This window comes from Fictibacillus sp. NPDC058756 (assembly GCF_042746035.1).
Classification (GTDB): Bacteria; Bacillota; Bacilli; order Bacillales; family Fictibacillaceae; genus Fictibacillus.
In genome coordinates this window covers 1036734-1094404 of the sequence record NZ_JBHYPU010000001.1, presented here as the reverse complement: position 1 = coordinate 1094404, position 57671 = coordinate 1036734, and the positions used below count along the sequence as shown (strand labels likewise).

Genomic DNA, 57671 nt, shown 5'->3' with positions numbered 1-57671 from the left:
TAAGTGACATAAATAATCTACCTCCATAATAAAAAGACAAGAAAAAGAATCAGATTCTTTTTCTTATCTTTTCATATTTGTCATTTACTTATCAATATTTTTGCTCTACTAATTCCTGCTCATTTGCAGGATCATAATCTAATGTCTTTTCATCCTGAATATCGTCTGTGATTTCACCATACAATTCGGAAGCATTCTCTTCTTCTTTTGCACGCCATTTATCGATGTCTTTGCGCAAGTTAGAAGTTAAATCTTTAACTTTTGTAGCTACTTGATTCGATTGCTCGGAAACAGTACGTACAATATTTGAGGATTTCTCACGAGCTAAATGCGAAAACTCGTTACTTTTATCCTTTAAATACTCAGCTTGTTCATTTAAATCACTTCGCAACTCTTTTCCTGCTTTAGGAGCCAGTAATAATGCTGCAGCCGCCCCTAACATTCCTCCAACGAGAGCACCGATCATAAAATCCTTGCTGTCAATGTTTTGATTGTTGTTATTGTTGTTGCTCATTTACACTCCTCCTCTTGAATATTGGTTTGTTGCTGAATCAACATTGGACTTTTTGAGCTTATACTTCTCCCATAAATTCAATGCTGCATTCCCCCATTGAACCGCTTGCGATATTTGCTTAGACTGCCGCTCCGTTTCTACCGTGATCTGGTCAGTAACTTTACGGACAGATTGGTTCACCTTTTGAACAGATTGACCAAAATCCTGTACTGCAGAGAAAACGTGGTTTAAAGAATCAGATTTCTTTTGAACATCCTCGGCTAACTGGTTTGTTTTATGTAACAAATCGGTTGTCTCGCGCGTCACGCCGTCCAGTTGTTTTTCCAGACTTCCAAGCGTTACCGCGACATTATCGAGGGTTATTTGCAAGGACTTTAAAGCTCTTGACAAAAAATAAACGAGTACAACAAATGCTACTGCAATAATAGCTACACTGATTGAAATAATGGTTTCCATTATACGAGACACCTCCTGAAAGTATATTATTAGCTTTTCCCGAGTTTATATCAAAGGAAACGTGTTTTATTAAGTATTCTTGGCTTAAAGCTAAATTCCTTTAATAGAACATTACAAATTGTTTAAATTAAGTTAAAATAAAGAAGATATTAAATATATATAGGGGGATTATTCAACATGAGAGATCCGCGAATTCAGCAACTCGCAAAAAACTTGATTACATACTCGGTAAACTTACAAAAAGGTGAGAAAGTTCTCATCGAAAACTTTGGACTGCAAAAAGAATTAGTAAATGCATTAGTACAAGAAGCATATGCTGCTGGAGGATATCCTTTTGTATTACTAAAAGATCATTCAGTAATGCGTGCACAGTATACTCAAGCATCTGAAGAACAAATGGAGATGATCGCAAAGCACGAAGGTGAACTGATGAGCCAGATGGATGCTTATATCGGCTTACGTTCAGGCGACAACATCAATGAAATGTCAGATGTTCCTTCTGAAAAGATGGCACTCTATGAAAAGACAATATTTGCAATGCACCGCAAGATTCGTATAAAGAAAACAAAATGGTGTGTTCTTCGTTATCCAAATGCATCAATGGCACAATCAGCCAGCATGAGTACTGAAGCATTTGAAGATTTCTATTTTGAAGTCTGCAACCTTGATTACGGCAAGATGGATGAAGCAATGACTGCCCTTAAAGATTTAATGGATAAAACAGATAAAGTTCGTATTACAGGACCAGGAACAGACCTGTCGTTCTCAATTAAAGATATTCCATCTATCAAGTGTTCGGGACAGAACAATATTCCTGATGGAGAGGTATTTACAGCTCCTGTTAAGGATTCAGTAAACGGAATGATTTCTTATAATACTCCTTCACCTTACAATGGCTTCACATTTGAAAATGTACAATTAACTTTTGAAAATGGAAAAATTGTAAAGGCTACAGCAAACGATTCAGAGCGTATCAACAAAATCTTTGATACTGATGAAGGTTCCCGTTATGTTGGTGAATTTGCAATTGGTGTAAATCCATTTATCAAACACCCGATGAAAGATATCTTATTTGATGAGAAGATCGACGGAAGCTTCCACTTCACACCAGGTCAGGCGTATGAAGAAGCTTATAACGGAAATGAATCTAACATTCACTGGGATATGGTAATGATTCAGCGCCCTGATTACGGCGGTGGAGAAATCTATTTTGATGATGTTTTAATCCGTAAAGATGGTGTTTTCGTATTGCCAGAGCTTGAACAGTTGAATCCTGAGAACTTAAGGTAATATAAATGGGACCGCCTAAAAAGTTAATTTAGGCGGTCTTTTCTAATGGCTGTTTTCGAAAACTTTGTTGCCGTTGGAAGTAGTTGGTTTCCGTTCCAGGTTGCATTTAGAGAAAAGTCTTTCTAATAGATAGCTGAATATTACGGTACGTGTTGCTTTATTTGTTACACGTTCGCGCAAAAACTTGTGTGTTTCACGCAGAACTACTCTGGTTTCACGCAGAACATTGCTAGCTCCAGCCAAATGCTTTTAGTTTCACGCGGTACATTCAAATCTTAATCCAAAAAGAAGCTGACCTCATAAATTTTTTTTGGGGTCAGCTTCTTATTTCTCTTATGGAGTTGCTGTAAGTGCTTCTTCGTATGCTCTCTGGAACTTTTGGATGTCACCAGCTCCCATAAAAAGAAGTACACCATTATCGAATTTCTTGAGAACATCGATGTTATCTTCTGATATAAGCTCCGCATTAGGAATCTTTTCTTTAAGATTATCTATTGTGAGATTACCTGCATTTTCTCTTGCGGAACCAAATATATCACAAAGGTATACATGGTCAGCTTCACTTAGGCTCTCTGCAAATTCATCCAGGAAAGTTTTTGTGCGGGTAAACGTGTGCGGCTGGAAAATAGCAACCACTTCACGATTTTTATACTTATATTTTGTAGCTTCAATTGTAACCTTAATTTCAGTCGGATGATGCGCATAGTCATCAATCAAGATTTGATCGCCAACTGCCTTTTCTGAAAATCTGCGCTTCACACCTGAAAAGCTCTTTAACTGCTCTTTGATAATATCCATTGGCAGTGTTTCGTAATGACAAATCGCGATAACTGCTAATGCATTCAATACATTATGAGTTCCGTATCCAGGAATCTGGAACGTACCATAAAAGGTATTGCGCACAAATACATCAAAAGTCGTACCTTCTTCTCCGCGTTGAATGTTTTTAGCCTGAAAATCGTTATGATCTTCAAATCCGTAAAATACAACGGGAACTTGAGCATGTATTTGTTGAAGATTTGCATCATCTCCGCATGCGATAATCGCTTTTTTCACTTGCATCGCCATCTGTTGGAATGCGCTGATTACATCATCCAAGTCAGAAAAGTAATCTGGATGATCAAAGTCGATGTTTGTAATGATTGCATAGTCTGGTTCATATGAAAGAAAATGTCTTCGGTATTCACACGCTTCAAACACAAAGTATTCGCTTCCCATACTTCCTTTACCGGTTCCATCTCCGATAAGGAAAGAAGTAGGCTTTGCTGCTCCTACTACATGTGCAAGCAGTCCTGTCGTTGAAGTCTTTCCGTGTGAACCTGTAACAGCGATAGAAGTGAAGTTAGAAAGAAATTCACCAAGAAAATGATGATACCTGTGGATCGGTATATTCCTTTCATTTGCAGCTTGAATTTCTTCATGCTGCTCCCCAAATGCATTACCTGCAATAATGGTCTGACCCTCTTGAATGTTATTTTTGTCAAACGGTAAAACAGGAATATCTCTCTCTTCCAGCGCTGACTGTGTAAAAATGTATTGAGTAATATCAGATCCCTGTACATCATGACCCATGTCATGAAGGATTTGTGCCAACGGGCTCATCCCTGTCCCTTTAATTCCAATAAAATGGTATTGTGTCATGTAAAGCCCTCCACAAAAAGAACACCTTCTAAAAGGCCTATTTGTATTATTATATGCCTGATTACTTGAATGGTTATATCTTACAAATCACAGGCTGATTCAAATACTTGAACCATTATAGCAAAAATAAAGTATCATCACCATGATAGACAGATGATAAGATTCTAATAGTCCGATATTAAAAGAATACCTTCCTATAACTTCACCAAAAATGAATATTTAATCCAAATCTATTCTACACGTTCAAGTCTTGGATTGTGTCGATAGATTCTTCCTGCTTTTGCTTGATGATTGTCATGCATCAGGACATTGTCGCCTGTGAATCCAATATTGATCTTTAATAGATTACTGCCTACACCATAAATATCCACAGGAACCTTTTGCTCTTCAAATTGTTCGATTCTTTCTTTTTTGAAGCCTCCGCTTACAACGATTTTCACATGCTGAAAGCCTTCTTCATCCAGAGCTTTACGAAGTGCAAATATCAACTCGGGGTTAACGCCTCTAGGATCAAAAGAACCAAGCACGTCTGGGTTTCTGAAAAAGTATTGATCAACCATCGTACGTGAAGTATCAACCCTTACCCCTTTTAGCGTTTCCCCAAACTCTCTCGCTACTTTTAGAGCATCTGTAATTACATCGTTGTTGTAATCGACAAGTGAGATAAGATCATCTTCAGGATATTTTGCATGGTATGCTTTAGTAGCTTCAACAATATCGCCATTAAAAATTTGTATAAGAGCATGAGGCATAGTCCCCATACCTTTTTTGCCCCACCATTCGTTCATAGCATGTGTAGCTTGTGCTGTTGAGCCCCCGATATAGGATGCATATCCATCACCAGCCTGCTGAGCAAAGTGATCATCTCTGTCACCCATAAAAATTACAGGCTTTTGGATACCGGATTTGCTCGCAGCTTTAACTACATTATAAACATTCGTAGCTACCGACGTTCTTCTGGCTAAGATTCCATCAATCATCCCTTCGAGAAAGCCAAAATTCTGATAGGGTCCTTTAATAGTGAGCACTGTTTCAAAAGGAGAAATTTTATCTCCATCTTTCAGCGAATAGATTTCTAAGGAGTCAGGATCTTTAGCAAACGTCTTTATAAGAGCGATTGCCTCATCTGAACCGCATAATACAGCCTCGCTTTTTTGAAAAAATTGCATGGTTACCACATTTTCAGGTTTAAACGATTCTACTATTTCACATGTTTTAAGAAAATAAACAGCAGAGAACCATCCATCTCCGATCCGTTCATCAAATTTAAATGTTTTATTCGTCAGCCGCTTAATTTTTCCCTGCAGCTTTAATTCTATTTCTTTCATCTATTTACTCCTCATGACTTTTTCATGGTTAATAACAGAAGGGAACTATTCCCCACACTATAATAGCCGACAAGTCCCAATAACTCAAGAAAATCATTTATGACGGGATCTTCATTGAATGACATTCACCTGAAAAATAGAAAAACTGGCGGATAGGCCGCCAGTTTAATCTATATTAAGAATCTTTTCAAGAAGATTGTTGCTTAAATTTATTTTCTTTCACTTCATTGACAAGTTGATTGGAGCGCAAGGTGCGTGCCAACTACCTGAATAATCCTCTCGCAAGGCATGCGACGAGGAACACGCCGCGTCAGAATTTGCGTTTAGACGCAGGAGCACAAATCCTGAAAGGTGAGACTCCTAACAGCGCAAAGCGCTAGGAGGCTCGCCGCACGCCCCGCGGAAAGCGAGCATCCTGGAGCGGAAATCAACTACTTTCAATACAACAAAGTTAGTAAAATCAGCTATCTTTAATCTACTTGACTGTATAAACGATTCTCTAATTCCTCTTGTGTGAGAAGGACATGTCTTGGTTTGCTTCCCATCGTTTCAGAAACTAATCCGAAGCTCTCCATCATATCAACAAGTCTTGCTGCTCGGTTATAGCCAATTCTAAACCTGCGCTGCAGACTGGAAGAAGATGCGGCCCCTACTTCGATCACATAGTAGCATGCTTCTTCAAAAAGCTCATCTTCAACCTCAGTCGTCTGCTGATGCTGAATCAGTTCCTCACGTGTAAATAGATAATCTGTTTTATATTCTTCTTTCACATATCGCGTTACTTCCTCGATCTCTTCATCAGAAACGAAGGTACCTTGAATACGGACTGCTTTATTCGATCCGTTTTCCATAAATAGCATATCACCGCGGCCTAATAAACGTTCAGCACCGCTCATATCTAAAATCGTTCGTGAATCGATAGCAGATGATACTGCAAATGCAGTTCGTGTCGGCACATTCGCTTTTATCAAACCAGTAATAACATCAACTGATGGCCGCTGAGTCGCGAGAAGCAGATGAATACCGCAAGCTCTCGCCTTTTGGGCAATTCGGCAGATAGCTTCTTCTACTTCCTGTGGAGAAACCATCATTAAATCTGCAAGCTCATCAATAACGACTACAATATAAGGCATCTTGTTCTGATAGAGTCTTTCCTGCTCCATCTTTTCGTTATAGCGTTTGATCTCTCTGACGCCGGTTTTAGCAAACTCTTCGTAACGTCTTTCCATTTCTTCAACAGCCCATTTCAAAGCGGCAGTTGCTTCTTTTGCATCGGTTATAACCGGTGTAACAAGATGAGGAATATGATTGTAAGGTGCAAGTTCAACCATTTTTGGGTCAACGAGCAGCAGCCTTACTTCATCTGGTTTCGCTTTATATAACAAGCTCACTAAAATTGAGTTAATGCAGACACTCTTTCCTGAGCCTGTGGCACCTGCAATCAAACCGTGCGGCATCTTTTGCAGATCTGTTACAACAGGAGCTCCAGAAATATCAAGACCTAAAGCAACTGTTAAAGATGAAGCTGAGTCTTTGAACACCTCATGTTCAATAATTTCACGTAAGAATACCGCCCTGCTATGCTGATTCGGCACTTCAATACCTATTGCGTTTTTACCAGGTATTGGCGCTTCAATACGGATATCCCTTGCAGCAAGACTTAACTTAATGTCATCCGTTAAATTCGTAATCTTGTTAACCTTGACTCCCGGTGCCGGCTGAACTTCAAATCTAGTTACAGCTGGCCCTTTCGTCATGTGAACAACTTTTGCATTCACATTAAAATTATCCAAGGTTGACTGAAGAGTATGTTTTTGTTCATTCAGCCAAATATCATCGTCTTCTAGTGAAACAGCCGCCTTATTTAAGAATGATAATGGAACAAATAGCTGCTTTTTCTCATTTACCACTCTTTCTGGTCTTGTATGAAATGCAGGTGGTTGAGGTCTCACTGTTGTTTGTTCTTTTTTAGGCTGGGACATGCTTGTTTGTCTATCCTTTTTAAGCATCAGCACATTAAAAGGAACATATTGGCCGCCGCTTCTTGGTGTTTCACGTTTTATAACTGGAGCTGTTTCTTTTTTTACTGCTCTCTCTTGTTCGATTCTTTCTTGTTGAACGGGTCCAGCATCAGTGGAAGAAAACTCATTTAAGTCATTTCCTTTTTCTTCCTGTTGAACTGGCTCTTCAAAGATCTCTGGCGCTTCTTCCTGATGGAAAACTTGTGTTTCCTCAGTAATCATTTCTTGTTCTTGTTCTATTTCTTGTTCTAATTCCACTAGAGGTTCTAAATCTACTCCTCGGGCTTCTTGAACAATTAGTTCTTGTTCTACAAAATCTTCATCAGGAGTTACAGGATCCAATACAGCATTTTCTCTTATTTCTTCTGAAACAGAAACAATTTCTTCAGGTGCAGCAGGAAGTGCTTCATCTACTGATTTCAAAAGTTCTTCCGCAATCGAGTTCTTTGGCGGTATGTCTCTGCCAATAAATAAAATCCCTTCAGGTTTCCGCTTTCCATAGCCATAGACAGGTGAGGGCACATCAGTAGGAGTAAACCTTGATTTAACCTCTGAAACCGAATCTTTTGCATCGTTTGTTGGCTTTTGTAAGTTTTTATTCTTCTCAAAACCATAAACCGGCGATGGAACGTGTGTAGCTTTAAAAGCAGGACGTTTTGGTTCTTGTCTCATTTGACTAGAAGTCGAAGAGGGTGCTCTTCGGCTTTCGCTTCGAGCCGCTCTTTCTTCTCTGCGCACTAACTGCTCTTTTTCAAAACTGTTTTCTCTTGGCTGATATGTATATCGCTGGAGTGGAGCTTTTTGACTTGTTTTTTCATCAGGTATGACCGGGAACCGGAAAGGACCGTTCTCTGGATACTTATGCAGCATTTTGGCCGAATGCTGATTGTTCGGTTGAACAGGCTTTCTCCCGCTGTTTTTAAAAGCTGGTGTTCTGACCGGCTTATGCGTTGGAGTGCCTTTCGCATCTGCAGGCTGTTTTTTTACAGACTGCTCTTCTTTTTCATATAAGGATTCATCCTCATTATCATCATCAAAAAACGTATTCATTAATTTTTTTATCCAACTCATTTTCTCACCTATTTCTGTTGGTTGTTTCTTTATTGTAGCGAAAATAGAAGAGAAACAATAGTATAAATATTTATTTGAGCACATACGCCCTAAAAAGAAGAATAAAAACCACTAGAATGTTCTAGCGGCTTTTATTTAGCAACATGCATTTACTGATTACTCGTTCGTTTCATCTTCTACTGGCTTATTTTTCGCTAAAATAAAGACTGGTTCAAGTTCTTTATTCTCATAGATAAATGGTAAAGCAGTTACCGGTACGCGGCCATTCATGAAAAATTGCATAGCCATTTGCGCCAATATGTCATACCCCTGCTTATTTTGAATATCAGCAAGAATTAATACATCCTGATGAGGTACAGCTACAGCCATCTCACCCGATATACGCTTCTTCATATCTTCTAAGAAACTTATATTCAGAATCCTGCTCGCATCATACCCATCATTATGATTTAAGAAGAAAAAAGTATTTCCGGCTACCTGGTCCTGCTTATAGTCTGTTGACAGCCTCTTCACATTAAATCTTGCAGCATCAACAATCTGAGACTCCTCTAATTTTAATTCCCTCATCTTATGATTCGTCAAAAGTTTATAAGTTTTGCCTAGGTCTAAAGCATAATAAATTCTGGTTTCTGCAGTGTGTTCCTGATAGAAGAGCTTTTCACCCTCTGGTGTTTCAGCAGGAAATGATGCTGAACGGATAACAGGAAAAATACGTGAAAGAGACTCTTCATCAGCAGATAGACGAGCGGCTTTTAAGCCTTCCTCAACATAATAGACGAGTTCCTCTAAAAGCTGATCTTTTTCTTTATCCCATTTTGCACTAAGTCCACCTAAAGAAAGAGAAACCCCTTTACCTGTTTGCGTATCTTGTACTCTCAACGTTTCTTCTTCTCTCATATACGTAATTTCCCGTTCAGGATTTGAGAGTTTTTGTTCCAATGCCTTTTTTAATTTAATCGTATTGCTCAAACCGACCGCCTCCTTTCGTTAAACGAAAAAGTATATTAACGTGAAAAACCTCCATAAGGAGGTTTTTCATTTAGTTGCTGCTATCTTCTTTATATTCTACTACTACTTCAGTTCCTAGTCCGCCACGTGCATTCCAGTTCCCAGTAACTTTTAAATATTTGGGTTTTAAAAGTTCTACCAAATCCTCTTTAATGCGGTTGGTTGCATGTTCTTGATAGATTCCTACGTTTCTGTAAGATGTTAAATAATATTTTAAAGACTTCATCTCAACTAAATCTTTGTTCGGAATATAGCTGATAATAATATCTGCAAAATCCGGAAGTCCTGACCATGGACATACAGAAGTGAATTCTGTTGTCGGAATCGTAACCATTGTTTCTTTACCTGCATATTCGAATGGAATCGTTTCTAAGATATCTACTAAAATAACGTTCTCATCTTGTATATCAAAACGAATCCCTTCATATTTACTGTGATTTACCTCAACCTTTGCCATACTGAAATACTTCCCTTCAATTATAAAAATCGCTATATCGCTATTATAACATACACTTTTATCCTATTTGTTTTGGATATTTAATTCCTCTAAAAAGGCTGTGATCTGCTCTTTTGTTTTTCTCTCTTTATTTACATAACGGCCGATCTCATGTCCGTCTTTAAATGCTACAAAACTAGGAATTCCGAAGATATCCAGCTCCTGGCATAATTCGATTAGTTCATCCCGGTCTGCATAGACAAAGTTATAGTTTGAATATTCTTCTTCTAGCTCAGGAAGGATTGGTTTAATAACAACACAATCCGGACACCAATCTGCAGAGAAAACAGCTACAGTTACACCAGATTTTATCGTTTCACGAAATTGTTCGATTGATTTAATATTCTCCATGTTTAGCAGCTCCTTATTGATTAAGTTTCATATCACCGAATTTTATCCGGCCGGTCTTTCTCAGCCACTCTGATAACAGCAGACTAATTATTATTGGGCCTGCAAAATGCAAAATAAATATAGCAAGAAATGTTTCAAAGGTAAAGCCCATAGTCCTGAGTGTCATAATCTGACCAACCAGTCCGCTTGTCCCCATCCCCGCGCCAGCTGGAATATTTTCCATTTTAAAATACATCGTTCCAATCGGAGCCAGGATTATCCCTGCAATTGTTGGAGGAATTAGGATGTAAGGATTTTTCACGACATTTGGAAACTGAAGCTTAGATGTGCCGATCCCTTGTGTTAACCAGCCTCCAAAGCCATTTTCCCTATAACTGCTCGTGGCAAAGCCAATCATTTGCGCAGCACAGCCGATTGTTGCGGCACCAGCTGCAATACCTTCGAGCCCTAACATCATTGCGATAGCCGCAGATGAGATGGGCCCTGTTAAAGCAAGACCTAATAATAAAGCAACTAATACTCCCATTATTAAAGGTCTTTGCTCAGTAGACCACATAACCAGCTGTCCAAATGTTTTCATGAATTGATCGATTCCCGGTCCTACAAAAGCAGCCACACAATAACCGGTTAAAATGGTTACAGCAGGAGTGACTAATATATCAAACTTGGTTTCACCCGATACTATTTTTCCAATCTCAACCGCGATTAGAGCAGCTGCAAAACAGCCTGCAACACTTCCAAGTTCTGCCCCTGCAGCCCCTGCAATTCCAGCTGAAAAGAGGACAAGAGGTGGTGCCTTTAATCCATAAGCAACCGCAGTACCAATAACTGGTCCCATTAATGTCATAGCTAATTGTCCCATTTTAACAAAAAACGGAATAGACAGCTGCTCACCTATAGTTTTAAATATCAGTCCAACGATAAGGGAAGCCATCAGTCCAAGAGCAAAATATTGAAAGCCTGTAATGAAATAAACCTTTGGAGACAAACTTATCCCTTTTTTATGTAAAAAATCCCGCATGATTATACTCCTTTAATTCTAGTTTTGAAACATAACACTATCACATTATATCTTGTTTTCCTCAGGTGTAAAGACACATGTCAATAACGATAAGTCTATTTATTTATCTTTCCTTTTTTCTAAAATATTGTTGCTTTTGAATCGTTTTAGTGTGAGACCCATCATTGATAAGTTTATTGGAGCGCAAGGTCCGAGACTCCTGCGTGCCAGCCACTCGAAAATACTTCTCGCAAGGCATGCGACGAGGAAGCCCACTTCGGTAGGATATTTTTGTGACGCAGGAGCACATAGGCTTTCTTGAATGTGAGACTCCTAAAGGCCCAAAGCGCGAGGAGGCTCACCGCACGCCCCGCGGAAAGCGAGCATCCTGGAGCGGAAATCAACCACTTCCAATAGCAACAAAGTTTGCGAAAACAGCTTTATCTTTTATAGAAAAACTTTAAAAACTGTAAAAAAAGCCGATAAAATTGCAGGGGGGAATACATATGAACATGACGATACGAAAAAGAGTTCAGCTGATGCTTCTTATCAGTTTAGCCGGAATGATAGTATTACTTGCATTTATCGGTTTATTTTTATGGCAGAATTCTCAAATGGAAAATGAAAGAGAAAGTGTGCAAAGTGCATTTCTTTCAAGCGGCAATATTCGAAGTTCATTTAATGAAGTACGCAAAATGGAACAAGAATACCTGCGCACTCCAAGCGCAGACTCCAAACAGAACGTTCTTACTTATCTAAAGACATTGCAGAACGAAACAAGCAAGCTCGCAAAAGAAACTGGAGATAAATCCATCAAAGGAATTGAGAGCGATTTAACTGCTTATCAAACATCATTTGAATCTGCAACTGGGCTAACCAGCCAGCTTAATTCATTAAAACAGATGATGGCAGAAACTTCTGATGAGTTTGCTGGAACAGTAAAAACAATGAATGATCAGGCTTTACTCGTAAACTTGCTTCAAATGCAAACGTATGAAAAAGATGTTCATATTAAATACGACAGCACTTCTGTAAAGAACTTTAAAGACAGTGCTGTTGCATTCGACCAAATGCTGGATACAAAAAAAATACCTGCAGATCAATTATCAAAATTTAAATCAAAACTATTAAAGTACACAAATTCTGCAGATTCCATACAAACGATCACAAAGCGAATCGAAGATGACATAAAAACATTCGAAAAAATTGCTGGAGTGGTAGATCAATCTACTTCAGATGCTGAAAAGTCCTTACATAAGGAAAATACAGCTCTCTCAGAAAAGCAAAAATCGGTTAAATTCTGGCTGACAATCTGCTTAATAGCACTTAGTGTAATCATTCTTGGTATTTTAGGAGTTATCGGTGTATGGCTGCTGCGCTCCATACAATCTTCTATTTCTGTACTAAAAGAAGGTGCTACCATTATCGGTGAAGGTGACCTCTCTTACCGTGTACATACTTCAGCAAAAGACGAAATGGCGGACCTTGCTCATACCTTTAATGCAATGGCAGAAAAGATGCAAAAATCTATGAACGAAGTAAAGAATGCTGCTGAAAAGCTTACAAGTTCTTCTCAAAATCTTGCGGCTGTATCTGAAGAAACAACAGCACAAAGTGATGAAGTAACAGAAGCTATCTCCCAAGTAGCAACTGGTGCTCAAAGCCAGGCAGATCACCTTCATGAATGTACCGTTTTATTATCTGGAGTTACTGAATCCATAAAAGAAACAGCGACGATAAGTGATGAAATTTCACTGGATGCCCAAAAAGCTGAAAACGACGGTAAGGCTGGCTCTGATACTGTAAAGAGACTTAATACGCATTCTGAACAATTTTTGGAACTGGCTCAGAGCTTAATTTCTGAAATTCAGCATGCTTCTCAGCAGTCTAAACAAATTAATTCTATCGTGGAAACCATTCAGGAAATTGCGGGCAGCACAGACCTGCTTGCTTTAAATGCTGCCATTGAATCTGCAAGAGCAGGTGAAGCTGGCCGAGGGTTCTCTGTAGTAGCAAGTGAGGTTAGAAAACTTGCAGAACGATCTAAAAATGAGGCACTTAGAATCCAGCAGCTTGTAAAATCAATGACAAGCCAGATGGAATTATTATCAAAAGAAACGGTTCGTTTTGAACAATACAGAAACGATCAGCAAATTTCTGTACAACAAACAGAACAAGCTTTTACAAGCATCATTCATAATGTTTCAAAGATAAACGGCAGAATCACTCAAGTGAAAGGTGCTATCGGCCGTGTTGAATCAGCAAATGAAAACTTATCGGAAAAATTGTTCGAGGTAAGTGCAATTTCAGAAGAATCTGTTGCAACAAGCGAACAAGTAAGTGCTTCTAGTGTCCATCAAAAAGAAGCGATTCACCAAGTTAACCTGGCTGCCACTGAATTGCAGGAAATTGCTCTAACACTTCAGCAGGAAGTCGATCAATTCAGTTTAGGTGAAGCGTTGACTGTTGAAGAAGAAATCGAGTTTATGGAAGAATATCAAGAAGCTGCAGCAACAGCAGAAGAATACGAAGATGATTTTTCTGAAGAAGACACATTTTACGAAGAAAAAGAACTCACTGAAGAATCTGATTCCTGTGAAGAAGAGATGATTGAAAAGGAACCAAATACAGAAAGTGAGATTCCTTCAGATTTTAAGGATGAGAATCAAAAATAGTACGATTCAGAAAGAGGGTGTCTCATGGTGAGGCACCCTCTTAATAATTCCCGCTTAACTTTGTGTATTTACGATGTTCCTTGTATGTTTTTGAGAAATAATGACTCCATGTACCGTCCTGTTTGGCTACAAAGTAATAATAATCATGTTTCTCAGGATCTGCGGCCGCTTTTAACGACTGAAGATCAGGGCTAGCAATCGGTCCAGGCGGCAGTCCATCATTTAAATAAGTATTGTATGGACTTTTTATCTTTAAGTCTTTTCTGCGCAGCGTTGCTTTAGGTTTATCCAGTAAATACTGGACTGTTGAACAGGATTGAAGCTTTTTGCTGTCTTGAATTCTGTTCATAAAAACCCCTGCTATCACAGGCTTTTCATTATTCAATAAGGCTTCTTTTTCAATGATCGAAGCAAGTGTTACCCACTCATACGGTGTTTGGTCAGTGTTTATATCAATAGATTCTGTTTTTTCAATAAAACGATCTGTCATTTGACGGATTACTTCTGCAGCATCAAGTTGTTTTTCAAAGAAATAAGTATCTGGAAACAAAATACCTTCCATCGCATATTTTGTTCCCTTCTTCAGTTTTTTATCTTCTAACTGCAATATCTCCAGTTGATCTTCCCTTAAACTATCCCACGTCTTTGCTGTTTTTATAAATTCATCTCTCGAAGTGATACCCTTTTTACTTAACCTGTCAGCAATCTCTATGACAGTAATCCCTTCTGGAATAATCATTTCAACAGCTTCTGTTTCCCTGTCCAGTGTAGAAAGATCTGCTAACAATTCTTTGTAGTCTGAACCATATTTTAATGTATGTTCACCCGCCACAATCTCAGACTTTTTACCTGTCATCGTTCCATATATAGAAAAAAGAAGTTTATTTTTTATGAATCCTTCTTGCTCTAAATTCTCAGCTAATTTTTGAAAATCATTCTTCTCTTTAAGAATAAAAGGCTTTTCTGCCCTGCCTTCTACAGGCCGTGTCTCATATCCTATCCATACTGAGAAACAGGCAAGAACGATTAGAGAGACTAGTAAAATTCTCTTCAACAGTTTGTTCAAAGTAAATCCGCCTCACATTTTTGTTTCTAATCTGCCCAGAACACTGTAAATCATTCTTCTTGAATGGGTCTTTTCTAAGACGCAGGAGCACAAGCTACCCCAGAGTATTCTTCTCGCAAAACATGCGGCGCTAAAAAAGAATATATAATAGGGTTAGTCTTTTATTCCACAAACAAGCAGTGAAGATATACTGTATCTGTTTGAGTATAGAGGATTTGCATTATAGCACTTAGAGGATTAAGAATTGCTTTTGAATAAATAGTTAATGATAAATGAAGATGATGAATATTTATAAACAAAAAAGAGTCCATATTAGGACTCCATTTAAAGAATGATTTAATGGGGAATAATCAAGTTAATAATTAACAATGTTCCCTTGCATCAACTACAGTGCAATGCCTTGCACCTTTTCTAATGGCACATTTTGCCTCTTCCAACGATATTCTTACGAATACAGCTTCATCTTCTCCGCCTTCTTCTACATCAAAAAGGGCAAAAGCTTTGTCACGGTCAATAAAAATACAGATAAATTCTACTTCTCTTCCTTTATTTGGTTTAGGTACCTTATTTGTGACTTCACACATTTCTATTCCCGCATCAAACAGTCTCCTTGCTGTTTCCTTATCAATTCTAGCTATGGTGAAAATTTCTAACTCTACTCCTGGAACATCTGCCTCAATTTCTACAACAAGAAAAAAACGATTCTTTAGTCGCAATATACAATTGGCCCCTATTTCCAATACTTCTTCTTGGTACATATTCACAATCCTTTAGTCATTTTTCACACGAAATATATTCGTTGATACCCCTATCATATTCGGTTTAGACAAGCTGGTTACAAAGTTAATTAATACACCCATGAGATTAGTAGTACTCTTTTTGAGCAGGTCTCGCTGGAATTGTTTCATAAGGATCTCAAAAGATGTAATTTTGTACGAGAATGGAAAAAAGCCCCGAGTAGGAGATTGGGACTCTCTTTCCGGAAATAAAGTTAAGATGCTGAGTATTTCTCAACATTAAAATTATATGAATCAGCATAACAAAAAATATCCTTTTTAATAAAAATGTGGAATAATGCTAACTAAAGGCTTAGCTTTAATTCTTAGAGCCTATTCCACAATCGGTGCATTTCTTCAGGAAAGAGTTATAGGGATTTTCAACCTTATGAGATAAAATTAGAAGACTTTATAAACAAATGGATAACTGGTCTGGAAGAAGATGGTTTATATGTTGGTGTTAATTGGAGTGGTAAAAAGGCAACAGGTTATGATGTAAAGCCAAATGAATTATTAGAACACATAACTACGAGCTGGAAAAATACTGAGGTTGCTCAACAATCAGGTGCTTTAATTGAATAAGTGCATAAAACGACCAGACAAAAATCTGGTCGTTTTTGATGTTATTTACATATCCGATTAGAGTGCTATTTTATCTGCAAAAAGCCTTGCGAATTACGATTTTCTCCTCCAAAAGAGAACCCGTTACTCAAAACGAGACACTTCTTTTACTTATTTACTCATATACACATACTGACCTAATAGGATTGTTGCAATATGAGAAAACATTTCGCCTCTGGATAGAAGTCCCGCTGTAAATACGCCGATTGCTCCATCCTTTTTCCTGATTTCTGGATCATTCGTCCATTCTCCCATAAGCTGTCCGAGTTCCTTGCCATGACGCAATCCCTCAACTATTGGAGGCGGAAGCAAGATTCTGGCCCCAGCGGCAGTTAGGATATTTCCTTGTCTATCCGCGACCGCTCCCCAATTACTCAAATACATGCCATCTTCCATTTCCATTACTCCACCTTCAAAACCAAGACCGATTGCAGCACCTTGTTGTACACAATCTTTTGCACGATTGACTGCACCAGTCTTCGTTTCCTCATCAGAAAATGGCTGTGAAGAAACGAGTGAATCAGAAGAAAAAACAGCGAGTTTTGCATCATCAAAATAGTTTAAGAACGCATCGGCTGCTTTAATTTTTGCGGGATTTGACGACCCAATTCCAATTATCATTAGACATTCATCCTTAACTGTTTTCTAAGATTGTTTGAAGCGTAGAAGCATCTGCAGTTTTAATTAATTTAACCAGCAATTCTTTTGCCGCTGCATAATCATCGATATGAATAATTGAAGCATGTGTATGAATATAACGGGAGCAAATACCAATTACAGCAGAAGGTACACCGTTCCCTGAAACGTGTACACTGCCAGCATCTGTTCCGCCCTGAGAGATAAAATATTGATAAGGAATATTATTTGTTTCAGCCGTATCTAGGATAAATTCTTTCATCCCTCTGTGTGTAACCATTGTTCTGTCTAGGATTCTTAATAAAGCTCCTTTTCCAAGCTGACCAAATTCACTTTTATCACCCATCATATCATTTGCAGGACTCGCATCAAGCGCAAAGAATAAATCCGGCTGAATCAAGTTCGCTGCCGTCTTTGATCCTCTAAGTCCTACTTCCTCCTGTACTGTCGCACCGCTGTAAAGTTCGTTTGGAAGAGTTTCATCTTTAAGTTCTTTTAACAGTTCAATCGCGAGACCTACACCATACCGGTTATCCCAAGCTTTTGCCATAATCTTTTTAGGGTTCGCCATCGGAGTGAATGGGCAGATTGGAACGATTTGCTGACCCGGTCTGACTCCCATGGTATAAGCATCTTTATCATCATCTGCTCCGATATCAATATACATATTCTTAATGCCCATCGGTCTATTGCGCTGATCCTCGGAAAGCAGATGAGGAGGGGTTGATCCAATAATCCCTGTGATGACTTCTCCAGAATCTGTGTATATATTTACCCGCTGTGCCAAAAGAACTTGGCTCCACCAGCCTCCCAATTCCTGAAATTTAAGCATCCCGTTCTTCGTAATTTTTGTAACCATAAAACCGACTTCATCCATATGACCGGCAACCATGATCTTAGGTCCGCCGTTACCCTTTTTAACTCCGAAAATACTCCCTAGTCCGTCTTGAATAATTTCATCAGAAACCGGTTCGATTTCCTGGCGTACAAATTTGCGAAGATCTCTTTCAAATCCTGGTGCAGCAGGCATCTCCGTCAACGTTTTAAACAATGCGAGTGTTTCTTTATTCATAATCAAAACAACCCCTTCTAAATAATCCTATGTACACGTTTATTGTACACTTTATCAGAAGGGGTTTTCTAGGTTTATGAATATTGTCTAGTTTTCGTATGAGATGGGATCAAAAGAACCTGCTTCTTTAAATCCTTTAAGACGGAGCAGACAGCTGTCACATTTACCGCATGCCGATTCTTTTCCGTTGTAACAAGAGGTTGTTAATTCGTAAGGCACGTTAATAGATAATCCAGCTTCAATCGTTTCCTTTTTTGAAAGATTAATTAAAGGAGTTTTTACAAGGATGTTCTTCCCAGTAACCCCAGCTTTTGTTGCCAGGTTAATCGTCTCTTCCATGCTATGAATAAATTCTGGTCGGCAGTCAGGGTATCCGCTGTAATCAACAGCAGAGACTCCTGTATAAACTGCTGTAGCACCTATGACTTCTGCATATGCACTCGCTAATGCCAGGAAAATCATATTCCGGGCAGGCACATATGTGACCGGAATGCCTTCTTCAGCCTCAGTTGGAACATCTAAAGTCTCATCTGTTAAAGCACTTCCGCCAATATCTTTTAAGAAAGTAAGATCAACAATTCTATGGTCAGCAACTTCATAATACTTACCTACTTCTATTGCCTGTTCTACTTCCCGATTGTGGCGCTGTCCATAATGAAACGTTATAGGATAAAGATCATAGCCTTCAGCTTTCGCGATCCCCATGCATGTCGTGCTATCAAGTCCTCCGCTTAGGACAATGACTGCTTTTTTACTCATGTAATTAAACCCCTCTCTCTTCTGGGTGCCAGATTACTTTATGAAGCTGCAAGCTCAACTTAGCATTCGGCAAATGACTTTCTAATAAAAGTTCCACCAGCCTTCTTGGAGGCATACTTTCCCAAACTGGACTTACACAAATTTGCCCTTTCCGGTAATGTTGCTCTACCACTTGTTGTGTAATTTTAAAATCTTCTTCTGAGCCGATTACAAATTTAATTTCGTCCTGATTTTGAAGTTCCTTAAAATTACCTAAATTCATTTTGTCCATTTCGCCAGAAGCAGGAAGTTTGTAATCCATCACAAATCTCATTTTTCTTTGAAGTTCTGGGTGGGAATTACGCAGTTTTTCAAAAGGAACTAAATCGATGGCACCATTTGTTTCAATATGGATATCTACGATGTGTTCTAAATCAGCCATTGCCATGAGCAAAGCTGCAGACTTTTCTCGATGGATGAGCGGTTCGCCTCCCGTGAAACAAATACGGGAAGAGCGGAAAGATTTAATAGTTGAAATAATTTCATCAATGGATGCTTCAAATTCAGGCTTTGCAGGTGCATAACTATAAGTCGTATCGCACCAAGTACAACGCAGATTACAATGAAAGACTCTTACAAATACAGTTGGATAGCCTGCCTGAAGTCCTTCCCCCTCTACTGTTTCAAAAATTTCAACCATTGGGAGTTTCCAGTGTCTCCAGATGTCTTTAGATGGCAGATCGAACGACTTCATTCTCCCACCATCCATTCTCTTTTCATAACGGCAAAGCTTGTTGGAGTTTCGTACAGCTTTAATTCTTCGATTCTGTGCCCTTGTTCCGATAACCCTCTTTGTTTTAGTTCAGCATCAATCTGTTCCCACATCCATACAACCATATTCTCAGCAGTTGTATTCATTGGAGGAAGCACTTCATTTAAGTATCTATGATCAAGTTTTTCATCAATTGCTGTTTTAAAAATTTCTTTAATTTCACCAAAATCCACTGAAATACCGATCTCGTTCACATATCCACTCATTGTGATTACAAGTTTATATGTATGGCCATGAAGGTTTTTACATTTTCCCTCGTAACAGTGAAGGTGATGGGCTGCATCAAACGTAAATTCTTTGCAGACTGCAACACGTTTATTGTGATATTTTAATTGCTCACGCTTTATATCACGGTCAAGCATTTGAACATCTTTAGGAATTTTATAGGTCATTCCAGTTCATCCTTTCAATGGAGAGCACGAAAACAAAAAAATCTCTGCACATGCAGAGAGTGTGGAATATCATTCTTCACGCTCCCTAGTTTTGTTTTAGGAGGGGTGGGAATCTCGAACCCTCCATCTGTATCATGAGTATCTTAACAAAAACAGAGAAGAAAAAGAAGGCTTTTCTTTGTTATACTAAAAAATAGAAGAAAAGAAACTCTACATAAGGTGGTTAATGATTATGAAATGGAGAAACCTGATCTTTGCCGGGCTTGCAGGTGCTGCAGTAGGATATGCAGTTACTAAAAAACAAACAGAGTGGCTCTCACCTGAAAAAGCTTTAAAAATGTTAAAAGAAAAAGCAAATCAAACCTATAACATTTCAGGTTCATGGATGTTAGTCAATCGGGAAAGCACTTCTGTTTTTGGTCTTCCATACACGGTTTATAAAGGAGGCTTTTCTGACTCAAGTTATGGCAATGCCCCAGTACATTATGAATTTTTGATCGATGCAAAAACAGGAACCCTTCTACAGCTCGAAGAAAAATAAAAACAAGCCCCACATTGGCTAATTAGCCAATATGGGGCTTTGTTTTATCGATAAAGATTGTCTTGGTTGTAAAGATTGTTTTCAATCTTGAATTTTGTAGTAAGGTATTGACGCTTTTCCCAAACTGTCAGAATAAATAACGGTACAATAATTAAAACAAACAATAATGCGGTAACAACAATAACATCCATATGAGTCCCAAGATCAGATTCATGCTTCTTTTTATAATCTTTAATCTTATCATTAGCCTTTGCAACTGCACCTTCGGCTAATAATTCATTTTTGTCTGCATCATAAAAAACAACTTCTGTATGGTCAAAATAAAAAATATTATCTCTTACAGTATCGTAATTTGCAATGGCAACTGTAACCTCAGAAGCCTCTAGCTCCGGGTCTTCATTTGGAAAAGACTGAACGTCAGATAGTGTCAGTGAGCCTGACTTTAAATCTTTGTGCTTACTTTTAATCCCTTTTTCAATTGTTTTCTTCATTTCATCAGTTGCTGTGTCTGCAGATGCAAAAGAACCGATTGATAAAAACAGTGCAAATACGGTAAACATGGCAATTAACTGTTTTTTCATTTCTTAATCCCCTTTCAATTCACCTCTAGAATTGCTTTATAGAAAAATATAATTTCATACCTTTCATATTTTAACATATCTTGTCGATTTCGACATTCACTTGAAAATGGAAATTGTATGACTTTTTTTTCACATTTTTGGAGAACGCGGTACTCTTTCCAATAAGTTCCCATCTTTATCCCATTTTACTGCTCTGTAAATGCAGTCATGATAGAAGAAATACCATGTATCAGGTTTGATCCATTTCTGCTTTGCAAAAATAGATGTCATTGGATAATCATCATATGCTAAAACCCAAAGAGGATTATGGTGAGCGTGAGTCGGCATGATATCACCTAGATGATATATCTTTTCGCTGCCAACATTTAGCTCGATGATTGAATGCCCATCACTATGGCCTCCAGTATGTATCATCTTAATACCTTCAATAGGTACAATCTCTTCTTCAAATGTCTTGACTTGGTGGGCAATTGGTTCCCAATTTTCACGCCAGTATGTATTTTGAGAACGGACATTAGGATTTTTAAGCTCTGCCCATTCTATTTCCGATGTGTAGATGACAGCGTTTTCGAAAACCGGTACCAATTTATCTTCTTGCCACTTGGATAGTCCGCATGCGTGGTCAAAATGCATATGTGTCATGAGGACGATATCAATATCACCAGGAGTCAGACCTTCTTTTTCAAGGCTCTTATGAATTAAAGATTCTTCTGAAACACCATAGTTTCTTAGCTGCTTATCCGTCAATTTACCAGCACCAATTCCAGACTCAATTAAGATGTTTTTACCTCCAAGTCCTTGAATAAGAATGGGTTCAGTTCTTAACTCAATCTGATTTTTGTCATTAACGGGATATCTTTTTTCCCACAAAGGTTTTGGAACAACTCCAAACATTGCACCGCCGTCCATATGTGTTACTCCGCCGTCCAGCCAAGTTAGTGTTATCTCGCCGATTTTCCACTGATCCATTTATCATATCTCCTTTCTCTTCACTCCTTTTACAAGTGTATCATAAGAACCTGATTCGGAATAAAAGAAAAACCCGGTGTTTTCACCGAGTTTTTTACGAACGAAATTGAGCTTCCATTCTGTATATACGAAATCCTTTTTCCGAAAACTTTTCTTCATATTCAGTCATAACGTTATCTTCCATACCGCTTTTATGAAGATCAAGACTTACATCCTGAAAAATCATTCCGTATTTAGACATGCTATGAAGTGAATATTCAAATAACCCTTGATTATCCGTTTTAAAATGAATCTCACCTTGTTTTTTAAGAATGGCTTCATAACGTTCTAAGAAGCTTTCATGTGTAAGTCTTCTTTTAGCATGTTTTTTCTTTGGCCATGGATCAGAGAAATTAAGGTAAACACGATCAATTTCTCCCGTTTCAAAATAATCTAAAATATGGGTTGCATCTGCACGAATTAATTTTACATTGGATGTTCCATCTTCTAAGATCCTGTCCAATGCAGTAATGATGATGCTGTCATAAAGCTCCATCCCTAAATAATTAATGGATGGATTCTGCTTACCCATGCCTTTTATAAATTGACCTTTACCTGTTCCAACTTCAATATGAATCGGATTATCATTTCCAAAGTAAGAACTCCACTTTCCTTTCATGGATTCAGGATCAAGTGATACTACTCCGGGGTTGTCCAATAATATTTCTTTAGCCCAAGGCTTAAATCGTTGACGCATAACAATTTCTCCCGCCTTACAATATGTTTTTTTCATTGATGTTATTTAGATCAGTTCAATATTTCAAGGATATTTTTTTCTTAACTCCATAACCTATGCATTGAAAGGATGTGCAGCAAATGCCATTAACTCATAATGATCAATTGCATATAATCAGAGATCTTCTGCAAGACCATTACACGGATTGTGCCGGTTCACCATCAGAATGTGCACAAATTGAACGCTTGGCTGCACATTTGATTGAAAATGGTGAAATCCACGAAGAAGTAAGAAATATTTTAACAAATATTAATGAATATAGTCATACTGGTTTCTCACATCAGCACTTGGAAGAACATATATCTAATCATCTTCCACATCTGGAATCGTGGATTAATACGATTCAGACACACCACCCATATTAAGACACTATTCCCTAGGAAATAGTGTCAGATTTACATTTTAATTGTCAAATCGTCCCCGCAAGCTCCTTAATACTTTCAGCAAACTGGGCAGTTTCCTTTGACTGTCCTTTTTCTTTATACCAGAAAAAAGAACTGATTGTTTGTGCAAGAACATACCAATGCATTCTGCGTTCTAGATTATCATCCAAAGTCTGGCCATAGATTTCCAGCCAGTTATCCCACTCTTCATAAGGAATATAGCTATAGAGAAGCATTCCTAAATCCAAAGCAGGATCTGCAATCATTGCACCATCCCAGTCAATAAGAAATAATTCGTTAGTATCACTTAAGAGCCAATTATTATGATTTACATCACAATGACATACCACCATATTCTCAACTTCAACTTCTGATGCAGTTTCCATAAGATAAGCAAATGAATCATTAATTATTTCGAGATAATCTTTTTCTTTTCGCATCTGCTTTTGAATGTCGTTCAGCATATCAACAGGAGTCAGTCTCTTTTTTTCTAAGCGGTTCATCATTCCCAGCAGTTCTTGAGACTGATGGATTTTTGCTAACAGTTCTGCAACGTTTTTGCTCTTCATATCAGCTGCTTTTAATTCCCGTCCGTTAAGCCATTGCTGTGCAGTAATAACATCACCGTTTCCAAGTCTTTTTGTCCATAACAATTTAGGTACAATGCCTTCAGCCGAAAGAACAGCTAAAAACGGAGAGGAATTACGCTTTAAGAACAGTTTTTGGTTCCCGTATTCAGCTATATATGCTTCTCCTGTTGCTCCGCCAGCAGGGGAAACCTGCCAATCTTCTCCCAAAATCTGTTCCAAAATGTTCACCTTCTTGTCTAGTTAGATCCGTTTTTCATTTATGTTCATTCAGCAAAGAGAATAAATTTCCGTATCAAAATAAAATACTGCGAAGTCATTATTTTAACACAAAAAATCAATAAAAGCACTTGAATATTACGACTTCAATTATCATCTTTTTATAATTAACAATGAAAACGACAATGGATTAATGAGATACGTATTTGAATCCAAATTTCTTATAACACATTTTTCGTTTTCAACTGCTATTTTCCAAGAACCCTGCTGGATTGGTATTTCTACGGCTTTTAGAGATTGATTAAATAGAAGTAATACTTTTTGCCAATTAGAACACTTTACTTTTTTATCAGTTAGGGGATGATTGATTTCCACTCCAAAAATACCTTCTGGAAGTTCATGCAATTGAATGATACTGCCTGCTTCGTCACGAAAAACAGGCTGTTCATTGCGAATTTTTATAAGCTCTTGAAAGTACTTAACATCGTTCTCGTATTTTTCACAATCATGCCAATTAAACGCATTTATTCGATCAGGCATATTGTAGCTGTTCTCAACACCATACTTCGTACGATAAAATTCTTGCCCCGAATGAATAAATGGAACGCCGCGAGAAAACAAGGTAAATGCCAGGGCAAGCTGCTGCCGTTTTTTTCGTTGCATCTCATTTTCATGCGGGTGACGAATTTTCAGAAGATCATATAAAGTATGGTTGTCATGGCATTCTGTATAGTTGATGCTTTGTTTTGCAGATAAAAACTTATCATTTTTACCGGCATACCCTTTTATAGATCTCATGATTTGATCCATAATAGAAAGTTCCTGATTTCCGTTAATAAACCCGGCAGTACCGCCAGGAAATATACTTCCTTTTACACTATCCCGGAAAGAATCGTTAAAAAATGAATAGTCAGGAAGAACTTTTGCCGAAGATAGAGTAGCTCTCTTCTCTGGGTCGAGATTCGTATTTAAATCCCAGCCTTCTCCAAGCAGAAAAATTCCAGGGTTTAATGATTTTAGTTTTTGAGCAGCAATGTTCATTGTTTCTACATCATGTATTCCCATTAAATCAAAGCGAAAACCGTCGACTTTATACTCATTTAGCCAGTATAAAAGCGCATCTAGAATGAACTTTCTTACCATTTTTCGTTCTGAGGCTGTATCATTGCCAACACCTGTACCGTTTACAGGATTGCCGCCGCCATCATATCGAAAATAATAACCTGGAACTAGCTTCTCAAAAGATGACTCTTCCAATTTATATACATGATTAAATACAACATCCAAGATAACAGAAAGCCCATTGTCCTGAAGTGTTCGAATTAAAGTTTTCAGCTCTTTGATCCTGCATACCGGGTCATTTGGTTCGGTTGCGTATGATCCTTCTGGTGCAAAGAAATGAACAGGATCATACCCCCAGTTATATTGGGTATTTGGTTTTGTTTCATCTACACTTCCAAAATCCGCGACCGGCATCAGTTGTACATGAGTAATACCCAAGCTTGTTAAATAATCCAGCCCCGTAATGTTTCCTTTGGATGTTTTTGTGTTCCTTTCCGTAATTCCAAGATATTTCCCTTTATGTTTCACGCCGCTTTCAGGATGTATCGTAAAATCTCTAACATGAAGTTCATAGATGATACTGTCCGTTTTTGAACGAAGATTCATTCTTTTTTCGGATCTCTGCCATTGGTCAGGATCTGTTTTCTGCAGATCAATAACAACCGATCTCTCACCATTAATTGTTACGGAGCGTGCATATGGATCTGGTGCTTCGACCCATTCGTGATTAACTTTAGCTCTATAAATGAACTCAGTTAAATGCTGGTCACCTTGTAATGTAAAATGCCAAACTCCTTTTTCTGTTCTTACCATGCTCGCTTCTGAAAAATCTGATTCCCCGAATTCTTTATACCTAATCTGCATTTCAACAGCTACAGGAGACCATACTCTAAAAACAGTGTAATCAGGTGTATATTGAGCACCAAGTAGACCATCATCAAAAAAGAGCGTGTCGAATTGTTCTGTCCTTACTATACTGCCTATTTTAAGGGGAATTTGGTTTCCGTTTATTTTTATCCAATAATCTTTGCCCATATCTAATTGAATAGGAGATTTGCATTTATAAATATATTGCTGGTTAAAATTTTCTTGTTTAAGTATCGTTAAGGAATGTTCTATACCATCTGCTTGTAATAAACCAAACGACGGGACGATTGAAAAAGACTTTTTAGCTACTATTGTTATTAGTGAAAAGTCATCAATATAAGCTTTTGCTTCAAAGTTCTTCAACCTGTGTTCACACCCCTTCAGTCAGCTATTACATCATATTGAACTTAAATTCATTTTGTTATTCGTAAATATTAAAAAGAGAGAGGGATGACCCGCTCTCATTAATCGTTTAAGTATTTATTTTTAAGAATTCTTCCCGCGATCACCAAAGCTGCATAAAGGATAATTGGAATAATTATACCCCATATAAGGTTATCGTTAGTAACTTCTGACACCCATTCTTTTATGCCTGGTTTTTTTTGAATCAACGCAACCCAAAGGATCGAAAAAAGAGCAATATTAAAAAAGTCAGTCCATTTCATTTTCTTCACCACTCAAGTATTCATAGATTTTAAACTTTTATCGGAACAGACAGAGGTTTTATTTCAATGGAAACTGGTGTTGTTCCTTTATATTCACCATCCGCATGAATCGCAACTGGCCTATTAGTATTCACTGTAATATTACGGCATGTAAACTGTGAAACTCCTTGCACTTTTACATGACCGCCCCAAAAGACCGAAATAAATAGCATAAGAAGTTTTGTTAACGAGATATTATGTACAACACACACATCCAGTCTTCCATCGTTGCAACGAGCCTTTGGGCATATTTTCATACCCCCTCCATAATAGGGCATGTTTCCAATCGCTACAAGCCATACTGTGTCAAAAGTATGCACCTGCCCATCGATCTCTAATTCCACAGAAGCTGGTTTATAGGATTTCAAAACTTTAAATAGTGTAATTACATATGCAAAAGTTCCGAGTCTCAACTTATGAAGCACCTTTTTATAACGGGCTTCATTTGTATATCTGGCAACTTCACCATCAAGGCCGATTCCGATCGCACTTAAAAAAACTTGATCCTTCATGCTTCTTCCGATCAAATGGATAAGTCCGGCATCACTTTTGATGAGCTTGTTTCTTTTTAAATAGGCAATTTGACTTTTACTGCCTCTGATTTTTTTTGCAAGTACACGAACAATATCATTTCCTGAACCACCCGAAATAAAGCCAAGAGGGATTTCATGGTGATCTTTTATCCCATTGAACACCTCATGAATTGTCCCATCTCCGCCTACTGCAATGATCGCTTTAATAGAATCTTTGTTTATATATATAATTTTCTTAGCTATTTCAACAGCATGACCTTTGTGCTCTGTATAAAAAGTCCGATATGAAATCTCTTCTTTATCTAATTCCTTTTTTAACCGATTAAAAGCTCTAACTGCTTTTGAGTTATTTGTATTAATTATAAAAAAGTATCTTTTCATCAATTAAGTCCTCGATTGTTTGTTTTACACTCAATTCGACAATATGTATCAAATTCCTTCAAAACTTAACTCAGACTCGTTTGTTAAGGGATCTTTTCTATAAAGAGAATTTGTCACACCCAATCTTAAGATATCCGCAACAAATTTTAATTGCTGACTCTTTACTGGAGCTGGTTCATGAATGATTTTCATATGCCACTCTTTAAAATTCCGTTTATCAACGTAATTTATTTTTCTCCAGTCGTTTGAAAGATCAATAAATGCATCAGGTGCTATTATTGTTTGTTGGATTGAAAGCTGTTCTTTATATGGATCAGCCCATGCATTAATTATACTCTTCATCCTATCAAGCCTGACAACCGGACTTAATCTTGTTTCTTTTTGCTCAGGGCTGACATTTTTCCAAAAACGCTTATTCTCCGCTTCCTGCCAAATCCCTTCACCGCTCACCCAAACGATAAGTGATATCGTTGCAGGGCCCGCTAAGATTACATCAAGTTCAACCGGAGCACTTTTAATCCGTAATACAGGCTCATAAAATAAAAAATAATTATCGGGGATTTCTTGTGTCAGAAATTGCAGCTGCTGGTCTCTTAAATATTTCTGATCAACGTTCGAAACTTCTTTTACAGTAGAAGTTGCCCAGTTCATTTGGTTTTTAAAAAGGTTTTTTCTGAATTCCTTATGCAAAAGTTTACGGCTCTCTTCTTCATTGCCAAGATTAAATGCTTTCCAGCGGTTTTCCTTAATACGCATAAATAGAGATTGATAATGATAAAGATTCTTTTCATACCGCGAAACATAATCTTGTATTTTAACAAGCTGTGCCATCCTTTTCTCCCCCTCCTTTTACTGTTTATCTAGTTAATGAAAAGGACTGTACAATCTGATATTTTGGCTGCTTTTCAAAATGTGTTTCATAAAGAACAACATTTTCTGCCAGGAATTGAACTTCTCTCCCATAGGTATCCCACCATTTCTCTGAATCAACAGGCAGTGTTGAGGAATCCAGGTGTTTTCGAGCAAGCGTAATATGCGGTGAGTAAGATCTTTTCTCTAATGTGAAATCAGCTTGTTTGCATGAATATGCCACTTGTTTTTGCAGATTATATAATCTAACCTGTTCTTCAACACCAGTCCAAAAGATTCTTGGATTCTCTTTGTTTCCAAAGAAACCAAAATGGTTAATATTTAATGCAAAAGCTTCATGCTTTTGCACGGTCTCTTTTATTAAAGGATTTAGTTTCTTTAATTGATCACGTGATGCTTTTCCTAAAAAGGCGAGTGTAATATGATAATCATCAGGATGGACCCATGTCTTAAATAAGTGATCCTTTTTTATTTCTTGGCACATTTGATTAAGTGCTGATTTCACATCAGCCTGAAGCTGCAGAGCAATAAATAAATGCCTATCCATAAAATTCACCGCTTTCCATTATTTATTTTATCAGATAATCGTATCCCTCTATCTGCTTTTTTACCTAATGGATTATTTGTTATACTAATGAGAGTAATAAAAAGGGAGTGCAAATTATGAGAGTCGTAACAAACATCGCGGAACTGATTGGAGATACACCTATTGTTAAATTAAACCGCTTGCCTCATTCAGAAGGTGCAGATGTGTACGTTAAACTTGAGTACTATAATCCGAGCCGAAGTCTGAAAGATCGAGCTGCATATAATATGATGATTGAAGCCGAGAAAAAAGGCGATTTAAAAGAAGGCTCTACGATTATTGAACCGACTTCCGGAAATACAGGAATCGGACTTGCAATGAATGCTGCAGCAAGAGGCTATAAATCTATAATCGTTATGCCGGATACGATGACTGAAGAAAGAATAAATTTATTAAAAGCCTATGGAGCAAAAGTAGTATTGACTCCAGGGGATGAAAAAATGCCTGGAGCGATAAAGAAAGCAAGAGAACTTACAGCAGAAATTCCAAACAGCTACATGCCTATGCAATTCGAAAACCCATCTAATCCAGATGCTCATCGTCACAGTACAGCGATTGAAATAAAAGAAGCCATCGAAGAAATAGGGAAACCATTTACTGCATTTATTGCACCCGCTGGAACTGGCGGAACAATAACGGGTACAGGTGAAACCCTTAAATCAATGTTTCCTGACCTTTCCGTTCACGTTGTAGAACCTAAAGGCTCTCCTGTACTTTCTGGCGGAAAACCTGGAAAACATAAGCTCGTAGGAACTAGCCCCGGCTTTATTCCCTCGATTTTAAACCAAAACGTCTATGATGAAATTGTTCAAGTAAATGATGAGGACGCTTATGACATAACAAGACGTCTTGCTTCAGAAGAAGGCATACTAGTAGGTCCATCTTCCGGTGCTGCTGTTTACGCAGCTTTAAATATTGCTGAAAAACGAAATAAAGGAGAAGTAGTTATCTGCATGACTTGTGACTCAGGCGAACGCTATCTCTCAAGCGATTTGTTTCAATTTAATTCATAAGATGTTTTCGTTTACATTGTTGTTTTTGAAAGTAGTTGATCTCCGTTCCAGGATGCTCGCTTTCCGGGGGGCGTGGGGTGAGCCTCCTCTGCGCTTTGCGCCGTTAGGAGTCTCACCTGTCCCGCTAATCCCCCAGGAGTCTCGCACCTTGCACTCCTATCAACTTTTCAATGAAGAAATGAGTTGAAAGCAACAATATTTTAAAAACAGCATTTAAAATAACCAATTTCCATAAAAGAGACAAAAGACATCCCAGAATATGTCTGGCCACTGAAAAACTGGTTGAATTTCACCGGTTTTTCTTTTTAAACAGTAAAAACAAGGGCTTCGCATGAAATTTATTGCGAAGCCCTTGTTTTTTGTCCTTGCCTTACCCTTTATTATTTCATTAACTTCATGATTATTTTTAAATTTACCATAAATATCGGGACGGCACCTTGCACTTCCTTGCTCACCAGACCCGAGGTTTCTTTATTATACAAACAAAAAGATCAAACTACCTCGTTAATACGAGATGGTTTGATCCTTCTTTTGAATTTGCGAAACAAACATGTAGTGATTGGAGCGGAAGGGTACTGACTCCTCGAAAATGAAATTCACATTTTCTTCGTGCGAGGCAATGCTGCCGAAGCCTTCCTTGTCCTGCGGGACGAGTGGGACAGGTGAGACCCATAAAGGCGCGTAGCGGCATGGGGCTCACCGCCCGCCCCGCGGAAAGCATGTACCCTGGAGCGGAGATCACCGCCCAAATCTTCAATTTAACTCAACAATTCGTTCAAGGTTAAATAGATCTGTGTACAAGAACGGGTTCTTGTTCCATTTTTGAAAGAAGAATAACCATAAGTAGACCCGCAAATGAAAGGACTCCAAAGAACAGGTACGTATAAAAAATCGAAAATTTATCAAAAATAACTCCGCCAACAAACGTACAAAACCACGAACCAAGTCCATTTCCCACAGCTGAATATAATGAGACCGCAGTAGCTCTTACTTCACTAGGCGTATACATTCGAACATATTCCATAGCAGCTGGAATGAATAGGCCTACCGAAAATCCTTGTACAATGGTTGTAGCCAATACTATTGAAAAAGATGGTTCGAAAAAGTAGAACGTCCAGCGAACAGCAGAGACTGCAGCAGCAAACATCATGATCTGCATCATACCCCATTTTTTGATCGTAAGTCCTGCAAATTTCATAAAAGGAGCTTCACTGCCTGCAGCCAATAAAAAAGCTAATCCTACTCCAGCTAAAGTGCCTCCCGTTTCCTGAATATAAAATCCAAAATAAAAGTTATTTGCAAAAATCGGTCCAAAAACAAGGAATGTAGCGACAAGAAATATAATAAATGAAGGCATTTTTATCAGCTTATCAATACCCTTTTTCATATCCGTTTTTAGTGACTGATTTTCTTTTGGCATATTAAATACAAACAAAATACACAGAAAAAGAACTGCTGTAAACATATAAAATATCACTTGGGTACCAAAAGTTTCAGCAAGTCTTCCTGCGATATATACCGCAATTGCGAACCCTACAGCACCGAACAGCCTATAGTTCCCATACTGCTTGTTCTCCTTTTGGACATAATTAAGCAATATACTGTCAGAGACGGGAACAAGCGCACTTTGCATAAAAGAAAATAAGATAAGCAATAACAATAACCATAAGTAAGAATCCAGCAATAATATACTGTAACCCAATCCGGCTGTTAGTAATAAGGTTAAGCCCAGTACGGACCGCGGACGTCGTGTAAAGTCGGTGATCATCCCCCAAAGTGGCTGAGCAAAAATCATTACAACAGGACTGATCGACATCAATGTGCCAATTTCTGTCCCGCTAAGTCCCACTTCTTCCTTAAAATAAACACCCAATAAGGGAAATAAACTTCCTAAACCAAAAAAGAAAAGCAAATAAAAGCCTTTTAAACTGATTGAGGTTTGATCAAAAGTCTTGTTCATGATGTTTTCCTCTTCTCTTTTTTCCTATTTTGCCAGTTCATAAATAGCTTGAGCGTAAATAGCTGAAGCTCGGAATAAATCGTCGATATACATATACTCATCTTTTTGGTGAGCCACATCTTCTCTGCCTGGGAACAATGCTCCGAAAGCAACTCCTGTATTTAGAGACCTAGCGTAAGTACCGCCTCCAATAGCAACCAATTCGCCTTTTTCTCCAGTCTGCTCTTCGTACACTTTTTGCAGCGTTTTGATCAATGTGTGTTTATCATCAACATAATTTGGAGGATTATTTTCGATGATTCTGAGATTCCAATTATAATCCTTGGCTCTCTTAAATAGTGTCTCTTCTATTTCATTACTGTTATGTGTAACCGGATAACGAATGTTCAATCCAACTTTGCCGCCTTCAGAATTAAATCTCATTACTCCGGCGTTTACGGTTAATTTCCCGCTAGCTTCATCCTCAGCTGCAATCCCAAGTTTATTGCCTGTGTATTCCCCTGTTACAGCTTCGAGTAAGGCCAAAAATGCTTTTCCCTGACCTGCAAAAGTATATCCGTTCAAGAATTCCGCTAGCTCTAAACCTGCATTAATACCGATTTCCGGTGTGCTTCCATGCGCAGATTTCCCTTCTGTCTGCAGCGTTAATTCCCAGTTTTCAATAAAAGAATTACATTGCATGCCCTTACTTTCTGCATATCTAGCAAATGCTTTTTCGATATTTTCTAGATCACTGCCTTTTATTTTTGCAGCAGCACGATCAGGAACCATATTCAAACGCTGACCGGATTCAAATGACATGAGTTGAAGACCATCGTTGTTCCCGCTATCGCCAGCTAAGGTAAATTCAACATCAAATATCCCTTTTTCAGCATTAATGATCGGAAAATCCGCATCAGGAGCAAAGCCGAAATCAGGCATTTCTTCATTTTTAAAATAATGTCTTACACATTGCCAATTGCTTTCTTCGTCACAGCCTATAATCATACGAACTCTTTTCGATAAAGGAAGCTTTAATTCTTGAATAATTTTCATTGCATAAAAAGCAGCCATCGTTGGTCCTTTATCATCAATTGCGCCTCTTGCATAGATCTTACCGTCTTTTATTTCAGCTCCAAAAGGATCGACCGTCCAGCCTTCCCCTGCCGGCACAACGTCCACATGGCAAAGAATACCGACCAGTTCTTCCCCGCTTCCCATTTCCAAGTGTCCGGCATATCCATCAACATCTTTTGCAGACATGCCGATTTCTTTTCCAAGATCAAGCAGGTACGTTAAAGCTTGATGAATTTCTGGACCAAATGGAGCATCCTTTGTTCCTTTCGTTTCATCCAAGATACTTGGAATCCTCAGTAGACCTTTTGTATCTTCTAAAAGCTGTTCTTTTCTTTTTTCAACTTCTTCTGTCCAATTAATATTTGACACGCGTTACACCCTTTCATATAAAGCCTAAGTGAGAGATTCGTACACTTCTTTACTGCAAATAATATAAAGTCTGGCATCTTCACGTATAGGTTCATATAATTTTTTATTAATACCTAAATCACTTCCGTCAGAAATCAGTGAGGCTCCTTCTTTTAAAAGTCCTTCAAAAGCATCTTTATATGTTATCCACTCGCTTTTTTTCTTTACTTCAAAAAGGTTTTCGCCTTCTTTATATGACAAAAGCTGCGTATAAATTTCGGTAATACCCCTTGAGAAGGCAGAGCGTACAGCCATTCGAGAAACAGTCTCGTGACTCAAAACAAACTCATCAACTTTGGCATGCCTGAAATTTTTAATGTTTTCCTCTTTTTTTATCTCAACAGTACTATGTATATGGTGATTAAGCCTTTCAACAGAGGTTACTACCAATAGCGTTTTTCCATCTGCTAATGCTGAATCTTGGATAGAATCATCTGAAAAAACAAGAACGGATTGAGCATCGTTTATGTTAGCCTGCAGTAACACAGACTCACTGGAAGGATCGCCTTGTATGTAATGTACATTTTTATGTGTTATAGGTGTTACGTTTAATTGGTCGATGAGAACGATGTCTAATTCCGGGTGAGTTTCAATAATCTCAGAAATCGCATATTTTGCCTTCTCAGACCAGCCAATAATAATAAAATGACCTTTTCCTTTAAAATTCAACCTTCCTTCCTCCTTTCGTTTCCGGTGAGCTCCTAAAGCTTCAACCAATTTCCCAATTGCTAAGCCCGCAATGCCAATTCCAATCAAAAAGATAAAAATAGCGTAAATTCTGCCTGCTATACTTACCGGATAGAAATCCCCGTAACCTACAGTCGTAACGGTTGTCATTACATACCATAAAGCATCAAACCATCCAGGAAATGTTTCCGGTTCTAATATGCGCATAACAATTGAAGAAAAAATGACGATAAAAAAAGTAAAGGAGAAAATTCCTAGTTTGTTTACAACTAGCTGCTTGAAAAACTTTTGCAAGATATACACTTTCATCCCTCCTAACTTTAAACGGTATACATAACTTTTTTCATTGTACCTTATATCATTCTTTTTTGTTATCGTTCTTTTTCAAAGTATTGGAAAATAAACAACATTGACATTTTCGGATTTTCGTGTATAATGATGCGTAAATGGGAGGTGTGGTGTGTTACCTGTACTGACAAATATTCCTTAAATGAGGATTATATGTTCGTTACTAAGGTTTTGCTGCATAGCCGCACAGACATCTTTTTGAACTCACACATTATAACAATTGGCTTACGCAGCGAAGAAACCGATATGGATTCTTCGCTTTTTATTATTTAGAAACAATGATTCTTCCAGAATTAAAGAGATTGTAATCTAACATTCATACTTCATTAACTTTTGATTGTTATCATATAGTATGTTAACAACTAATTTAAACAAGGAGTGGTTTTTTGAGTCCTTCAACTGACAGAATGTTGAATCGTGTGAAAGCCCTATATTTGTTTATACGCAAGAAAGGTACTGTAACAACACGAGAATTAGTTGAAGAATTTGGAACTACGCAGCGAACAATCCAGAGGGATTTAAATGTACTTGCTTATAACAATTTAGTAACAAGTCCTGCCCGCGGAATGTGGGAAACAACAGCAAAAAAAGTAAAAGTATCATAAACAAATCAGTATCATATATGGATAAGCATTAAAAAAAAGTTCCCGCTAAATGAGTGCGGGAACTCTTTTTTGTTTTTTTATTTAGGCTGTTTTTGCAAACTTTGTTGCTTTTGGAAGTGATTGATTTCCGTTCCTGGTGCTCGCTTTCCGCGGGGCAGGCGGTGAGCCACATTCGTAACGTTTCACTTTTAAGTGTCTCACCTGCCCGCCTGTCCCGCAGGAGTCTCACACCTTACACTCCAATCAACTGTCATAGATGTCATAGATGAAATAAGGTTTTGAAAGCACCAATCTTTTAGAAAAGAGCATTTATTTATAATTCTTCAGGACTGTTTTTGAGAAGCAAATCTGGCGTACGTTCAATTTTCCACTCTTGTGTTTTCCAATCTGGGTGACCTGTAATCGGCATATATTTTTCATCGTGGCCTAATAAACTTTTCCAAAATCCTTCAGAAAGGACAAAACCAACAGCCTGCTGACGTTCAGTATCCATGACAAGGTCTTTAATCTTACCGATCTTTTCACCACTCTGGTCAATAACTGGCCAATCCTTTACCGCGAGATAAGAATAGCATTCAATCGGTTCTTCCTTTTGCCGTTCATTACCTTCAAACACAAGCTTGTCTTCATTAATATCTACGATCTGGTGCCAAGGAATAAAGTAAGTTTCTTTAACCTCACTATAATTTGTTTCAGGATAAGCGCTCCCTGTCATAGGTGTGTTTTGCGTTCCAATCCCTGATGTTGCCGCAACAACAGATTCCATATGCCTGTCGGCAGGCATTTCCTCACGTTTAGGACTTCTGTTTTCAATCGTGAAAGTAAAATAACATAAACGATGATCATACATGTTGAAAAGAATATCGTTTACTTTATGTTCATCAAGAGGAGCCGCATCATGTTCAGCTTTTGCACCAATTATTTTATCAGCATATAACCTCATTAGGAATCATCCTCCTTTTTATTGGAAGATACCCCTTATAAATTATTCAAAAACATTCTCTTTTTCAGAAAGCAGAGAGAGTTCTTCCTCTGTTAACTCTCTATATGTACCTAAAGGCAATGTTTCATCAAGTTTTAAGTTACCCATTTGTACTCTTTGAAGATAGGTCACTTTTCTGTCCACCGCTTCAAACATTCTTTTTACTTGATGGAATTTGCCTTCTGTAATGGTTAAGTAGATTTCTGATTCATCCATCGAGTCCTGAACGATTTTTAATTTTGCAGGCTGCGTCTGGTAGCCATCTTCTAAAACAACACCTTCTTTAAATTTTTCATAAGTGTTTTCAGGAATAGACCCATTTATTTTTGCAAAATATGTTTTAGGAACATGTTTTTTGGGTGACAGCAAAGTATGTGCCAGTTGGCCATCGTTCGTTAAAATAAGAAGCCCTTCCGTATCTTTGTCCAATCTCCCAACAGGGAACGGCTCAAAGCCTTGATCCTCCAGTTCCAATAAATCGATTACTGTTTCATGCCGTGAATCTTCAGTAGCAGATATGACGCCCTGCGGCTTATTCATCATTAAGTATATAAACTCTTTGTAAACAGCTTCCACACCATGAACCAGTACATGATCTTTATCAGGATCTGCCTGAGTTTTCGGATCTTTAATCACAGTTCCATTTAAGGTAACTGCACCAGATTTTAATAATTGTTTAACTTCTTTTCTGCTTCCAAAGCCTGTATTGGAAAGCCATTTATCAATTCTCATAAGAACCTCCAGTTATATGATCTATTCTTCCTATATTATTGTAAAAAATTGATTGAATTTTATATAAACGGGGTAATTTAGTACTATAGGAGGAATTGGAATGAAAAGGAAAATAGGTCTTCTAGCAACTGCACGGAAAAAAGCTTCAACCCCTTCGGCAGCTATAGATTTATACATAAGCCCGTTATTCGTTAAGTCCGTTCAATACGCACAGAATCAATATGATGATTTCTACTTTTATAGTGCAAAAGAAGGACTTTTAACGAAAGACCAATACATTGAACCATATAATGTCTCCATCAAGAATTTTTCCGCTTCTGAAAAAAGGGAGTGGGCAGAACAAGTAATCAATGCTTTAGAAAAGCATGTTAAACCCACTCAATGCAGAATTTTCATTCATGGCGGCTGGGTATACCGTGAGTACCTTCAGCCAGCATTAGAAAAAGCAGGTTTCGAATTCGAAGTGCCGCTTGAAGGCTACAGCATCGGCAATCAGCTTAAATGGTACGATGAACAACAGCAAGAGGTAAAAAAATAATAATCTTCATGGGAAAAGAAGGCTGTATCAGCCTTCTTTTTCATTCCCCTTATTTCCTTCGTTTAAGAAATGGTACCCGGTCTCCTAATATAATCGTCAGCAGCCCTGATCGGTAACTTAAGAAGATGTATACCGCTCCTCCAGTGAGGATTCCCACTGTAAGCTCTATAATGGTATCCAGCCTTGTATCTGGCTTTCCTAATAGTGATGTTATCACCACAACTGCTATCGACATGATCGCAATAAATACTGTCATTAATACCGTTCTTCGATAAACCCATTTAAATGAAAATCCGCTGTATTTTTTGATGATATACAGGTTAAACAATATAGATAAGGAATATCCGATATTGGTTGCGATGATTGATCCTGTTCCGGCAAATACTAATAGAAGAGGTTTGTTAAGCAGCAGTTTAGCTAAAAATCCAACGCTTAAGCTAATAAAGGCAAACCGTTGCTGATTCAAACCTTGTAAAATTGCTGCAGTAACAGTAAACAACGCAAACCAAATTGCTGTAGGCGCATACCATCTAAGGTAGAAACCTCCCGTTTCCATTGACGGCATGCCAAACAGTGCTCCATATGCAGGATATGCCAGTACCGCTAAACCTATTGCTGCTGGTGCTGTTAGAAACAATACCATCTGAAATGTTTGAGTAATTTGTTTATGCAATAGATCATGGCTGTTTTGTGTAAAAGATTTGGTGATGACAGGTATTAAAGTCAGTGCAAGTGCAGTTGCAAGAGATACAGGAATCATCACCAGCTTATGTGCAATCTGTGTAATGATCGCGAAAACAGACTCTGATTCTTCTTGTGTATACCCATAGTCTGATAGTGTTTTTACAATCGTAAATTGATCAACCATTTGATAAAGCGGAATAGCAAGACCAACCGCAACAAAAGGTATCGCATATTTAATCGTTTCTAAATAAATATCTTTTAATGAAATATCTGCAACAGGTTTGCTTTTATCGTACATTTTTTGCAGATGAGGCTTTCTTTTTGCCCAATACCATATCAAGACAATAAGCCCTGCAACAGCACCAAGTGTTGCGGCAAATGTTGACAATGCAACAGCTGTTGTAGTCTCCCCGTCTAATATGTTCATCACAATGAAACTTGCTATTAGAATGAATAGAATTCTGACAATCTGTTCAACGACCTGGGAGACAGCTGTAGGTCCCATAGATTGAAAGCCTTGGAAATATCCCCGGATCAAACTCATTGATGGTACGATAATTAAAGCTGTACTAACCATCCTGATAACCAAAGTAATATCTTCAATGCTATTCCCTTTCGAGCCGCGTTCATCAATGATCTGATGTGCAAGCGCAGGGGCTAACATATACAGGATGAGAAATGCTAGAAAACCAGTTAAAGTCATGACTAGCAATCCAGATTTAAGCAGCTTTCTTCCTGCTGCATAATCGCCTAGAGCGTTATATTTAGAAACAAATTTAGAAACGGCAAGCGGTACTCCCATTGTGGAAATACTAAGCAAAATCGTATATGGAATATAAGCATAACCGTATAAAGCCATGCCTGGTTCTCCTACTAAATTGGTAAACGGAATAACAAAGATCAATCCAATAAATTTCGAGAAAAATGTAGCTGCAGATAAGATCAATGTTCCACGAAGTAATCGCGACAAACTTTTTCAGCTCCTACTAAAAATCAATAAAGATAATTTGCCTGACATCAATGTGTACGGGTCAGGCATAATACATAAACTAAAAAACATTATTAGTATTGTATCACATTAAAAGCCCGTGTAACCTCATTTAACTTTTTGCAAAAAAGTAAGGAATTGAAAATGCATAGCCTTTTTTATAAAGCTGTGCTATTGTATGAAATGATTTTTAACTGAACGATTAAGAAAGTTGGGATGTTATGATTTATGATTGTATTGTCATTGGAGGAGGTCCATCAGGTCTGATGGCAAGTGTTGGAGCTGCATCGAACGGTGCTCGTGTTCTTCTGATTGATAAAGGAGAAAAACTTGGCCGTAAACTTGCTATTTCTGGCGGAGGACGGTGCAATGTTACAAATCGTTTGCCTGTAGATGAGATCATTAAACACATTCCTGGCAATGGACGTTTCCTGTATAGTGCTTTTTCTGTATTCAACAATGAGGATATCATTTCTTTCTTTGAAAGTTTAGGAATTAAACTTAAAGAAGAAGATCATGGGCGTATGTTCCCTGTTTCTAATAAAGCAACGGATGTGGTACAAGCACTATTAAATAAGATTAAAGAGCTAGGTGTTCAAATCCGGACGAATACACCTGTTAAGACTATTAATTATAAAGAAGAATTACACGAAGTAATTTTACTGAATGGTGAAGTACTAAAAACAAAATCTATCGTTATCGCTGTTGGAGGAAAGTCAGTTCCGCATACAGGATCAACAGGTGATGGTTATGCATGGGCAAAAAAAGCTGGCCATACGATTACAGAACTGTACCCGACAGAAGTACCAATCACATCTAATGAAAGCTTTGTAAAACAAAAAACATTACAAGGAATTTCACTAAGAAACGTGGCGCTCTCAGTCTGGAACCCTAAAGGCAAAATGATTAAAGCCCATCAAATGGATATGATTTTCACCCATTTCGGAGTATCTGGACCAGCCGCATTGCGCTGCAGCCAATATATAGTAAAAGCTCTAAAAAAATTCGGCGTCCCTTCGATTGAAATGAGAATTGACTCATTTCCAGATGAAAATGAAGAAGCTCTTCTTTCCTCTATCCAAAAAAGAGTTGATGAGGAACCAAAAAAGGCTGTGAAAAACGTTCTGAAAGGAATGCTGCCTGAGAAGTATCTTTTATTCTTAATCGAAAAGACCGGCATTGATGGCGACATTTCAGCTGATCAGATCCCTAAACAATCATTGCGAAATCTAGCTCAGCAAATGAAAGGTTTTTCGTTTCATGTTAATGGAACGTTATCTATCGAGAAAGCTTTTGTAACAGGCGGGGGAGTCTCTGTAAAAGAAATCGCACCTCAAACAATGGCTTCTAAAATCCAGGAAGGTCTATTCTTTTGCGGGGAAATTCTGGATTTGCATGGATACACAGGCGGTTACAACATAACAGTAGCTTTTGTGACCGGCAACATAGCGGGTACAAATGCCGCTTATCATGCTCTCGGTTAATCTATTTTTTATAAATAATCATGGCTGAAAAAGAAAACATAGTAGAGTTTTCTTCATGTACGTTTTCACAAACCGCAATTTGATATTTAATATCAATAATTTGATCATGGGGAATACCGCTTAAGAATTCGTTTATGTTTTCTTCAAGATCATCTTCATGTTCTTCATCAAAAACTTTAACCTGTATCATAAAAAGCATCCTCTCTTAGAATGAGTCTCTTCATGAGCATTCGTTCAGTGAGGATGCTTTTCCTTTGTTGGACTTTGACTAGTTTTGTCTATATATTTTCGATTGCATTTTGAATTGGAGTTTCTCCTTCTATTAGTTCAAAAACTTTGCGGTACATATGCTCATTGCCCAAACAAGCTGCGATTGTTCTCGCTACATCCGTCCTTGGAATAGATCCGTGATCATTTAATTTTTGCTGCGCATTAATTAATCCCATACCGTCTTCATCTGTCAATGCACCAGGACGCAAGATCGTGTAGTTTAATGAACTTTCCATCAGTACCTGATCAGCATTTCCCTTTGCTTTTAAATAGTGCTGAAGACTTTTCGGTCCTTTTTCTGGTGTATCTGCTGCTATTGAGCTCACCATGATAAACTGCTGAACAGAATGCTTTTCAGCAAGCTTGATTGATTTTACCGCTCCCTCATAATCTACTGCATCTGTTTTCTCAGGACCTGTATGCCCACCAGAACCCGCTGTAAATATAACAGCGTCTACTCCATCAAATACATGTTCAAAATCTTTTTCTAAGTCACCCAGCACAGCTTCAATATTTTTATGTTTAAAGTGATCCTGCTGCTCTTCTTTTCTAACCATCGCTTTAACTGTATGACCTTGTTCAGCAAGCATAACACTTGTAAGTTTTCCGATATTTCCATTTGCTCCAATAATAAGAACGTTCATTATTATCCACTCCTTCAACTTAAGTACTTATGTATTGTTTCACTAATCAGCTTTTGTAAAACATCGCTAGCGTGGGGAGTTTGGGATGAGTCTGTCATCATAGGGAACCGCTCATAAATCTCGAGAACCGCTCGTAAAACAGCCTTACCCTTAATTCAAAAATACAAAAAAGACCCAAAAAGCCTTTTTTAGTGGCTTTTTGGGTCTATTACTAATTGATCACCATATTCTCTTGAAGATACTTTTCTAGTTCTTCTGGTTTTAAAGGCTTAAACAAATGGTATCCTTGCCCGTACATACAGCCTTGTTCCAATAAAAATTCAATTTGTTTACAGCTTTCAATTCCTTCAGCAATTACATGAAAACTAAGATTATGACCCATATCAATTATGGTTTTTACGATTGCCCCTGCTTTAGGATCCGTCAGGATATCATCAATGAACATTTTATCAATCTTTAGAGTATCTACAGGCAGCTGCCTTAAGTACGTTAAGGAAGAATAGCCTGTACCAAAGTCATCAATTGATATCCGAATCCCTTTCTCTCTTAAACGGTTGAGAACAGGTAATGTTTCTTCCATGCTTTCCATCGTTGTACTCTCCGTAATCTCTAGTTCAAGAGAAGATGCCGGAAAATGGGTCTCGATTAAAATACTTTCCACTCTATCTACAAACGATTCTTCCAAAAGCTGTCTTACCGAAATGTTTACGGATATCAGGAGATCATTAAAGCCATTTTGATGCCATTTAGAACCCTGCAAACAAGCGTTTTTTAATACCCATTCCCCGATTGGCAAGATCATTCCTGTATCTTCTGCAATAGGAATAAATTCTCCTGGGGAAATGATTCCTTCCGAATCTTTGTTCCATCTTAATAATGCTTCTACACCTGATATTTTTTTTGTATGGAACTGAACTTGCGGCTGATAGACAAGAAATAGTTCATTCTTTTTCAAGGCTTTTCTCAAACCGTGTTCAAGGTTCAGCCTTCTTTCCATTTTGCCATCATGCTGTTCGGTAAAAAATTGATACGTGTTGCGGCCGCGGTCTTTTGCCTGATACAGGGCTGCGTCTGCTCTTTTTAAAAGAGTATCACTGTCAGATCCATTTCCTGGGTACAAACTTATTCCGATACTTGGTGTCGTGAAGACTTCTTTACCGCTTAATAGGAATGGCTTTGTAAAAGAACATATGATTTCCTCAGCCACTGTCCTAACTTCTGCTGCATCTTTAAATTCCAGGAGAATGAGAAATTCATCTCCGCCTCTCCTAAACACCTGACCTTTTCCTGCGACCGTTGATTTCAGCAAATCCGCAACTTTTTGAAGTAAAAGATCTCCAAAGCTATGACCCAGTGTATCGTTGAGCACATTAAAGCGATCCAGATCTAAATACAGTAAAGCCAGGTTCCCCTGTTTCAAATCGACTTCATTCATTTTCTGTTCGAAGGTCTCCATAAATCCATTACGATTCGGCAGTCCTGTTAATTCATCAAAATAAGCCATCTGATTAATTGTCATTTCAGCATGTTTGCGTTCTGTTATATCAATCAGAATTGAATTAAAATCAACAAGTTCTCCCTTATTATTTAAAAATGGTATTCCTCTGTCCTGAATCCATCTGATGTCTCCGTCTGGACGAAGTATTCTGTATTCACTCGTAGCGATTATCCCCTTTTCTATATCGGATGCACGCATAATAGTAATTTCAAGATCATCAGGATGGATCACTTTTTTCCATAAATCCACATCATCATAAAAAGCTTGCAGCGGATAGCCATATAGTTTCTCAATCCCAGAGGTGATAAGAAGCTTATTCGTTTGCAGGTTATGTGACCAAATCGCTACATCAATGCTGTCAAAAACGTTTTGAAGATTGAGCCTGCTTGCTTCTAATTCAGCATGGGTTTCTTTATGTTTTTTTATTTCCTTCTCAAGATCTATGGCATAGCTGTCTTTTTCCTTCAACATTTTGTAGACAAAAATTCCAAACACAAAAACAGCGCCGATATCTAAAACATATATCCATATATTTTGAATATAGATCGACCCTATTGAGCCCGCTAAATGAATAGTAAAAAAAGCAGCAATTATGCTTAACCACTTCTTTTTATTTGAATGAATAAATGCCATGAGAGCCTCCAGGGTAAACAGTATATCCTTTCTATCGGCTGAAACTCCTTAATTTTTCACTCTTCCTGATAATTAGATATGTTAAATTATTTCTTCATGTAAAAAACTCCCTGCTTATTAAAGCAGGGAGTTTAATGGTTATTCTTTATTATATTCAAGCATGCCGCCAGTCATATTTTTTACTTTATAGCCTTGATCTAATAAGAAGTATGCTACATTTTCACTTCTTCGTCCAGAACGGCAAATAATGATATGTTCTTCGTTTTTATCGATCTCAGCTAATCGGTCTGGTATTTCACCCATTTTAATATGGGCTGCTTCAGGAATCTTTCCTTCAGCTACTTCCTCGTCTTCACGAACATCGATCAAGGATACTTTCTTGCCATCTTTTAATAATTGTTTCACTTCAGATGGTGAAATTTCTTCTAATTCATAGTCCATTAGAAAAGCCTCCTTTAGTTTGCCACGATATTTACGAGTTTGCCAGGTACAGTGATTATTTTGCGAATCGTTTTGCCTTCTATGCTTTGTTGAACAGCTTCTTCTTTTAAAGCGACTTGCTCCATATCCTGTCCGCTGCTGTTTGCCGGGATCGTCATCTTCGCTTTTAATTTACCGTTTACTTGAACAACGATCTCTACTTCATTTTCAACTAGCTGCGCTTCATCCCATACTGGCCAAGCTTCATATGCGATGCTTCCTGTACCACCTAACTTTTCCCAAAGCTCTTCGCAAATATGGGGAGCGATCGGAGAAAGCATTTTTACAAAGCCCTGAACTAATTCCTTAGGAAGTGTCTCCTGCTTATTGGCTTCGTTAACAAATACCATAAGCTGTGAGATAGCCGTATTAAAACGAAGACCTTCATAATCCTCCGTTACTTTTTTAACAGTCAAATGGTAAAGGCGGTTAAAAGCATCTGTTCCTTTAGTATCTTGGATCGCCGGATTCAGGGTCTTTCCGTCCTCGGAAACTAGCAATCTCCATACACGATCAAGGAAACGGCGGGCGCCATCAAGACCTGTCGTACTCCATGCGATAGAAGCATCCAGCGGTCCCATAAACATTTCGTATAAGCGAAGTGTATCCGCACCATGACTCACAACAATCTCATCAGGATTAACGACATTGCCTTTTGACTTGCTCATCTTCTCGTTGTTTTCACCAAGAATCATACCTTGGTTAAACAAGCGCTGGAACGGTTCTTTCGTTGGAACTACGCCAAGATCGTAAAGTACTTTATGCCAGAAACGCGCATATAGAAGGTGCAATACTGCGTGTTCTGCTCCGCCAATATAAATATCTACTGGCAGCCAATGCTCCAGTTTTTCAGGAGATGCCAGCTGCTCTTCATTTTTAGGATCGATGTAGCGAAGGTAATACCAGCAGCTTCCTGCCCACTGCGGCATTGTATTTGTTTCACGGCGGCCCTTCTTGCCTGTTACAGGATCGACAACATTCACCCATTCTTCTTCATTAGCAAGTGGAGATTCACCTGTTCCGGAAGGTCTGATCTCTTTCATTACAGGAAGAAGCAATGGTAGTTCTTCTTCAGAAACAGTTGTCATTGTGCCGTCTTCCCAATGAATGACCGGAATGGGTTCTCCCCAGTAACGCTGACGGGAGAATAGCCAATCACGAAGACGATAAGTAATCTTTTTCTCACCTTTACCGTTCTCAACAAGCCATGCATTCATTTTTTCAATTGCTTCGATTTTTTGCATGCCGTTTAAGAAATCAGAGTTCACATGCTCGCCATCACCCGTATAAGCAGCTTCAGCAACATTTCCTCCAGCAACTACTTCTGCAATCGGAAGCTCAAATTTAACAGCAAACTCGTGATCACGCTCATCATGAGCAGGAACAGCCATAATAGCGCCAGTACCGTAGCTTGCTAGAACATAGTCAGCAATCCAGATTGGAAGTTTTGCACCTGTTACCGGGTGGATCGCATATGCTCCAGTAAACACGCCTGACTTTTCTTTTGCAAGCTCTGTACGCTCAAGGTCAGACTTCGTTTCTACTTGCTTTTGATAAGTTGTTACTGCTTCAAGTTGTTCGTCTGTAACGATCTCCTTTACAAGCTTATTTTCAGGAGCAAGCACAAGATACGTTGCACCAAATAGTGTGTCTGGTCTTGTTGTGAAGACTGTAATTTTAGAAGAATGGCCGTCTACATCAAAATGAACTTCTGCACCTTCTGAACGTCCGATCCAGTTACGCTGCATATCTTTCAAGCTCTCAGGCCAATCCAGATCTTCAAGGTCTTCTAAAAGTCTGTCCGCATAAGCCGTAATCTTAAGCATCCATTGTTTCATAGGTTTACGGACTACAGGGTGACCTCCGCGTTCGCTCTTTCCATCGATAACTTCTTCGTTTGCTAGAACTGTTCCCAGCGCTTCACACCAGTTAACCGGAACTTCATCAACGTACGCCAGACCTTTTTTATATAACTGGATAAAAATCCATTGCGTCCACTTGTAATAAGATGGATCTGTCGTATTAACTTCACGGTCCCAATCATAAGAGAAACCTAATTCTTTAATCTGTCTGCGGAAGGTATTAATGTTTTGCTCTGTAAATTCTGCAGGATCATTACCTGTATCAAGAGCATATTGTTCAGCAGGAAGACCAAATGCATCCCAGCCCATTGGGTGAAGTACATTATAGCCTTGCATGCGTTTCATTCGGGAAAGAATGTCAGTTGCTGTATATCCTTCCGGGTGTCCTACGTGAAGACCTGCTCCGGATGGGTATGGAAACATATCTAATGCGTAAAACTTCTTTTTGTCATATTCTTCTTTCGTTTGGAATGTCTTGTTTTCATCCCAAAAATGCTGCCATTTTTTCTCAATTGTTTTGTGGTTATAATACATAACCGTTCCTCCTTCATTGACCCTGCTTTATGGTAAAATTTAAAGACTTTTTTATCTAAAGGATTGTTGCTTCATCATTGAAAGTTGATTGGAGCGAAAGGTGCGAGACTCCTCGAAAATGAAAATCACATTTTCTTCGTGCGATGTAAGGCTTCCGAAGCCTTCCTTGTCCTGCGGGATCAGCGGGACAGGTGAGACCCCGCCAGCGCGAAGCGATAGGGAAGCTCACCGCACGCCCCGCGGAAAGCGAGCACCCTGCAGCGGAAATCAACCCCTTCTTAATAGCAACAATCTTTTAAAAAGCCAAATAAAAAAACCTCCCGCCCCTAATAAAACATTAGGGACGAAAGGTTAGATCACAATTTTAAACCTGCCGCGGTACCACCCTGATTAACGCAAAAATCACGTTCACTCAAACTAACCTTAACGCGGCGGGACGGCAAGCATTACTATATTCACACTTGCAACTAAAGGGTGAGTTCAAAAAAGTCCGGGTTGACTTGCACCAGCCGTCAACTCTCTAAATACCATTCTTTTTTTACTAGTCCCTCTCATCGTTATTAACGAATAATAGATGTTAATTTGTATTTTATGAATTCTTTTAAAAAATGTCAAGGTGGTTTGAACTAATATAACCTAAATTTTCCTTTTTTAAACTCAAATCCTACTAGGCAAAATGATATGCCATACTTTTTTAAATGGCTGCGGATTGAGATGGATTTGTTTTTCTAATAGATTGTCTGTTTCGGATGTAAACAATGGTCAGCATAAATGCGAGGACCATTAATCCAATAATCGTTTGAAACAATATACTTATGTTAAAGAGGTCTGCGATCATTCCCCCAAATAAAGGGCCAAGCATTCTGCCGCCTGTTGCTGTACTATTAACAATTCCTTGGTAGAACCCTGCCCTTCCTTTAGGAGCAAGTTCTGCCGCAATACTCGGAACACCTGGCCAAACTAGCATCTCACCAATTGTCAGCACAATCATCGCAATCATAAATCCGCTAAAGTCCTTCGCGTTTCCAACAATCACAAACGAGATGATAAATATGACATATCCGACAAGTATCTGGCTTGTTGTTGACTGCAGCCATTTCTTTAGAAAAACATTTATTAAAGGCTGTCCGAGAACAATGAACAATCCATTCACGGTCCATAATAGACTGTACATCTTTAAAGTCACACCTAAATCCTGCGTGTATGAAGCAATGGTCGATTGCCATTGAACATAACCAATCCAGGCTAACAAGTACCCCCCGCAAAGGATGAGCAAGGCGAAGAAAGCCTGTTTATTATGAATACGCTTTTTTTGTGAGAAAACAGTCTGAACACTGCCGCTTTCTTTTTCATCTATCCCTTTAAAACCAAATAATACGATCATAAAGAAAAGAAATGAAAGAGCAGAACAGCTGATAAATGATAATGTGAAAGAATATGAGGCAGCTAATCCGCCAAGAGCTGCACCTAAAGCGACACCTACATTTTGCGCGATATAGATGCGATTAAAAGCTTTTCTTCCGCCTTCCTTCCACATCGTACCGGCAAGTGCGTACATGGAGGGAAAAACAATTCCCATACCGAATCCCATAAAGACCAGCAAGATGCTGTAGGACCAGAAATCATGAAACCAAATCAATAAAAATGAAGTGGTAAATGAAATAGAAACCCCGAGCATGATCGTTCGATATCCGCCTAGTTTGTCAAACAGCAAACCGCCTGTTAAATTCCCTATAATCCCTGCACCAGAATTCAGTAATAATACGATTCCGGCTATGGTTAAAGATTTACCTAAATGCTCATGCATGAAGATGGTATTGATCGGCCAAAGAAAACTTGAGCCTGTAACATTCAGTGCCATACCTATTATGAGCAGCCACACTTTCGCTGGCATGAAGATCCCCCGCTTACCATGATGTCATAAAAACCCTTCTGTATTTTAGTCCTTTTTCCTGAACTTTACAACGAAAATAAATTACAGCTATTTTGCCGCTCATCCCTTGTACATGCTACAATTGGCTTGGTGCTCATCACCGGGAAAAAGGAGTGAACAGGTTGACACACCTTATAGAAAAACCTGCCTATTTTGGCGATAAAAGATATTATACATGGAACCACCATTTAAAATCTCACTTCGGAGAAAAAATTATCAAAATCCCTTTAGACGGAGGATTTGATTGTCCAAACAGAGATGGAAAAGCGGCTTTCGGCGGCTGTACGTTTTGTTCCCAAAGCGGTTCAGGAGATTTTGCGGGGAATCGCCGAGATGATATTATTACACAGTTTCATACAGTAAAAGAACGCATGCATTCTAAGTGGAAAAAAGGAAAGTATCTCGGCTATTTCCAGGCTTTTACGAACACATACGCTCCTGTTGAAAAGTTAAAAGAAATGTATGAGACTGTTCTTGAGCAAGAAGATGTTGTTGGTCTTGCTATCGCTACACGTCCTGATTGTCTTCCTGATGATGTAGTGGAATATCTGGCTGATTTAAATAAACGTACGTATTTGTGGGTTGAACTGGGGCTTCAAACCGTACATGAAAGAACTGCTATGCTTATTAATCGTGCGCACGACTATCAGACCTACGTTGAGGGTGTTAACAAACTGCGGAAACACAATATTAGAGTCTGCTCCCACATCATTAATGGACTACCGCTCGAAACGCCTGAAATGATGATGGAAACTGCACGTGAAGTTGCAAAACTGGATGTTCAAGGTATTAAGATACATCTATTGCATCTATTAAAAAAGACTCCGATGGTAAAGCAATATGAACAAGGCATGCTTGATTTTCTTGATTTTGACACGTATGTAAACCTTGTATGCGATCAGCTCGAAATCATTCCTCCAGATATGATGATTCACCGATTAACAGGTGATGGTCCTTCCGATCTCTTGATTGGGCCTATGTGGAGCTTAAATAAGTGGAAAGTGCTTAATGCCATCGAAAGTGAACTGAAACGCAGAAACAGTTTTCAGGGGAAATTTTATTTAAAAGACGAGGTGAACTCTTTATGAAATTAGAAGGTGTTCTCCCTTTTGCAAGAACTCTTCTTCATTCATTTTGTTCGCAAGGTGATATAGTTATTGATGCTACATGCGGCAACGGCAATGATACTTTATATTTATCAAAGCTAGTAGGTAAAGATGGACAAGTATTTGCTTTTGATATTCAGGAGCAGGCAATTGAAAAATCTAAACTGCGGTTAACAGAAAACCAAGCTGATGATAATGTAACATTCTTTCAAGCTTCGCATGATGAAATGATGAACTTACTTCCTGAATCTTTATTCGGACGAGTTTCAGCTGCTATTTTTAACCTAGGCTATCTGCCAGGAAGCGATAAATCCATTACAACAAAAGGCACCTCTACTATCGAAGCGATCAAACAGCTGCTTCATATTTTAAAACCTGAGGGAATAATCATTTTGGTAATCTATCATGGTCATGAAGAAGGAAAACGCGAGAAAAATCATGTCTTGGACTTTGTTAAAAACCTTGATCAGAAAAAAGCACACGTTTTGCAATATGAATTCATTAATCAAAAAAACGATCCTCCATTTGTTATAGCGATCGAAACAAGAGGCTGATATCAACGTACAATGTTGATTCAACCTTTGTTTTTGCTATGGGCTTATTAAAATCATTCTCTTCATTGATAAGTTGATTGTAGCGCAAGATGCGAGACTCCTGCGGGAGCAGCGGGACAGGTGAGACTCCTAAGGGTGCGAAGCGCCGAGGAGGCTCACCGCACGCCCCGCGGAAAGCGAGCATCTGAAGCGGAAATCAACTACTTCCAAGAGCAACAACCTGCAATACTAGCCTTTTTATTATGAAAGAGACGGTTTTAATTTTTGGTAAACTTTTCGGTTTAAATAAAAGAAGTAGCTGGTTGCGCCTCCTACTTTTACAAGTTGTGATGCCATTTTCTTAATCACAGGGCATTCAGAAACTTTGCGGTCTGCTAAATAAATTCCGAGCAGACCTCTTTGGATAAGACGATGAAATTTTGAATTGGGTAATTTCGAACAGCTGCTTTCCGCTTCTTTTGCGAAATAAACCATGCGCTCAAGCATGTGCTGCTCATTTTTATAATACGTACAAAAGTTAAGATCCCCTTCAAGCTTGTCCTCATTTTGATCAATAAAATAATCCAGCAGAATATGTAATCCCTGCAGCCATGGGAAATAACCTTTTGTGATTTTTTCAGCAGATTCTTTTGTGAAATCGCCTTGAAAAGCATAGCTGACGAGACAAAAGATACCAAGTGTCGAACCAGCACAAGCGGAGAATTCATACCATGTTATATCAGGCAGAACAGACTGATATTCCCCAAACCAGCTGATCAGACGAGGTTCCCTTTCCTGCACAACAACATGCTTATGAACTTGAAGATCGCAATAAATTTGGGCAAGTCCTATCAGCTCACTTGCAATGTTCGGGTATGCCTGCATTTCCGATAATACCCTTTGGCAGGCTAATACAAGATCAGCAAGGTATCCACCGTCCTCTTGCTCATCCCTGTACCTGTAATAGTTAACTGGTTTTACCCCTGGACTAAGTGCATGAAACATACTTTCATGAAGTGCCCTGAAGTCCTTTTCACTAAGAGAGGTACTCCGATCACAGAGGTTATCTAAATAATCACTGATCGTTTGGTAAGCTACTACAAATTCTATGGCTTTTTTTCGATGCACTCCGGCGAGAAGTGTAAGGATAGCGCCGCCTTCACAATGAAACATCTTATTGGAGATGCTGCTTAAAGCCTGCTGCCTCAATTCAGGATCAGGTATTTTTTCTGCTTTATCATGCCAATTTTGAAGCAGCTGGCTGACAGCCGGAAAAACTTTCGTGTAAACAGAATACATCAATCCCCATGGGTGAACCGGAACTTTGTTCATATAGATGCTCCTTTTGATTATTCTTTCTTTACCATTTTCCTTTATTAGCTTCACTATGCAGATATAAAAATCTTTTTACGTATTCAAAGACATTTTCCCGCTCAGGTTCGTTTAAAACTTCGTGATACAGTGAAGGAAATTCTTTATACCATTTCTCTTCCAGATAAATTCCGTTAAACCAGCGTTTTACGGCTTCTTTATCTACAATTAAATCGTCACCGGCCTGGAGCAGCAGTAATGGGATGTTCGGAAAGGATTTATAGTGTTCAAATGCATGCTTAATCGATGACGTCAGTTCCCGATACCACCTTACTGAAACTTTCTTAACGATTAATTTATCCTCTTTATCCCTTACTCGTATCTCTTCATTCCTTGTTGCACTGCCTTCTGGCAAGTTTGTAGCAAGCCTTACACCAGGGGCGAGTTTGTTCAATAACCGTGAAAGGGCTTCTTTTCCTCTTGAGGGATAATGAACTAACCCAAGACATGGTGAAGATAAAACAACAGCCCGAACATCCAGATTTCTCTCCATTAACGTGCGAATAACAGCAAGTCCGCCCATACTGTGACCTAATATAAACACTGGCAAGCCAAGTTTTTCTGCCTCTAGAAACCAGTTCTCAATTGTAAAGATGTACTCATCAAATGCATCGATGTGTCCTCTTCTTCTCGTTGTTGTACCTTGGCCAGGGAGATCTCCAGAAACACAGTGAAAACCGGACTCATTTAATTGTTTTATAACCCAGTCGTACCTTCCATGATGTTCGTTTGCACCATGTACGACTACAATCGTACCTTTAGCTTCCCGATCTGTTGTCCAAGTCCACATATATTCCACCCTCTTTCCTATTCATAAAGGTATCCGATTTGCTAAACTATACTTAATTAATATATAAAACAGGATGTGTATACAATGATTTATCCTTATGGAGACAAACAGCCTAACATTTCTAAAACTGCGTTTATTGCAGACTATGTAACCATTACCGGTGATGTTCAGATTGGAGAGTACTCTTCGATTTGGTTCAACACATCAATTCGGGGGGATGTTTCCCCCACAATAATCGGCAATTATGTAAATGTACAAGATAATTCTGTACTTCATCAAAGTCCGAATCGCACACTTCAATTAAAAGATGGGGTAACAGTTGGTCATAGCGTTATTCTGCATAGCTGTACAATTGAGGAAAATGCATTAATCGGCATGGGTTCATTGGTGCTTGACGGAGCACATATCGGCAAAGGTGCCTTTATAGGTGCAGGAAGTCTTGTACCTCCCGGAAAAGTGATACCGCCAAATACTCTTGCATTCGGACGACCGGCAAAAGTAATACGTGAATTGACAGAAGAAGATATTAAAGATATGGATCGGATACGTCGGGAATATTATGAAAAAGGGCAATATTATAAGACACTTCAGTCTAAACGTTAAATTCAATTAAGTTGCCGTCAGGATCACTCACAAACACTTGATGCCAATCGGTTTTATTGTTTGGTTTATTTACATATTTAACACCGTGTGCGTCGAGAGTCTTGATTAGTTTATCCATATCTTCAACCCTAACCGCAAAGTGACCGTCTCTGCTGTCAATTTCGGTTGTGTTTCTTCTGGCTTTTCCTTTATTGTGAACAATTAAATGAAGCTGTGTTTCGCCAATATCATACCAAACGCCCGGAAAATCAAATTGAGGGCGTTTTTTATTCTGTTTAAATCCTAGAATACCTTCGTAAAAATATAATGATTCCTTCAAATTTGTAACTAGCAATGATACATGATGTATTCCTTTGTACATGTGTTCCTTACCTCATTTCCAAATCTCGATTTGCCCATTATTTTATCATAATTAGAGAATTATTAGTGCTGAAACCCCTCACTTAGTGAATACCTTTATAAAAGTATACTTTATGAAGGGATGGTTTTAGATGAATAGAAACACACCTGTAAAATCATATACTCCTTATCACAGTCCTTTCGATCCTTGTCCTCCAATTGGCAAAAAGTATTATTCGACTCCTCCAAATTTATATATGGGTTTCCAGCCATATGATCTTCCACAGTTTCCACCAAAAGAAGCATTGCGAAAAGGCACACTTTGGCCTGCTTTTTATGACTTTTATGAAAATCCATATGAAAGAAGGGGGTAACTGCGGTGCCGCAAACATTACCAGAAGAATTCTATCAATGGATGGAAGAGCTTCAAGCTGTTGATTTTGTACTTGTGGAGCTCACTTTATATCTAGATACACACCCTCAAGATCAAAAAGCCGTTCATCAATTTAACCAATATGCACAACAAAGGAAAAAAATTAAAAGAGCGATAGAGTCAAAATATGGACCTCTTCAGCAATATGGAAACAGCTATTCAGGTATTCCATGGAACTGGAGCAGCGGTCCTTGGCCCTGGCAGCTATAAAAAAGTAAAGGAGGTACACCTTAATGTGGGTTTATGAGAAGAAACTTCAATACCCGGTAAAAGTAGCATCATGCAATCCAAGACTAGCAAAATATTTAATCGAACAGTACGGCGGGGCTGATGGAGAACTCGCTGCCGCACTTCGTTACTTAAATCAAAGATACACAATTCCTGATAAAGTAATTGGTCTATTAACGGATATCGGTACAGAAGAGTTTGCACACCTTGAAATGATCGCAACGATGATCTACAAGCTTACGAAAGATGCAACACCTGAACAATTAAAAGCAGCAGGGATAGAAGATCACTACGTTAACCATGACAGCGCTTTGTTTTATCACAATGCGGCAGGCGTACCTTTTACTGCAAGTTACATAGCAGCAAAAGGAGACCCGATTGCTGACCTTTACGAAGATATCGCTGCTGAAGAAAAGGCCCGTGCTACATACCAATGGATTATAAACATGTCAGATGATCCCGATTTGAATGATTCTCTTCGCTTCTTAAGAGAAAGAGAGATTATCCATTCCCAGCGTTTCCGAGAAGCAGTTGAAATATTAAAAGAAGAACGAGACCGGAAAATATTTTTCTGATTTTTACCGTCCAGCGTTTTTGGACGGTTTTTTTTATAAATATTTACACTGCCTTCATTTCCCCATAACAATTGTATTTTATGATGATCATATCAAGCTATAAAATAAAGAGGGGATATTAATGGCAAAAGTTATTAATTGGCTTTATGAAAAAGAATGCACATTTTTCCGGCTTATTAATGGACGAATGCACAGAAGTTCCATGGATCGTTTCTTTCATGTGTGGACTCATCTTGGCGGCGCAACTGCTACGATCTCAACAGCTGTTCTGCTTTTATTACTCCTCCCTGCACACTTAAAATCATGGGGAGCCGTCTGTATGGTTTCACTCATCATCAGTCACATACCAGTTATGATTTCGAAAAAAATTTATCCTCGGAAGCGGCCATACTTGAGCCTGCCCGATACGAATATCGGCGACAATCCGTTGAAAGATCATTCTTTCCCTTCTGGTCATACAACAGCGATTTTTTCCATAGTGACACCTCTAATCCTATTAAACCCTTTTTTGGGAGTGTTTCTGCTTTTCGCAGCTCTTTTAGTAGCTATTTCACGGATGTACCTTGGGCTTCATTACCCTACCGATGTTCTTGCTGGGATTGTTCTTGGTATAAGTTCAAGCTTTGTATCATTATTCTTAGTTAAAGCATTTTTCTTGGCTAACCTTATTTAATATTGGAATTCCCCGTACAGAACTGAGACGCAAAGAAATGGAAAAATCGTGCTCTACCAACTTAGGTAATCTGTTGTTACAATACGTAAAGAAAGCATCATTCAGTCTATACACTATTGTAATAAGGGGAGAAGTAATGAAACTTGGCATATTTGGTGTTGGATACGTAGGACTTGTAACGGCAGCAAGCTTAGCTGATAAAGGTCATACAGTATTCATTCATGATACAGCAAAAGAAAAAATAGCTGCCTTGCAATCTGGAGGCATACCCATATTTGAAGACGGTCTTGAGCCTTTGCTTCACCAGAATTTCAACAGATTATCTTTTACTCATGATGTCCATAAAGTTATTTCTGAATGTGATATTATTTTCATCTGCACCGGCACCCCTCAGGACGAAAATGGCAAAGCCGACTTATCACAGGTGGAGTCTGCTGTAAACGAGATAGCCAGGCATAGTTTATCAGATAAGATTATTGTAATTAAAAGTACTGTTCCCCCTGGTACAACTGAAAAAATGGAGCAGATAGCAAATAAACAAACCAGTGATTCAAACTTTTCTTTTGCCCACAACCCTGAATTTCTCAGGCAAGGAAAAGCAGTATATGATTTTATGAACCCTTCAAGAATTATAATTGGAGCATCAGACAAAAAAGTACAAGAAATATTGAAAAGTTTATACAGTGCTTGGGATGCGCCGATTTTGCAAACAGATGCAAGAAGTGCAGAACTGCTTAAATATGCTGCAAATTCCTTTTTGGCGATGAAAATTTCATACATTAATATGATCTCACAGCTAAGTGATCAATTAGGAACAAACATTGATGATATAGCGTCCGGAATTGGGTTAGATCCAAGGATCGGCAGTGACTTTTTAAAAGCCGGAATTGGTTTTGGCGGCTCATGTTTTCCAAAAGATTTAAAAGCAATTGAAAATGCGGCAGCAGACATTGGTGTTGAACTGCCTTTTATCGGTCAGACACTCGATATTAATGAAAAACAAGGTGAGCTCTTTTTCGAAAAAATAAAGGCTTACGGGAAAGATTTAAAAAATAAGAAAATAACACTCCTTGGACTTTCATTTAAACCAAATACAGATGATATACGCTCTGCCCCATCCATTGTTTTATCAGAAAAACTGGTGAATGAGGGAGCTCGAGTCACTGCATTCGATCCACTCGTGAGAGATTTCCCCGTCGAAGGTGTGCACATTGCTCATTCTTTTGAATCAGCCATAACTGATTCAGAAATTACAGTTATCGTTACTGAATGGGATGATTTTAAAAAACTTTTGCTGGTTGAAAATATTAGGAGAATGAAGCAGCAGCCTGTTATTTTTGATGGGAGAAACATGTTTACTCTTGAAGAGGTCAAAAGTGCTGCTGAACAGTATCCTCTAAATTATGAGTCAATTGGAAGACCTCAAGTTAGCAGTTTAGGTGTTAAAAATCAGATATTTGTATAAAAGGATGCCTGCCATTTAAAAATGGCAGGCTTTTTAATATTATTGTGTTTGAGATGCTGAGTGAAAATCTGATAATCGCACGTTAATTTATTAAATCACACGTTATTTAAAAGATACGAAATTTTCGACAAAGCGCTATATTCATCAAAACAAAAACAGACTCCCATTTATCAGGAGTCTGTTGTTTAACTAATTAAATATTTGCTTGTTTCTTAAGTTCTTCTGCCTTGTCAGTTTTCTCCCATGGAAGGTCGATATCTGTACGGCCAAAGTGACCATATGCAGCAGTTTGCTTGTAGATTGGACGGCGAAGATCAAGCATCTTGATGATTCCAGCCGGACGAAGATCGAAGTTGTTGCGAACTAATTCTACAAGAACTTCTTCTGATACTTTACCCGTTTCAAAAGTGTTTACAGCAATTGATACTGGCTGAGCCACACCGATCGCATATGCAAGCTGAACTTCAACTTTATCTGCAAGACCTGAAGCTACGATGTTTTTCGCAACATAGCGAGCAGCGTACGCAGCAGAACGGTCAACTTTAGTAGCATCCTTACCAGAGAATGCTCCGCCGCCATGACGTGCATAACCACCGTAAGTATCAACGATGATTTTACGTCCAGTTAGACCAGCATCACCTTGTGGTCCGCCGATAACGAAACGGCCTGTAGGGTTGATGAAGTATTTTGTGTTCTCATCAATTAACTCAGCAGGAACAACTGGCTTGATTACTTTTTCTTTAATATCTTTTTGAATTTCTTCAAGTGTGTTCTCTGGGTGGTGCTGAGTAGAAATAACGATTGTATCGATACGTACTGGCTTATCGTTCTCATCATATTCAACTGTTACTTGAGTTTTTCCATCTGGACGCAAGTAAGGAATTTCTTCAGACTTACGTACTTCAGTAAGACGGCGAGATAATTTGTGTGCTAATGAAATCGGAAGAGGCATAAGCTCTTCTGTTTCGTTACAAGCAAATCCGAACATTAGACCTTGGTCACCTGCACCGATTGCTTCAATCTCAGCATCTGTCATAGAGCCTTCTCTTGCTTCTAGCGCTTGGTCTACACCCATTGCGATATCAGCAGATTGCTCATCGATAGAAGTCAGTACTGCACAAGTTTCAGAATCGAAACCGTATTTTGCACGGTCATATCCGATTTCTTTAATTGT

The 57671-nt window shown here is 38.5% G+C and carries 59 protein-coding genes and 1 other annotated feature (2 of these 60 cut by a window edge); of the genes, 17 read left to right on the top strand and 42 right to left on the bottom strand.

The window, feature by feature from the left end:
• The 3 genes from ytxJ to ACFW35_RS05485 form a co-directional block, all read right to left on the bottom strand.
• Nucleotides 1-10 carry the start of a bacillithiol system redox-active protein YtxJ gene (ytxJ, locus tag ACFW35_RS05495; RefSeq protein ID WP_379844326.1) on the bottom strand. Its footprint begins 329 nt before the window's first position, so 10 of the gene's 339 nt are visible here — the first part of the coding sequence; it begins with the start codon at nt 8-10; its stop codon lies off the left edge, out of view.
• 81 nt (nt 11-91) lie between these two features.
• A complete protein-coding gene (locus ACFW35_RS05490; protein WP_077359347.1) occupies nt 92-514 on the bottom strand; it encodes a YtxH domain-containing protein in 423 nt (140 codons plus the stop codon).
• Entirely contained in the window at nt 515-970 is a 456-nt protein-coding gene (locus ACFW35_RS05485; protein ID WP_066291735.1) for a DUF948 domain-containing protein, read from the bottom strand. It lies immediately after the preceding gene.
• Between the two features lie 177 nt (nt 971-1147).
• Between ACFW35_RS05485 and ACFW35_RS05480 the strand changes: the two genes are divergently transcribed.
• Nucleotides 1148-2260 carry an aminopeptidase gene (locus tag ACFW35_RS05480; RefSeq protein ID WP_379844324.1) on the top strand — a complete coding sequence of 371 codons (1113 nt, stop codon included), beginning with the start codon at nt 1148-1150 and terminating at the stop codon, nt 2258-2260.
• 333 nt (nt 2261-2593) lie between these two features.
• Here the strand turns inward: ACFW35_RS05480 and murC are convergent, their stop codons facing one another.
• The 7 genes from murC to ACFW35_RS05445 all read right to left on the bottom strand — a co-directional run bounded on the left by murC (nt 2594) and on the right by ACFW35_RS05445 (nt 11197).
• Entirely contained in the window at nt 2594-3901 is a 1308-nt protein-coding gene (gene murC, locus ACFW35_RS05475) for a UDP-N-acetylmuramate--L-alanine ligase (RefSeq protein ID WP_379844322.1), read from the bottom strand.
• A 230-nt stretch (nt 3902-4131) separates the two neighbouring features.
• On the bottom strand, nt 4132-5229 hold the full coding sequence (locus tag ACFW35_RS05470; RefSeq protein ID WP_379844321.1) for a nicotinate phosphoribosyltransferase: 1098 nt from the start codon (nt 5227-5229) through the stop codon (nt 4132-4134).
• Between the two features lie 470 nt (nt 5230-5699).
• Nucleotides 5700-8321: a DNA translocase FtsK gene (locus ACFW35_RS05465; protein WP_379844319.1), complete on the bottom strand. Its 2622-nt coding sequence runs from the start codon at nt 8319-8321 to the stop codon at nt 5700-5702.
• Nucleotides 8322-8477: 156 nt separating this feature from the next.
• Nucleotides 8478-9290 (bottom strand): DUF1444 family protein, encoded by an 813-nt coding sequence (locus ACFW35_RS05460; protein WP_379844318.1) that lies wholly within the window; start codon nt 9288-9290, stop codon nt 8478-8480.
• A gap of 70 nt (nt 9291-9360) precedes the next feature.
• Nucleotides 9361-9786, bottom strand: a complete 426-nt coding sequence (queF, locus tag ACFW35_RS05455; RefSeq protein WP_066291750.1) for a preQ(1) synthase — start codon at nt 9784-9786, stop codon at nt 9361-9363.
• A 63-nt stretch (nt 9787-9849) separates the two neighbouring features.
• Nucleotides 9850-10176 carry a thioredoxin family protein gene (locus ACFW35_RS05450; RefSeq protein ID WP_379835259.1) on the bottom strand — a complete coding sequence of 109 codons (327 nt, stop codon included), beginning with the start codon at nt 10174-10176 and terminating at the stop codon, nt 9850-9852.
• A 13-nt stretch (nt 10177-10189) separates the two neighbouring features.
• Nucleotides 10190-11197, bottom strand: coding sequence for a PTS transporter subunit IIC (locus ACFW35_RS05445; protein ID WP_379844316.1), 1008 nt, complete (start codon nt 11195-11197; stop codon nt 10190-10192).
• Between the two features lie 485 nt (nt 11198-11682).
• Between ACFW35_RS05445 and ACFW35_RS05440 the strand changes: the two genes are divergently transcribed.
• Entirely contained in the window at nt 11683-13851 is a 2169-nt protein-coding gene (locus tag ACFW35_RS05440; RefSeq protein ID WP_379844315.1) for a methyl-accepting chemotaxis protein, read from the top strand.
• Between the two features lie 40 nt (nt 13852-13891).
• Here the strand turns inward: ACFW35_RS05440 and mltG are convergent, their stop codons facing one another.
• On the bottom strand, nt 13892-14917 hold the full coding sequence (gene mltG / locus ACFW35_RS05435) for an endolytic transglycosylase MltG (RefSeq protein ID WP_379844313.1): 1026 nt from the start codon (nt 14915-14917) through the stop codon (nt 13892-13894).
• Nucleotides 14918-15279: 362 nt separating this feature from the next.
• On the bottom strand, nt 15280-15675 hold the full coding sequence (locus ACFW35_RS05430) for a hypothetical protein (protein WP_379844312.1): 396 nt from the start codon (nt 15673-15675) through the stop codon (nt 15280-15282).
• Nucleotides 15676-16044: 369 nt separating this feature from the next.
• Here ACFW35_RS05430 and ACFW35_RS05425 point away from each other — a divergent pair, with 369 nt between their 5' ends.
• Nucleotides 16045-16275, top strand: a complete 231-nt coding sequence (locus ACFW35_RS05425; protein ID WP_379847395.1) for a DUF2750 domain-containing protein — start codon at nt 16045-16047, stop codon at nt 16273-16275.
• Nucleotides 16276-16425: 150 nt separating this feature from the next.
• Here the strand turns inward: ACFW35_RS05425 and ACFW35_RS05420 are convergent, their stop codons facing one another.
• The 5 genes from ACFW35_RS05420 to queD all read right to left on the bottom strand — a co-directional run bounded on the left by ACFW35_RS05420 (nt 16426) and on the right by queD (nt 19984).
• Nucleotides 16426-16935, bottom strand: a complete 510-nt coding sequence (locus ACFW35_RS05420) for a DUF84 family protein (protein WP_379844310.1) — start codon at nt 16933-16935, stop codon at nt 16426-16428.
• 13 nt (nt 16936-16948) lie between these two features.
• Nucleotides 16949-18022: a M42 family metallopeptidase gene (locus ACFW35_RS05415; RefSeq protein ID WP_379844308.1), complete on the bottom strand. Its 1074-nt coding sequence runs from the start codon at nt 18020-18022 to the stop codon at nt 16949-16951.
• 87 nt (nt 18023-18109) lie between these two features.
• Entirely contained in the window at nt 18110-18781 is a 672-nt protein-coding gene (queC, locus tag ACFW35_RS05410; RefSeq protein WP_379844306.1) for a 7-cyano-7-deazaguanine synthase QueC, read from the bottom strand.
• 4 nt (nt 18782-18785) lie between these two features.
• The gene (locus ACFW35_RS05405; RefSeq protein WP_379844305.1) at nt 18786-19514 is read right to left on the bottom strand and encodes a 7-carboxy-7-deazaguanine synthase QueE; all 729 of its coding nucleotides are present in this window, start codon (nt 19512-19514) and stop codon (nt 18786-18788) included.
• Nucleotides 19511-19984, bottom strand: a complete 474-nt coding sequence (queD, locus tag ACFW35_RS05400) for a 6-carboxytetrahydropterin synthase QueD (protein ID WP_379835272.1) — start codon at nt 19982-19984, stop codon at nt 19511-19513. Before queD ends, ACFW35_RS05405 begins: the two co-directional genes overlap by 4 nt.
• A 232-nt stretch (nt 19985-20216) precedes the next feature.
• Here queD and ACFW35_RS05395 point away from each other — a divergent pair, with 232 nt between their 5' ends.
• A complete protein-coding gene (locus ACFW35_RS05395; protein ID WP_379844303.1) occupies nt 20217-20525 on the top strand; it encodes a PepSY domain-containing protein in 309 nt (102 codons plus the stop codon).
• Between the two features lie 44 nt (nt 20526-20569).
• On the opposite strand, the gene ACFW35_RS05390 is transcribed toward ACFW35_RS05395, so the two are convergent.
• The 3 genes from ACFW35_RS05390 to trmB form a co-directional block, all read right to left on the bottom strand.
• Nucleotides 20570-21106: a hypothetical protein gene (locus ACFW35_RS05390; RefSeq protein ID WP_379844302.1), complete on the bottom strand. Its 537-nt coding sequence runs from the start codon at nt 21104-21106 to the stop codon at nt 20570-20572.
• 129 nt (nt 21107-21235) lie between these two features.
• Nucleotides 21236-22075 (bottom strand): YtnP family quorum-quenching lactonase, encoded by an 840-nt coding sequence (locus tag ACFW35_RS05385; protein WP_379844301.1) that lies wholly within the window; start codon nt 22073-22075, stop codon nt 21236-21238.
• Nucleotides 22076-22169: 94 nt separating this feature from the next.
• Nucleotides 22170-22811 carry a tRNA (guanosine(46)-N7)-methyltransferase TrmB gene (trmB, locus tag ACFW35_RS05380; RefSeq protein WP_379844299.1) on the bottom strand — a complete coding sequence of 214 codons (642 nt, stop codon included), beginning with the start codon at nt 22809-22811 and terminating at the stop codon, nt 22170-22172.
• Between the two features lie 119 nt (nt 22812-22930).
• Between trmB and ACFW35_RS05375 the strand changes: the two genes are divergently transcribed.
• Nucleotides 22931-23215 carry a YtzH-like family protein gene (locus tag ACFW35_RS05375; protein WP_379835280.1) on the top strand — a complete coding sequence of 95 codons (285 nt, stop codon included), beginning with the start codon at nt 22931-22933 and terminating at the stop codon, nt 23213-23215.
• 44 nt (nt 23216-23259) lie between these two features.
• On the opposite strand, the gene ACFW35_RS05370 is transcribed toward ACFW35_RS05375, so the two are convergent.
• The 6 genes from ACFW35_RS05370 to thpR all read right to left on the bottom strand — a co-directional run bounded on the left by ACFW35_RS05370 (nt 23260) and on the right by thpR (nt 29003).
• Complete coding sequence (locus tag ACFW35_RS05370) at nt 23260-24042, bottom strand: phosphotransferase (protein ID WP_379835282.1); 783 nt, start codon at nt 24040-24042, stop codon at nt 23260-23262.
• A 150-nt stretch (nt 24043-24192) separates the two neighbouring features.
• A complete protein-coding gene (gene pulA, locus ACFW35_RS05365) occupies nt 24193-26331 on the bottom strand; it encodes a type I pullulanase (protein WP_379844298.1) in 2139 nt (712 codons plus the stop codon).
• Nucleotides 26332-26432: 101 nt separating this feature from the next.
• Entirely contained in the window at nt 26433-26633 is a 201-nt protein-coding gene (locus tag ACFW35_RS05360) for a hypothetical protein (RefSeq protein ID WP_379835285.1), read from the bottom strand.
• A 29-nt stretch (nt 26634-26662) separates the two neighbouring features.
• On the bottom strand, nt 26663-27586 hold the full coding sequence (locus ACFW35_RS05355) for a diacylglycerol/lipid kinase family protein (RefSeq protein WP_379844296.1): 924 nt from the start codon (nt 27584-27586) through the stop codon (nt 26663-26665).
• Nucleotides 27587-27634: 48 nt separating this feature from the next.
• Entirely contained in the window at nt 27635-28417 is a 783-nt protein-coding gene (locus ACFW35_RS05350) for a hypothetical protein (RefSeq protein ID WP_379844295.1), read from the bottom strand.
• Nucleotides 28418-28442: 25 nt separating this feature from the next.
• Nucleotides 28443-29003 carry an RNA 2',3'-cyclic phosphodiesterase gene (gene thpR, locus ACFW35_RS05345; RefSeq protein ID WP_379844293.1) on the bottom strand — a complete coding sequence of 187 codons (561 nt, stop codon included), beginning with the start codon at nt 29001-29003 and terminating at the stop codon, nt 28443-28445.
• A 116-nt stretch (nt 29004-29119) separates the two neighbouring features.
• Between thpR and cysK the strand changes: the two genes are divergently transcribed.
• On the top strand, nt 29120-30055 hold the full coding sequence (gene cysK / locus ACFW35_RS05340) for a cysteine synthase A (protein WP_379844291.1): 936 nt from the start codon (nt 29120-29122) through the stop codon (nt 30053-30055).
• 781 nt (nt 30056-30836) lie between these two features.
• Here the strand turns inward: cysK and ACFW35_RS05335 are convergent.
• From ACFW35_RS05335 to ACFW35_RS05325, 3 genes are read right to left on the bottom strand one after another with little or no spacing between them, the layout of a single operon-like run.
• On the bottom strand, nt 30837-32015 hold the full coding sequence (locus ACFW35_RS05335; protein ID WP_379844290.1) for an MFS transporter: 1179 nt from the start codon (nt 32013-32015) through the stop codon (nt 30837-30839).
• Nucleotides 32016-32039: 24 nt separating this feature from the next.
• Nucleotides 32040-33440, bottom strand: coding sequence for a dipeptidase PepV (gene pepV / locus ACFW35_RS05330; protein WP_379844288.1), 1401 nt, complete (start codon nt 33438-33440; stop codon nt 32040-32042).
• Nucleotides 33441-33464: 24 nt separating this feature from the next.
• Nucleotides 33465-34469 (bottom strand): potassium channel family protein, encoded by a 1005-nt coding sequence (locus tag ACFW35_RS05325; protein WP_379844287.1) that lies wholly within the window; start codon nt 34467-34469, stop codon nt 33465-33467.
• 431 nt (nt 34470-34900) lie between these two features.
• Here ACFW35_RS05325 and ACFW35_RS05320 point away from each other — a divergent pair, with 431 nt between their 5' ends.
• Nucleotides 34901-35119 (top strand): DeoR family transcriptional regulator, encoded by a 219-nt coding sequence (locus tag ACFW35_RS05320; RefSeq protein ID WP_379844285.1) that lies wholly within the window; start codon nt 34901-34903, stop codon nt 35117-35119.
• 313 nt (nt 35120-35432) lie between these two features.
• Here ACFW35_RS05320 and ACFW35_RS05315 read toward each other — a convergent pair whose 3' ends face one another.
• On the bottom strand, nt 35433-36062 hold the full coding sequence (locus ACFW35_RS05315) for a PRC-barrel domain-containing protein (RefSeq protein ID WP_379844283.1): 630 nt from the start codon (nt 36060-36062) through the stop codon (nt 35433-35435).
• A gap of 42 nt (nt 36063-36104) precedes the next feature.
• Complete coding sequence (locus ACFW35_RS05310) at nt 36105-36833, bottom strand: pseudouridine synthase (RefSeq protein ID WP_379835300.1); 729 nt, start codon at nt 36831-36833, stop codon at nt 36105-36107.
• Nucleotides 36834-36933: 100 nt separating this feature from the next.
• Here ACFW35_RS05310 and ACFW35_RS05305 point away from each other — a divergent pair, with 100 nt between their 5' ends.
• The gene (locus ACFW35_RS05305) at nt 36934-37371 is read left to right on the top strand and encodes a DUF6884 domain-containing protein (protein WP_379844282.1); all 438 of its coding nucleotides are present in this window, start codon (nt 36934-36936) and stop codon (nt 37369-37371) included.
• Nucleotides 37372-37420: 49 nt separating this feature from the next.
• Here ACFW35_RS05305 and ACFW35_RS05300 read toward each other — a convergent pair whose 3' ends face one another.
• Nucleotides 37421-39025, bottom strand: coding sequence for a putative polysaccharide biosynthesis protein (locus ACFW35_RS05300; protein ID WP_379844280.1), 1605 nt, complete (start codon nt 39023-39025; stop codon nt 37421-37423).
• Nucleotides 39026-39264: 239 nt separating this feature from the next.
• On the opposite strand from ACFW35_RS05300, the gene ACFW35_RS05295 reads away from it, so the two are divergent.
• Complete coding sequence (locus tag ACFW35_RS05295) at nt 39265-40527, top strand: NAD(P)/FAD-dependent oxidoreductase (RefSeq protein ID WP_379844279.1); 1263 nt, start codon at nt 39265-39267, stop codon at nt 40525-40527.
• 1 nt (nt 40528) lies between these two features.
• Here the strand turns inward: ACFW35_RS05295 and ACFW35_RS05290 are convergent, their stop codons facing one another.
• The 6 genes from ACFW35_RS05290 to ACFW35_RS05265 all read right to left on the bottom strand — a co-directional run bounded on the left by ACFW35_RS05290 (nt 40529) and on the right by ACFW35_RS05265 (nt 48342).
• Nucleotides 40529-40717 carry a sporulation protein Cse60 gene (locus ACFW35_RS05290; protein WP_379835307.1) on the bottom strand — a complete coding sequence of 63 codons (189 nt, stop codon included), beginning with the start codon at nt 40715-40717 and terminating at the stop codon, nt 40529-40531.
• Between the two features lie 88 nt (nt 40718-40805).
• Complete coding sequence (locus ACFW35_RS05285; RefSeq protein ID WP_379844277.1) at nt 40806-41441, bottom strand: SDR family oxidoreductase; 636 nt, start codon at nt 41439-41441, stop codon at nt 40806-40808.
• Nucleotides 41442-41652: 211 nt separating this feature from the next.
• Nucleotides 41653-43572: a putative bifunctional diguanylate cyclase/phosphodiesterase gene (locus ACFW35_RS05280; RefSeq protein ID WP_379844276.1), complete on the bottom strand. Its 1920-nt coding sequence runs from the start codon at nt 43570-43572 to the stop codon at nt 41653-41655.
• Nucleotides 43573-43710: 138 nt separating this feature from the next.
• Nucleotides 43711-44013: a rhodanese-like domain-containing protein gene (locus ACFW35_RS05275; protein ID WP_130294330.1), complete on the bottom strand. Its 303-nt coding sequence runs from the start codon at nt 44011-44013 to the stop codon at nt 43711-43713.
• Between the two features lie 14 nt (nt 44014-44027).
• A complete protein-coding gene (gene leuS, locus ACFW35_RS05270) occupies nt 44028-46448 on the bottom strand; it encodes a leucine--tRNA ligase (RefSeq protein ID WP_379844274.1) in 2421 nt (806 codons plus the stop codon).
• 336 nt (nt 46449-46784) lie between these two features.
• Nucleotides 46785-47012 (bottom strand) — a binding site (T-box leader).
• Nucleotides 47013-47142: 130 nt separating this feature from the next.
• On the bottom strand, nt 47143-48342 hold the full coding sequence (locus tag ACFW35_RS05265) for an MDR family MFS transporter (protein WP_379844273.1): 1200 nt from the start codon (nt 48340-48342) through the stop codon (nt 47143-47145).
• 161 nt (nt 48343-48503) lie between these two features.
• Between ACFW35_RS05265 and ACFW35_RS05260 the strand changes: the two genes are divergently transcribed.
• A complete protein-coding gene (locus ACFW35_RS05260) occupies nt 48504-49469 on the top strand; it encodes a TIGR01212 family radical SAM protein (RefSeq protein WP_379844271.1) in 966 nt (321 codons plus the stop codon).
• Nucleotides 49466-50041 carry a tRNA (mnm(5)s(2)U34)-methyltransferase gene (locus ACFW35_RS05255; protein ID WP_379844270.1) on the top strand — a complete coding sequence of 192 codons (576 nt, stop codon included), beginning with the start codon at nt 49466-49468 and terminating at the stop codon, nt 50039-50041. The genes ACFW35_RS05260 and ACFW35_RS05255 overlap by 4 nt, the downstream gene beginning before the upstream one ends.
• A 240-nt stretch (nt 50042-50281) precedes the next feature.
• On the opposite strand, the gene ACFW35_RS05250 is transcribed toward ACFW35_RS05255, so the two are convergent.
• A complete protein-coding gene (locus ACFW35_RS05250; protein WP_379844268.1) occupies nt 50282-51352 on the bottom strand; it encodes a tetraprenyl-beta-curcumene synthase family protein in 1071 nt (356 codons plus the stop codon).
• Between the two features lie 28 nt (nt 51353-51380).
• A complete protein-coding gene (locus ACFW35_RS05245; RefSeq protein WP_379844267.1) occupies nt 51381-52181 on the bottom strand; it encodes an alpha/beta hydrolase in 801 nt (266 codons plus the stop codon).
• Nucleotides 52182-52265: 84 nt separating this feature from the next.
• Here ACFW35_RS05245 and ACFW35_RS05240 point away from each other — a divergent pair, with 84 nt between their 5' ends.
• Complete coding sequence (locus tag ACFW35_RS05240) at nt 52266-52784, top strand: gamma carbonic anhydrase family protein (RefSeq protein ID WP_379844265.1); 519 nt, start codon at nt 52266-52268, stop codon at nt 52782-52784.
• On the opposite strand, the gene ACFW35_RS05235 is transcribed toward ACFW35_RS05240, so the two are convergent.
• Nucleotides 52774-53145 (bottom strand): VOC family protein, encoded by a 372-nt coding sequence (locus ACFW35_RS05235; protein WP_379844264.1) that lies wholly within the window; start codon nt 53143-53145, stop codon nt 52774-52776. The genes ACFW35_RS05240 and ACFW35_RS05235 overlap by 11 nt on opposite strands.
• A gap of 130 nt (nt 53146-53275) precedes the next feature.
• Between ACFW35_RS05235 and ACFW35_RS05230 the strand changes: the two genes are divergently transcribed.
• From ACFW35_RS05230 to ACFW35_RS05210, 5 genes are all read left to right on the top strand, one after another.
• Entirely contained in the window at nt 53276-53497 is a 222-nt protein-coding gene (locus ACFW35_RS05230) for a spore coat associated protein CotJA (RefSeq protein WP_379844262.1), read from the top strand.
• Nucleotides 53498-53538: 41 nt separating this feature from the next.
• Entirely contained in the window at nt 53539-53766 is a 228-nt protein-coding gene (locus ACFW35_RS05225; RefSeq protein ID WP_379847394.1) for a spore coat protein CotJB, read from the top strand.
• A gap of 23 nt (nt 53767-53789) precedes the next feature.
• Nucleotides 53790-54359: a spore coat protein CotJC gene (gene cotJC / locus ACFW35_RS05220; RefSeq protein WP_130294309.1), complete on the top strand. Its 570-nt coding sequence runs from the start codon at nt 53790-53792 to the stop codon at nt 54357-54359.
• 121 nt (nt 54360-54480) lie between these two features.
• The gene (locus ACFW35_RS05215; RefSeq protein ID WP_379844261.1) at nt 54481-55032 is read left to right on the top strand and encodes a phosphatase PAP2 family protein; all 552 of its coding nucleotides are present in this window, start codon (nt 54481-54483) and stop codon (nt 55030-55032) included.
• Between the two features lie 136 nt (nt 55033-55168).
• On the top strand, nt 55169-56497 hold the full coding sequence (locus ACFW35_RS05210; RefSeq protein WP_379844259.1) for a UDP-glucose dehydrogenase family protein: 1329 nt from the start codon (nt 55169-55171) through the stop codon (nt 56495-56497).
• 193 nt (nt 56498-56690) lie between these two features.
• Here ACFW35_RS05210 and metK read toward each other — a convergent pair whose 3' ends face one another.
• On the bottom strand, nt 56691-57671 hold the 3' portion of the coding sequence (gene metK / locus ACFW35_RS05205) for a methionine adenosyltransferase (protein WP_379844258.1). Its footprint extends 225 nt past the window's final position; the window shows 981 of its 1206 coding nt (coding positions 226-1206); its start codon lies beyond the right edge, outside the window — the gene reads right to left on this strand; its stop codon occupies nt 56691-56693.

Excerpts from the sequence above, each read along its gene's own strand:
- leuS (WP_379844274.1), bottom strand. The coding sequence starts at position 46,448 with ATGTATTATAACCACAAAACAATTGAGAAAAAATGGCAGCATTTTTGG.
- ACFW35_RS05335 (WP_379844290.1), bottom strand. The coding sequence starts at position 32,015 with ATGAACAAGACTTTTGATCAAACCTCAATCAGTTTAAAAGGCTTTTAT.
- ACFW35_RS05470 (WP_379844321.1), bottom strand. The coding sequence starts at position 5,229 with ATGAAAGAAATAGAATTAAAGCTGCAGGGAAAAATTAAGCGGCTGACG.
- ACFW35_RS05465 (WP_379844319.1), bottom strand. The coding sequence starts at position 8,321 with ATGAGTTGGATAAAAAAATTAATGAATACGTTTTTTGATGATGATAAT.
- ACFW35_RS05440 (WP_379844315.1), top strand. The coding sequence starts at position 11,683 with ATGAACATGACGATACGAAAAAGAGTTCAGCTGATGCTTCTTATCAGT.
- queD (WP_379835272.1), bottom strand. The coding sequence starts at position 19,984 with ATGACCTATAAAATTCCTAAAGATGTTCAAATGCTTGACCGTGATATA.
- ACFW35_RS05290 (WP_379835307.1), bottom strand. The coding sequence starts at position 40,717 with ATGATACAGGTTAAAGTTTTTGATGAAGAACATGAAGATGATCTTGAA.
- ACFW35_RS05285 (WP_379844277.1), bottom strand. The coding sequence starts at position 41,441 with ATGAACGTTCTTATTATTGGAGCAAATGGAAATATCGGAAAACTTACA.
- ACFW35_RS05305 (WP_379844282.1), top strand. The coding sequence starts at position 36,934 with ATGAAAAGGAAAATAGGTCTTCTAGCAACTGCACGGAAAAAAGCTTCA.
- ACFW35_RS05490 (WP_077359347.1), bottom strand. The coding sequence starts at position 514 with ATGAGCAACAACAATAACAACAATCAAAACATTGACAGCAAGGATTTT.
- ACFW35_RS05310 (WP_379835300.1), bottom strand. The coding sequence starts at position 36,833 with ATGAGAATTGATAAATGGCTTTCCAATACAGGCTTTGGAAGCAGAAAA.
- ACFW35_RS05405 (WP_379844305.1), bottom strand. The coding sequence starts at position 19,514 with ATGAAGTCGTTCGATCTGCCATCTAAAGACATCTGGAGACACTGGAAA.
- ACFW35_RS05485 (WP_066291735.1), bottom strand. The coding sequence starts at position 970 with ATGGAAACCATTATTTCAATCAGTGTAGCTATTATTGCAGTAGCATTT.
- ACFW35_RS05450 (WP_379835259.1), bottom strand. The coding sequence starts at position 10,176 with ATGGAGAATATTAAATCAATCGAACAATTTCGTGAAACGATAAAATCT.
- ACFW35_RS05210 (WP_379844259.1), top strand. The coding sequence starts at position 55,169 with ATGAAACTTGGCATATTTGGTGTTGGATACGTAGGACTTGTAACGGCA.
- ACFW35_RS05240 (WP_379844265.1), top strand. The coding sequence starts at position 52,266 with ATGATTTATCCTTATGGAGACAAACAGCCTAACATTTCTAAAACTGCG.
- cotJC (WP_130294309.1), top strand. The coding sequence starts at position 53,790 with ATGTGGGTTTATGAGAAGAAACTTCAATACCCGGTAAAAGTAGCATCA.
- ACFW35_RS05480 (WP_379844324.1), top strand. The coding sequence starts at position 1,148 with ATGAGAGATCCGCGAATTCAGCAACTCGCAAAAAACTTGATTACATAC.
- ACFW35_RS05355 (WP_379844296.1), bottom strand. The coding sequence starts at position 27,586 with ATGAAAAGATACTTTTTTATAATTAATACAAATAACTCAAAAGCAGTT.
- ACFW35_RS05385 (WP_379844301.1), bottom strand. The coding sequence starts at position 22,075 with ATGGATCAGTGGAAAATCGGCGAGATAACACTAACTTGGCTGGACGGC.
- ACFW35_RS05215 (WP_379844261.1), top strand. The coding sequence starts at position 54,481 with ATGGCAAAAGTTATTAATTGGCTTTATGAAAAAGAATGCACATTTTTC.
- ACFW35_RS05280 (WP_379844276.1), bottom strand. The coding sequence starts at position 43,572 with ATGGCATTTATTCATTCAAATAAAAAGAAGTGGTTAAGCATAATTGCT.
- murC (WP_379844322.1), bottom strand. The coding sequence starts at position 3,901 with ATGACACAATACCATTTTATTGGAATTAAAGGGACAGGGATGAGCCCG.
- ACFW35_RS05225 (WP_379847394.1), top strand. The coding sequence starts at position 53,539 with ATGGAAGAGCTTCAAGCTGTTGATTTTGTACTTGTGGAGCTCACTTTA.
- ACFW35_RS05255 (WP_379844270.1), top strand. The coding sequence starts at position 49,466 with ATGAAATTAGAAGGTGTTCTCCCTTTTGCAAGAACTCTTCTTCATTCA.
- ACFW35_RS05245 (WP_379844267.1), bottom strand. The coding sequence starts at position 52,181 with ATGTGGACTTGGACAACAGATCGGGAAGCTAAAGGTACGATTGTAGTC.
- queF (WP_066291750.1), bottom strand. The coding sequence starts at position 9,786 with ATGGCAAAGGTTGAGGTAAATCACAGTAAATATGAAGGGATTCGTTTT.
- ACFW35_RS05230 (WP_379844262.1), top strand. The coding sequence starts at position 53,276 with ATGAATAGAAACACACCTGTAAAATCATATACTCCTTATCACAGTCCT.
- ACFW35_RS05250 (WP_379844268.1), bottom strand. The coding sequence starts at position 51,352 with ATGAACAAAGTTCCGGTTCACCCATGGGGATTGATGTATTCTGTTTAC.
- cysK (WP_379844291.1), top strand. The coding sequence starts at position 29,120 with ATGAGAGTCGTAACAAACATCGCGGAACTGATTGGAGATACACCTATT.
- ACFW35_RS05235 (WP_379844264.1), bottom strand. The coding sequence starts at position 53,145 with ATGTACAAAGGAATACATCATGTATCATTGCTAGTTACAAATTTGAAG.
- ACFW35_RS05375 (WP_379835280.1), top strand. The coding sequence starts at position 22,931 with ATGCCATTAACTCATAATGATCAATTGCATATAATCAGAGATCTTCTG.
- ACFW35_RS05390 (WP_379844302.1), bottom strand. The coding sequence starts at position 21,106 with ATGAAAAAACAGTTAATTGCCATGTTTACCGTATTTGCACTGTTTTTA.
- ACFW35_RS05315 (WP_379844283.1), bottom strand. The coding sequence starts at position 36,062 with ATGAGGTTATATGCTGATAAAATAATTGGTGCAAAAGCTGAACATGAT.
- ACFW35_RS05445 (WP_379844316.1), bottom strand. The coding sequence starts at position 11,197 with ATGCGGGATTTTTTACATAAAAAAGGGATAAGTTTGTCTCCAAAGGTT.
- ACFW35_RS05420 (WP_379844310.1), bottom strand. The coding sequence starts at position 16,935 with ATGATAATTGGAATTGGGTCGTCAAATCCCGCAAAAATTAAAGCAGCC.
- ACFW35_RS05350 (WP_379844295.1), bottom strand. The coding sequence starts at position 28,417 with ATGGCACAGCTTGTTAAAATACAAGATTATGTTTCGCGGTATGAAAAG.
- queC (WP_379844306.1), bottom strand. The coding sequence starts at position 18,781 with ATGAGTAAAAAAGCAGTCATTGTCCTAAGCGGAGGACTTGATAGCACG.
- ACFW35_RS05275 (WP_130294330.1), bottom strand. The coding sequence starts at position 44,013 with ATGGACTATGAATTAGAAGAAATTTCACCATCTGAAGTGAAACAATTA.
- ACFW35_RS05360 (WP_379835285.1), bottom strand. The coding sequence starts at position 26,633 with ATGAAATGGACTGACTTTTTTAATATTGCTCTTTTTTCGATCCTTTGG.
- thpR (WP_379844293.1), bottom strand. The coding sequence starts at position 29,003 with ATGGATAGGCATTTATTTATTGCTCTGCAGCTTCAGGCTGATGTGAAA.
- ACFW35_RS05395 (WP_379844303.1), top strand. The coding sequence starts at position 20,217 with ATGAAATGGAGAAACCTGATCTTTGCCGGGCTTGCAGGTGCTGCAGTA.
- ACFW35_RS05265 (WP_379844273.1), bottom strand. The coding sequence starts at position 48,342 with ATGCCAGCGAAAGTGTGGCTGCTCATAATAGGTATGGCACTGAATGTT.
- trmB (WP_379844299.1), bottom strand. The coding sequence starts at position 22,811 with ATGCGTCAACGATTTAAGCCTTGGGCTAAAGAAATATTATTGGACAAC.
- ACFW35_RS05430 (WP_379844312.1), bottom strand. The coding sequence starts at position 15,675 with ATGTACCAAGAAGAAGTATTGGAAATAGGGGCCAATTGTATATTGCGA.
- ACFW35_RS05295 (WP_379844279.1), top strand. The coding sequence starts at position 39,265 with ATGATTTATGATTGTATTGTCATTGGAGGAGGTCCATCAGGTCTGATG.
- ACFW35_RS05415 (WP_379844308.1), bottom strand. The coding sequence starts at position 18,022 with ATGAATAAAGAAACACTCGCATTGTTTAAAACGTTGACGGAGATGCCT.